Annotated in this window: 42 protein-coding genes (1 of these 42 only partly in view); 23 read left to right on the top strand and 19 right to left on the bottom strand. The window is 47.7% G+C overall.

The features are described from left to right. Positions 1–152: 152 nt before the first annotated feature. From LRP54_RS07435 to LRP54_RS07395, 9 genes are all read right to left on the bottom strand, one after another. Positions 153–254 carry a hypothetical protein gene (locus LRP54_RS07435; protein ID WP_231235577.1) on the bottom strand — a complete coding sequence of 34 codons (102 nt, stop codon included), beginning with the start codon at positions 252–254 and terminating at the stop codon, positions 153–155. A gap of 92 nt (positions 255–346) precedes the next feature. Continuing rightward, positions 347–979: an ATP-binding cassette domain-containing protein gene (locus tag LRP54_RS07430; RefSeq protein ID WP_231235575.1), complete on the bottom strand. Its 633-nt coding sequence runs from the start codon at positions 977–979 to the stop codon at positions 347–349. Further along, on the bottom strand, positions 979–2,874 hold the full coding sequence (locus LRP54_RS07425) for a hypothetical protein (protein ID WP_231235574.1): 1,896 nt from the start codon (positions 2,872–2,874) through the stop codon (positions 979–981). Before LRP54_RS07425 ends, LRP54_RS07430 begins: the two co-directional genes overlap by 1 nt. Before the next feature lie 27 nt (positions 2,875–2,901). Beyond that, positions 2,902–3,213, bottom strand: a complete 312-nt coding sequence (locus LRP54_RS07420) for a lactococcin 972 family bacteriocin (RefSeq protein WP_231235573.1) — start codon at positions 3,211–3,213, stop codon at positions 2,902–2,904. A 107-nt stretch (positions 3,214–3,320) separates the two neighbouring features. After that, on the bottom strand, positions 3,321–3,479 hold the full coding sequence (locus tag LRP54_RS07415; protein WP_231235572.1) for a hypothetical protein: 159 nt from the start codon (positions 3,477–3,479) through the stop codon (positions 3,321–3,323). Positions 3,480–3,763: 284 nt separating this feature from the next. Next, entirely contained in the window at positions 3,764–4,657 is an 894-nt protein-coding gene (locus LRP54_RS07410; protein ID WP_231235570.1) for a TrmH family RNA methyltransferase, read from the bottom strand. A gap of 3 nt (positions 4,658–4,660) precedes the next feature. Further along, on the bottom strand, positions 4,661–5,704 hold the full coding sequence (locus tag LRP54_RS07405) for a quinone-dependent dihydroorotate dehydrogenase (RefSeq protein WP_231235569.1): 1,044 nt from the start codon (positions 5,702–5,704) through the stop codon (positions 4,661–4,663). Between the two features lie 69 nt (positions 5,705–5,773). Then, complete coding sequence (locus LRP54_RS07400; protein WP_231235567.1) at positions 5,774–6,265, bottom strand: hypothetical protein; 492 nt, start codon at positions 6,263–6,265, stop codon at positions 5,774–5,776. A gap of 368 nt (positions 6,266–6,633) precedes the next feature. After that, positions 6,634–7,260 (bottom strand): DUF3043 domain-containing protein, encoded by a 627-nt coding sequence (locus tag LRP54_RS07395; RefSeq protein ID WP_231235565.1) that lies wholly within the window; start codon positions 7,258–7,260, stop codon positions 6,634–6,636. A 76-nt stretch (positions 7,261–7,336) separates the two neighbouring features. On the opposite strand from LRP54_RS07395, the gene LRP54_RS07390 reads away from it, so the two are divergent. The 6 genes from LRP54_RS07390 to trpD all read left to right on the top strand — a co-directional run bounded on the left by LRP54_RS07390 (position 7,337) and on the right by trpD (position 13,036). Further along, on the top strand, positions 7,337–8,707 hold the full coding sequence (locus LRP54_RS07390) for a dipeptidase (RefSeq protein ID WP_231205156.1): 1,371 nt from the start codon (positions 7,337–7,339) through the stop codon (positions 8,705–8,707). Between the two features lie 36 nt (positions 8,708–8,743). Then, the gene (locus LRP54_RS07385; protein ID WP_231235564.1) at positions 8,744–9,925 is read left to right on the top strand and encodes a glycerate kinase; all 1,182 of its coding nucleotides are present in this window, start codon (positions 8,744–8,746) and stop codon (positions 9,923–9,925) included. Positions 9,926–10,044: 119 nt separating this feature from the next. After that, the gene (gene erpA / locus LRP54_RS07380) at positions 10,045–10,398 is read left to right on the top strand and encodes an iron-sulfur cluster insertion protein ErpA (RefSeq protein WP_231205154.1); all 354 of its coding nucleotides are present in this window, start codon (positions 10,045–10,047) and stop codon (positions 10,396–10,398) included. A gap of 18 nt (positions 10,399–10,416) precedes the next feature. Beyond that, complete coding sequence (locus LRP54_RS07375; RefSeq protein WP_231235563.1) at positions 10,417–11,397, top strand: FKBP-type peptidyl-prolyl cis-trans isomerase; 981 nt, start codon at positions 10,417–10,419, stop codon at positions 11,395–11,397. A gap of 197 nt (positions 11,398–11,594) precedes the next feature. After that, on the top strand, positions 11,595–11,984 hold the full coding sequence (locus LRP54_RS07370) for a hypothetical protein (protein WP_231205243.1): 390 nt from the start codon (positions 11,595–11,597) through the stop codon (positions 11,982–11,984). Then, complete coding sequence (gene trpD, locus LRP54_RS07365) at positions 11,984–13,036, top strand: anthranilate phosphoribosyltransferase (protein WP_231235562.1); 1,053 nt, start codon at positions 11,984–11,986, stop codon at positions 13,034–13,036. Before LRP54_RS07370 ends, trpD begins: the two co-directional genes overlap by 1 nt. A gap of 7 nt (positions 13,037–13,043) precedes the next feature. Here the strand turns inward: trpD and LRP54_RS07360 are convergent, their stop codons facing one another. Further along, entirely contained in the window at positions 13,044–13,607 is a 564-nt protein-coding gene (locus LRP54_RS07360) for a 3'-5' exonuclease (protein WP_231235560.1), read from the bottom strand. 136 nt (positions 13,608–13,743) lie between these two features. On the opposite strand from LRP54_RS07360, the gene LRP54_RS07355 reads away from it, so the two are divergent. From LRP54_RS07355 to LRP54_RS07345, 3 genes are all read left to right on the top strand, one after another. After that, positions 13,744–14,487, top strand: coding sequence for a lysophospholipid acyltransferase family protein (locus tag LRP54_RS07355; protein WP_231205150.1), 744 nt, complete (start codon positions 13,744–13,746; stop codon positions 14,485–14,487). 289 nt (positions 14,488–14,776) lie between these two features. Beyond that, positions 14,777–15,994 (top strand): pyrophosphate--fructose-6-phosphate 1-phosphotransferase, encoded by a 1,218-nt coding sequence (locus LRP54_RS07350; RefSeq protein WP_231205149.1) that lies wholly within the window; start codon positions 14,777–14,779, stop codon positions 15,992–15,994. Between the two features lie 62 nt (positions 15,995–16,056). Continuing rightward, entirely contained in the window at positions 16,057–17,412 is a 1,356-nt protein-coding gene (locus LRP54_RS07345) for a class II 3-deoxy-7-phosphoheptulonate synthase (RefSeq protein WP_231235558.1), read from the top strand. A 186-nt stretch (positions 17,413–17,598) separates the two neighbouring features. On the opposite strand, the gene pknB is transcribed toward LRP54_RS07345, so the two are convergent. Then, positions 17,599–19,560: a Stk1 family PASTA domain-containing Ser/Thr kinase gene (gene pknB, locus LRP54_RS07340; protein ID WP_231235557.1), complete on the bottom strand. Its 1,962-nt coding sequence runs from the start codon at positions 19,558–19,560 to the stop codon at positions 17,599–17,601. Between the two features lie 93 nt (positions 19,561–19,653). On the opposite strand from pknB, the gene LRP54_RS07335 reads away from it, so the two are divergent. After that, the gene (locus LRP54_RS07335) at positions 19,654–20,004 is read left to right on the top strand and encodes an Rv2175c family DNA-binding protein (RefSeq protein ID WP_231205146.1); all 351 of its coding nucleotides are present in this window, start codon (positions 19,654–19,656) and stop codon (positions 20,002–20,004) included. Between the two features lie 37 nt (positions 20,005–20,041). Here LRP54_RS07335 and LRP54_RS07330 read toward each other — a convergent pair whose 3' ends face one another. Continuing rightward, entirely contained in the window at positions 20,042–21,124 is a 1,083-nt protein-coding gene (locus LRP54_RS07330; RefSeq protein ID WP_231235555.1) for a polyprenyl synthetase family protein, read from the bottom strand. A gap of 163 nt (positions 21,125–21,287) precedes the next feature. Here LRP54_RS07330 and LRP54_RS07325 point away from each other — a divergent pair, with 163 nt between their 5' ends. Continuing rightward, complete coding sequence (locus tag LRP54_RS07325; RefSeq protein ID WP_442984643.1) at positions 21,288–22,781, top strand: RNA polymerase sigma factor; 1,494 nt, start codon at positions 21,288–21,290, stop codon at positions 22,779–22,781. A 191-nt stretch (positions 22,782–22,972) separates the two neighbouring features. Here LRP54_RS07325 and LRP54_RS07320 read toward each other — a convergent pair whose 3' ends face one another. The 3 genes from LRP54_RS07320 to LRP54_RS07310 form a co-directional block, all read right to left on the bottom strand. Continuing rightward, on the bottom strand, positions 22,973–23,569 hold the full coding sequence (locus tag LRP54_RS07320; RefSeq protein WP_231235553.1) for a YbjN domain-containing protein: 597 nt from the start codon (positions 23,567–23,569) through the stop codon (positions 22,973–22,975). Positions 23,570–23,607: 38 nt separating this feature from the next. Next, positions 23,608–24,054 (bottom strand): YbjN domain-containing protein, encoded by a 447-nt coding sequence (locus tag LRP54_RS07315; RefSeq protein WP_231205142.1) that lies wholly within the window; start codon positions 24,052–24,054, stop codon positions 23,608–23,610. Positions 24,055–24,136: 82 nt separating this feature from the next. Beyond that, positions 24,137–24,379: a DUF7455 domain-containing protein gene (locus LRP54_RS07310; protein ID WP_231205141.1), complete on the bottom strand. Its 243-nt coding sequence runs from the start codon at positions 24,377–24,379 to the stop codon at positions 24,137–24,139. Positions 24,380–24,631: 252 nt separating this feature from the next. Here LRP54_RS07310 and LRP54_RS07305 point away from each other — a divergent pair, with 252 nt between their 5' ends. The 3 genes from LRP54_RS07305 (at position 24,632) to LRP54_RS07295 (ending at position 28,905) form a co-directional block, all read left to right on the top strand. Next, positions 24,632–26,656, top strand: a complete 2,025-nt coding sequence (locus LRP54_RS07305) for a DNA topoisomerase IV subunit B (RefSeq protein WP_269212812.1) — start codon at positions 24,632–24,634, stop codon at positions 26,654–26,656. Positions 26,657–26,786: 130 nt separating this feature from the next. Further along, a complete protein-coding gene (locus tag LRP54_RS07300; protein WP_231205139.1) occupies positions 26,787–27,806 on the top strand; it encodes a GNAT family N-acetyltransferase in 1,020 nt (339 codons plus the stop codon). A 55-nt stretch (positions 27,807–27,861) separates the two neighbouring features. Then, positions 27,862–28,905, top strand: a complete 1,044-nt coding sequence (locus LRP54_RS07295; RefSeq protein WP_231205138.1) for a GNAT family N-acetyltransferase — start codon at positions 27,862–27,864, stop codon at positions 28,903–28,905. Positions 28,906–29,042: 137 nt separating this feature from the next. Here the strand turns inward: LRP54_RS07295 and LRP54_RS07290 are convergent, their stop codons facing one another. Continuing rightward, positions 29,043–31,511 carry a DNA gyrase/topoisomerase IV subunit A gene (locus tag LRP54_RS07290; RefSeq protein WP_231235551.1) on the bottom strand — a complete coding sequence of 823 codons (2,469 nt, stop codon included), beginning with the start codon at positions 31,509–31,511 and terminating at the stop codon, positions 29,043–29,045. A 69-nt stretch (positions 31,512–31,580) separates the two neighbouring features. On the opposite strand from LRP54_RS07290, the gene LRP54_RS07285 reads away from it, so the two are divergent. Together LRP54_RS07285 and LRP54_RS07280 are read left to right on the top strand one after the other, a co-directional pair. Beyond that, entirely contained in the window at positions 31,581–32,123 is a 543-nt protein-coding gene (locus LRP54_RS07285; RefSeq protein WP_231235549.1) for a DUF5998 family protein, read from the top strand. 57 nt (positions 32,124–32,180) lie between these two features. Then, positions 32,181–33,410: an alkaline phosphatase family protein gene (locus LRP54_RS07280; RefSeq protein ID WP_231235548.1), complete on the top strand. Its 1,230-nt coding sequence runs from the start codon at positions 32,181–32,183 to the stop codon at positions 33,408–33,410. Between the two features lie 113 nt (positions 33,411–33,523). On the opposite strand, the gene sepH is transcribed toward LRP54_RS07280, so the two are convergent. Beyond that, positions 33,524–34,585 carry a septation protein SepH gene (sepH, locus tag LRP54_RS07275; protein WP_231235547.1) on the bottom strand — a complete coding sequence of 354 codons (1,062 nt, stop codon included), beginning with the start codon at positions 34,583–34,585 and terminating at the stop codon, positions 33,524–33,526. A 238-nt stretch (positions 34,586–34,823) separates the two neighbouring features. On the opposite strand from sepH, the gene LRP54_RS07270 reads away from it, so the two are divergent. Genes LRP54_RS07270 through LRP54_RS07255 form a run of 4 tightly spaced genes read left to right on the top strand, consistent with a single transcriptional unit; the run spans position 34,824 to position 36,917 of the window. Beyond that, positions 34,824–35,126 (top strand): DUF4193 domain-containing protein, encoded by a 303-nt coding sequence (locus LRP54_RS07270; RefSeq protein ID WP_231205133.1) that lies wholly within the window; start codon positions 34,824–34,826, stop codon positions 35,124–35,126. Positions 35,127–35,135: 9 nt separating this feature from the next. Further along, positions 35,136–35,777, top strand: a complete 642-nt coding sequence (locus tag LRP54_RS07265) for a DUF3710 domain-containing protein (protein WP_231235546.1) — start codon at positions 35,136–35,138, stop codon at positions 35,775–35,777. Between the two features lie 4 nt (positions 35,778–35,781). Continuing rightward, positions 35,782–36,180 (top strand): hypothetical protein, encoded by a 399-nt coding sequence (locus tag LRP54_RS07260; RefSeq protein WP_231235545.1) that lies wholly within the window; start codon positions 35,782–35,784, stop codon positions 36,178–36,180. Then, positions 36,177–36,917: a DUF3159 domain-containing protein gene (locus tag LRP54_RS07255; RefSeq protein ID WP_231235543.1), complete on the top strand. Its 741-nt coding sequence runs from the start codon at positions 36,177–36,179 to the stop codon at positions 36,915–36,917. Before LRP54_RS07260 ends, LRP54_RS07255 begins: the two co-directional genes overlap by 4 nt. Here LRP54_RS07255 and LRP54_RS07250 read toward each other — a convergent pair. After that, positions 36,836–37,540, bottom strand: a complete 705-nt coding sequence (locus LRP54_RS07250; RefSeq protein WP_231235541.1) for a potassium channel family protein — start codon at positions 37,538–37,540, stop codon at positions 36,836–36,838. The two genes, LRP54_RS07255 and LRP54_RS07250, sit on opposite strands and share 82 nt — an antisense overlap. Positions 37,541–37,543: 3 nt before the next feature. Further along, entirely contained in the window at positions 37,544–38,194 is a 651-nt protein-coding gene (locus LRP54_RS07245) for a potassium channel family protein (RefSeq protein ID WP_231235585.1), read from the bottom strand. A 55-nt stretch (positions 38,195–38,249) separates the two neighbouring features. Between LRP54_RS07245 and LRP54_RS07240 the strand changes: the two genes are divergently transcribed. From LRP54_RS07240 to acnA, 3 genes are all read left to right on the top strand, one after another. Continuing rightward, positions 38,250–40,202 (top strand): APC family permease, encoded by a 1,953-nt coding sequence (locus tag LRP54_RS07240; RefSeq protein WP_231235539.1) that lies wholly within the window; start codon positions 38,250–38,252, stop codon positions 40,200–40,202. A gap of 45 nt (positions 40,203–40,247) precedes the next feature. Continuing rightward, positions 40,248–41,672: a class I SAM-dependent RNA methyltransferase gene (locus LRP54_RS07235; RefSeq protein ID WP_231235537.1), complete on the top strand. Its 1,425-nt coding sequence runs from the start codon at positions 40,248–40,250 to the stop codon at positions 41,670–41,672. 430 nt (positions 41,673–42,102) lie between these two features. Further along, a protein-coding gene (gene acnA, locus LRP54_RS07230) for an aconitate hydratase AcnA (protein ID WP_231235535.1) crosses the window boundary here: on the top strand, positions 42,103–44,014 show its 5' portion. It continues 776 nt past the right edge of the window; the window shows 1,912 of its 2,688 coding nt (coding positions 1–1,912); the start codon lies at positions 42,103–42,105; the stop codon falls past the right edge of the window.

Here is a 44,014-nt window from a genome sequence, read left to right as displayed (position 1 = left end):
AAATGGACAATAAGTCAGTAAGGCCTTGAGACCACAGGTTTTATAACCCCCTTTGTTGGGGGAAATAAAAAAGAGGCTCCACGTCTTCCCTCATTCCCGCGGATGGGAAGAGGGCTAGCGTGGAGCCTCAAAAGGGTAGGCATTGCTAGGGTTTAGTATCCGAGTTTGGCGTTGACTCGTGCTTGAACTTGGTCATGCAGACTGCCCAGGTGGTGTTGGTGTTCATCCCCGTTGCCAAAACTTATATGTATCATGGCACTTTCTTTAGACGCTTATTATGGCCTCAAGCGCAGTTTACATGTCTAATGACAGAAGTCTGGTTAGCACAAGTATTTGGGATAGGTGTTTAGATTTTCGTGAGTGTATAGGTCTGATCGCAGGCGGCGGCTAGTGTTAAGTCATGTGTTGCGATAATAACTGTGGCTCCTTTTGCTACCTGTTCTAAAAGTAAGTCTTGTACCAGCTGCCGATTGGTGTCGTCTAGTGAGGCGGTCGGTTCGTCAGCGAATAGATAGTCTGCTTGTTTATAGATCGCGCGGGCAATAGCTACGCGGCGTTGCTCGCCACCGCTTAGCTCCACGATTTGTGATTCTAAACGGTCTGCAAGCCCCACTTGCTGCGCAGCAGCACGGGCTTTCTCATCTTTGTGTGACCGCCGTAAACCGTGTTTAAGCGTAATGTTGTAGCCGACGGTTTCGCTGTCATCTAGGCCAGCGTCTTGAAGAATAAACGAAACTTTTTCCTTCCAGAATTTTCGGATTTTTCGTTCGTTCCATGCTTGCGCTTCCACCCCGTCAAATGAGATGCTTCCCGCGCTTGTAGGGAGGATGAGGGCGAGCATATTAAGTAAGGTGGTTTTCCCCACGCCTGATTCACCGACTATCGCCAGGCTACTCCCGTTAGGACACTGCAGGGAAATACCGTGAAACAGGGTGCGCGCCCCAATTTTCATTGACAGGTCATTAGCTTCTAACCCCATTAGTAGTCCACCTTTCTAATGGCTAAGGAAAGCATGGCTTTACGTATAGTACGGCGATAAATGAAAAAAGAAATAAGAGCGAAAACTATCACAGTTGCTATAAGAAACGCAGGTTGATTAACGCTTAGGGCATATGCAATTACTAGCGATAACGTGAGTGCGAGTACTAAACCAAGGAAGTCAGTTACCAGTGGAACTCGGAAGAGTATCGCCCAGCTGGCTCCGTTGAGATAAAGGGGAAACTTTGCGCGCCTGCGTCTGTTTGCATATATCAGGGCGGAAACTAACGTTGATGCTAGGAATGAAACCATAAGGATAGTCAATGTAAAGAGTGACACCTGGTAGGCTAAGCGTTGATCGGAAGCATAAACCGAGTTCTTATCGCGAATATTATCAAAGGTCAGGTTCAACCCAATCTGCGAAGTAGACTTCAAAAGATCATCTGAATCAGTAAAAATTACCGCGCCGGTAGTCGCGTGACTCATCAACAAATCTCCGTTATGTACCTTACTTACCTGTGGCACCACAATAATAACGGGGTTTTGGGCGACCTGGAACAGTCCGGTGCCACGCACGCCGATAACCGCTTGGGATTCTTCTGGCAGGAAAACACGCAAATCCTCTGCCGATAATCCGAGGGAAGATAGCGTTTGTGCAGAAAGAGACGACGCGGGTACTTCACGTAAATCAGCGGTTTGATCAGCATAGAAAAGGTTGAAGGCATCTTCGTTATACACCACCACTGAATCAACGCCGATTCCGCTAATTGCGTTAGATTCTTCGGGATAGAGCTTCGCGTAGAAAATTTTATGCTCATTTTCTAACTGGGTAACGAGCTTAGCAAAGTCTTCTACATGAGCATTCCAATCCCGGTTCTCGTCTACAATACCTCCAAAGTTCGCAGTATATAGGTCAGAGTACTCACTAGCTTTTTGTGCAGCAACATAGTTTGACTGAGCAACCTGCGCAGCATAAAAAGTAAGCGGAATAGTTGTAAATACCAGTAGCAACACAGCCATACGTAGCAGGAAACTAACAATACTGAAGGAGAGAGGTAGCGGCTTACGCTGTGCGAACTCGCTAATCTTCACTCTAGACAACACAGCAACAATAAAACTGAAAACCGCAATCAGTGCAGTAACGACTATGATGATCTTACCTGCAGTTACAAGCACAGGTAGAATGCGGCCACTAAAGAACGATATGACTATCGCTGTGCATATACTACTTAATGCGCAAGTGCTGAAAAGCGGAAAGATAAAATCTTGCAAATCACGCATAATAATCTGGTGATTGCTATAACCGTTAAGCATCCGTACTACTTGAGAGCGTCGTTTAGAAATAAACCAGCCGATAATAATGATTGAAGTAAGTAGTGCAGTGACCAGTACTACTGCTATCACCCCTTGGTATGCCAAAGGAAGTAGCAGTAATTCTAAACTCGAGTACTGTTCCCAAGTATGCACGGCACCATGAGAAGTTAACCATTGCTTAAAGCCAGCGATATTTTCTTTAGTTCCTTTCAGTGCATATACGCCTGAAGGTGGAATATCCGTAGCATTAGCAGAGGGTAGGAGGACTCCAGTTTTACTGGGATTCACCCAAGTAATTGAGCTTAGCTGAGTGGGCTGCGGAAACCCTCGAGCAATAATTTTTACAGTTTTAATGCCTGTAGTGCCAGATAGCTGAAAGATTTCCACCCGCTGCCGTGAAGAAACCTCTTGGAGTTGCTCATCTACGGCAGCAGGTGGAATATCAGAAAGCTGGAAGTTAATGAAACCAACGTCGGAAGTGTCCAGGGGTAACACGCTTTCTTCCTGAATGGCTTGCAAAAAACCAATACAAGTAGCCAACATTCCCAGTACTACACCGCAGAAAACCACTAAACGCCGCATCAACTTACACTCCCTCGTACGATTTGACTAGCAAGTAGCAGTCTGAGATGAAGTGCCAGCTTTAAACGTCACGGAAGAACCAGGAGTGCGCCACAGCCATGTTGAGGCAGTGTTACCTGCAGAGGCGTTGGAACGCTCATATTTCCCAGAACTCGTCCCAATGGATGTCCAGTGCCACCGTGAGCCATGATAATAAGACGAGCTCGCGTTACCAGTTGCGTAATTTGTGCCGTAGTACCAGTCGCCACCGAACAGATCCTCAGCGAAAGCAGCTCCAGCGCTCATCCCAAGTAACATTGCCACAGACGCAACTCCGATAGCTTTCTTTGGAAGCTTCATGATATTCTCCTGAGATTCCAATGTGTAAAGCCCCAATGCTTTACATATTTTCAATATACCGAATAGCTAAAGCGCATGCAACAGAAAATGTCAAATCGATGTAAGTTTTACTGAAGGACGAATGAGTATCCGAGTTTGGCGTTGACTCGGCTTTGCACCATGTCGTAGTTGTATCCGGTGGCGTTTAGGTGAGCATGGTGTTCTTCACCGTTACTCCACGTACCGTTAATGACTTCACGGGCGAGGTCGTCCAGGTTCTTACCCACAAGCTTTGGAGTAGGAGCGGATGTGGGGTGTCTTGGCCGTTCATGTGGTCATACCAGCAGTGGTCTTACCTCATTTTTGTGTTACTGCACCGCAGATCTTTCATCGAGGATTCCCTATCCCTCAATTCAAGCCGACTCCAACACCGACTTAACCGCAAGAACAGCGGACAAACAGCACAAAAACGTTAACCACAAAAACCCTCTAAAAAACGTCCGCAGTCCCTTTTGGCCAATAAGCCAAAATACTCTATACGCGTCGATGAGAAAAGGAAAGCGGTCTTAACTCATGTGCCTACATGTCGTGTCGCCCAGAAAGCAACAGCGGAGGCTGAAGCGACATTTAAGGAATCAACTCCGCCAGCCATCGGTATTTTCACGACCTCATCACATGCGGCAATGGTAGATTGTGCTAAACCATCACCTTCAGTTCCCATAACTAGAGCTAATCTCGCATGAGGATCACAGCATGCCGGAGAGGTAATAAAATCATCCAGAGATAAAGATTTTTCCGACAAAGCAAGTGCGGCAACGGTAAACCCAAGGGAATGTAATTCAGTGATAGTGGGATGGGGCCAATGTGTCAGCCGAGTCCATGGGACTTGGAACACCGTTCCCATAGACACGCGAACAGAACGACGGTACAGCGGATCTGCACATGAAGGTGTGACAAGGACAGCATCCATATTTAAGGCTGCAGCACTGCGGAAAATCGCTCCCACATTTGTATGATCGACAAGGTTTTCGAGGATCACAATACGTTGAGCAGGTTTTGCTGCAGTACGAAGGCCAGATGAGAGGAGTTCACTGACTGAGGGCAGTTCAGGTCGATGCATGGCAGCAAGCGCACCGCGATGCAGATGAAAACCTGTGAGCATTTCAAGTACGTCTTCTTCTGCAACAAAAACAGGAATATCGCCACCGTCTTTACTGCCAGTTGCTTTATATATGACTGGGGTGAGCGTCTCAATCCATCTATGCGCCATCAGGAATGAGCGGGGATGATGTCCTGCAGCGATAGCACGAGTAATGACATTTGTTGACTCAGCCATGTAAAGGCCGCGTTCTGGTTCAAGACGTGAACGTAATTTCACATCTGTCAGCGACGTGTAATCTGCCAGAAAATCTTGTATTTCCTGTGCGGGATTATGCAAAGAATCAGCATGAAGCGTAATAAACATGGCTTAGTAATGTGCAAGTGCGCGGTTCATCATGCCAGGCCATGATGGGCCTTGGAAAACAAAAGCAGTAAAGGCCTCCACGAGATCTGCGCCGCAGGCCAGCATGTCGAGAGCATCATCAGGGGTAAAAATGCCACCTGTACCAATGAGGATTTGGTCATCACTTAAATGCAAAGCAAGTAAGCGTACTACTTCAAGTGCTCGTTCTTTCAGTGGTTTTCCAGAAACACCGCCATCGCCTAAATCATGAGCAATTGTTGTATTTGTTGCAACAACACCTGCTAGGTGCATTTGCCGTGTGAGTTGGGCGATTGCGATGATGTCCTCGTCATCTAAGTCAGGTGCAATTTTGACGAATATTGGAATATCTCTTGTCGTTCCTTCAGTGCATCCATGCTGAGTTGCTTCCACAATGGGGCGTAAATGCTCAACAGCTTGGAGGTTACGTAGGCCAGGGGTATTGGGGGAGGAAACATTAACGACAATGAAATCAACCCATGGAGAAAGAATACGAGCACAGGTCTGGTAATCCTGAGCGGCATCTTCTTCAGGTGTTATTTTATTCTTGCCGATGTTCGCGCCAACAATTGCCTGACGTCCTTCGCGTGTGGAACGCAGTTCACGTAATCGTTGAGCAGCGGCATGTGCCCCTTCGTTATTAAAACCCATGCGATTACGTAGGCCGTGATGGTCCATGAGGCGCCATAAACGTGGTGCTTCATTACCGGGTTGAGGCTGGGGAGTAATTGTTCCTATTTCAACGAAAGCAAATCCGAGAGCTGTCATACCGAGGACGGCTTGAGCATTCTTATCCATACCTGCTGCCAATCCCAAACGGCCAGGAACAATACGATTACCGATGGTAATAACACGGCCTGCTTGTCGTTTGTGTGTGGGCATATACCCTAATGTGGCACGCATAAGACGGCGGGTTGGTAATAATTTACCAGCATAACCAATTGCCCCAAGCCCATGATGATGAGCGTATTCAGGATCTGTTTTATGAATAAAAGTACGGAACAACCACGAATATGCAGCACTCAACATGTATATAAGAGTACCTGTCAAAAAGACATGTGACTATTTCGCCTCAGAGAACATATAGGTGTTGATATTTTAATCCCACCATATATTCCATATGCGCACCTCCTTGTGGTGAGAATGTGTATGGGTAGTGATTTCATCGGGAATATGCGAATACATGAAAACAGGAAAACCACTGTAAGCGCATATGTGAAACCATACATCGTCATATTTTTCTTGTTGTTTGTGGGTAAGTGAGGATAAAAATGACTGGGGTAAACACAGCGTCATAGAAGTGACATGCACACTTTCATCCGGCATGGGGGAATGAATAACGTAACCTCCAAGGAAAATATTGGTGTATTGCGCCGATACATTCAGTATTTTCCCAAGTGGGGGTGCCCGATGATGTTGCGTCGCCATATACCTTTGAGGGAGGCGCTGTGAAAGCTCTGCCGCTTGCTTCCCTGGCAAAAGACGAAATTGCTGCCACGGTAGTAAAGAATCTGCGCAGATAAGCCAAGGGGCTAACACTGTTAAAATACCGTTTTTTTCTAACCAGTTTTCAGGACCGAAAATTCCCATATTCACCCTCCTGTTATGAAAATACGGTAGGAAAACCAAGAAAGCTCCGAAAAGAAAAAAGATTGTGGATACGACAGCACGTCACTTATCTGCTTGTGGATAACAAAAGTGAAGGACAGAAAAACAAACAAAATATAGGCGAATACCTAAAAGGGACATGCAGCTGTGTATTACAGATCGTAAACAGGCAGAGATAGGGGGAGTCAAAATGGGAGTAAGGAATCGGCTAAGGAATATAAGAGGATCTAGGACCAAAAGTGTGTCTACACGCTCGTATCGTTCATATAAGGGAAGTACCGCTCACAACTGAACGGTACTTCCTGTGAAAATCTGTGATTACATCACGTTAATATGACGACTCCACACTATCAGCGACGTGCCCCTTTCTTTACTTGAGGGTATTCGTCACGCTTGACCTGCGGGCGAGGAGAACGCCACCTGCGCGCCATAATCATGCGTGAATAAGCATAAAACCAGGTTCCACGAGGAATTTCTTCATCAGGGAAAGCCTGAATAAGTCGCTTCTTCAAGCGCTGCCACACAAATACGCCCTCAATAATAGACACGGCAAAAAGTCCATACGTGACAGCTGTGGCAATCGTAATAGCGAGTTGAGTATTCGTTGTGTACTGCGGGAAAAAAGAAACAGCAAGCATCGTTGCCATAAACAATAAAATCACAGGCAAAATGAACTCAGATAATGACCAACGTGCATCTACCCAATCGCGTACCCAGCGACGTACACGCCCTTTATCCCGCCACGGCAGATAGCGTTCATCACCAGTAATGAGCGCTTCTTGCTCACGTTGATACGCTTCATTACGCTTTTCGCGTGCAATACGCTTAGCCGCCTTACGATCGGCAGGAACAAGCGGACGTAAACGCTTGGACTCGGCCTGTTTACGTGAAGGGGTCGGACGTCCTTTTTTCCCTGAAACAGGGGGGACTAAAGCAGTATTTTCAGTTTCTCTGTGTGAATCTTTACGGCTGAACACTCTTGTATTCTAAGGGATAGAATATGTCCTGAAGACAACAATCAAAGAAACGGGCATATAAGGAACTGTCAAGAACATGACACACACCGACCTCACCACACATACTCTGCGCGCGCGCTTAGAAGAAACTTTCCCGACTTTTGTTCAGACACTGATTGACCTCATCGCCATCCCCTCAGTGTCCTCACTACCTCAACACAGTCAAGACCTTGATCGTTCGGCCCAGTACGTACAGCAGCTTTTCAGTGATATTGGTTTAGAAGCACGTATTGAATCCGTTACCACACCAGAAGGCGTCGTAGGAAAACCTGCCGTCCTTGCCCGTAGCCCACATATTGAGGGTGCCCCCACTGTTTTACTTTATGCCCATCATGACGTTCAACCTACAGGTGATCCGCAGCGATGGAGTCTTGAACCTTTTACTGCTGAGGTGCGTGGGGATCGGCTATACGGTCGTGGAAGTTCTGATGACGGAGCAGGAATCGTTGTTCACCTTGGAGCTTTAAATCTGCTTGCCCGTGACCTTCCCGTGAATGTCATCGTCTTTATTGAAGGGGAAGAAGAACTTGGCTCACCCACATTTGACACATTTTTACATACCTATGCCGACGAACTTCGTGCAGATGTCATCATCGTGACAGACTCAGATAACTGGAAAGTAGGCGAACCAGCTCTGACAACAACCCTACGCGGAAACTGCTGCTGCACACTTGAAGTGACCGTATCTGAACATGCTGTCCACTCCGGCATGTTTGGTGGACCTATGGTGGATGCAACCACCTGCGCTTCTTTACTGATTTCTTCTTTCTATGATGAAGCAGGAAATGTGCGCATTAAAGGATTAGGTGGATCTGACAAAGCAGATGTTGATTGGCCGGAGGAAGAATTCAGAGCAGCAGCCGGCATACTTGAAGGCGTACAACTTGCAGGCACCGGTGATTTAGCAGCACGCGTATGGACAAAACCATCAATCACAGTCATTGGATGGGATACGACCAGTGTCGCTGAGGCTTCCAATACGATTGCTCCAAAGACACGCCTACGCTTATCAATGCGCACAGTTCCAGGAATTGAACCTGAAAAGGCAATGGAAGCTCTGCGCGCACATATTGAAACGCATATGCCATTTGGTGCGCATGTGACAATCAGTGACGTGGAATGCGGCCCCGGCTATCAAGCTGATCTTGAAGCTCCCGCTGTTGAATTAGCCCATCGCGCACTAACGGAAGCCTGGTCAGTTCCTTCTGTCAATATTGGTGTGGGAGGTTCCATACCTTTCATTTCCCAATTCCAATCAGAATTTCCAGAAGCTCAAGTACTGGTTATGGGAGTGGAGGACCCCCTCACAAATGCGCATTCTGAGGACGAATCACAGTCCCTATCTGATCTCAAACACGCGATTCTTGCGGAAGCTCTTATTCTGCGCGATTTGGCACACAAGCCGTAAAAACCGCAGAAAAATAAACAGAAAGAGGCCACACGCATGAAAGTGATCGTTGCAGGCCACTGGGAATATCACGATAAGCCTATAACTACGGATGCTTTAGCTGCCGTAGGGCGAGCGCTGCGTGCACGTCACCTCGATGTGCAGGTGGAACTCCTTCCTTTCGGGTCTGGTCCTCATGTGTCACTCTTATGCGCCGATCATTTACCTGAAAATTGGGTACTGATACGTCACAATCACGACACATGTGAAAGCACATATGAGGCCGGAAAAAGCGTCCGAGAGGCTCTGCTTCGTGGAGAAAATGTTCTGATTGAATCAGAACAACAATGGGTACCTCACAGTTTGTCTGCCCTCAACCATGCTGATAAACGTCTGCGACCAGATGGGGGAGCTTCTTTTCTGAGTGGGCTTACCGGCATTACCCTGCCAAGCGATCATATAGATGAGGAGCTTTTCCTCACAGCATTAGAACATGCGCGGCACCTAATCCGGTCACGTCATGTCATCATGGCAGCTTCAACGCAGCGTCCTTTACTTGGCTTATCTTCAGTATGCGCAGTCGGTCCAGAAGGCGAGCCGATCACTGACATGGATCCTTCTTTCCTCCGTGATCTTGGGCGAGTGTATCGACACAGCTTCCAGACACGTAGTGAGGACCTATTAAGGACTAGCCGCAGTACGACATCAATACGTGAATCAGATTCTCAGATTATGCGCTCACCTGCGGAATTACCTGGTTCAGGTGCAGGAGGTGGGATTGGGGCGGTAGTGGCTGCTACCGGCGGGACTTTACGAGGTACAGGGGAAGCGCTCATACGTGTCCTTGGGATTGACACACATGTGAATGGTGCTGATCTTGTCGTCATGATGACTCCACAGCTACATTCACCGATTTTGTCTCACTCGCCGCTTCCTGCTTTTACTGCTGAGTGTGCGCGTGCAGCTTTACCTGTGGTTGCAATCGCTGAGGAATCCTCACTTGCCCCTTACGAGCGTGCCCAGTGGGATATTCATGGTGTGATACTTACCCGTCCACGTACGAGCTTTGCTTGGGATAGTGATTCTTCGCCGCTTTTACCGGAGTATCAGAGCACTACAAAACTTCCTGATAGTGGTGATTTTGATGAGGACAATGCGTCTTTTCACCTGAAATCCCAGGCCCTTGCTTCTCTTTATGATGCTGGCTTACGCCTTGCCCATACATGGCTGTCAAGATGAGGGAATACTCACTGTTAGACCAGAAAAGCATGGGATCATTGGCGGCCTTTCCATCACAGTCTTAGGCTGGATGTGTTTCATTATGATGGGATTGTATCCATGTGCGTATAAGGAGCGACATGTCCAATACAGATACACAAGCCCCAAGTCATGAAGTTCTCTTGACTGATGTGGCCGCGGCGAAAGTTAAAAGCCTGCTTGAACAAGAAGGCCGCGATGACCTTCGTTTACGTGTTGCTGTTCAGCCCGGTGGCTGTTCAGGCCTGATTTACCAGCTTTATTTCGATGATCGCGTCCTTGATGGTGATGCAATACGTGATTTTGACGGTGTGGAAGTGATCGTTGATCGCATGAGCGTGCCTTATCTGAGTGGATCTACCATTGACTTCGCCGATACCATCGAACGTCAAGGTTTCACAATTGACAATCCAAATGCTGCGAATACCTGCGCATGCGGCGACTCATTTCACTAATCACTAGGACATATACACATGAAGAAACCAACTCAGCGCTGGTTCGCACTTACACTGACTCTATCTGTAACACTGACAATGGGACTGGCAGGATGCTCTAGTACGAGCGAAACAGCAGCATCAGGTTCTCAGTCAGCTGCGGCAAATATGCCGGAGGTTGACCGCAGTGGCACAGGTAATTTCCCTGATGTCACAGGCGATTTTGGTCAAAATCCTCAGATTGCTGCAGGAAACGGTGATGCTCCTACAGATAAAATCTGGGTGAAAACCCTGCATCAGGGAAATGGTCCCGAGGTAGGAGCCGATGACACGATACGTGTGAATTACACAGGCACCCTGTGGGATGGTAAGGTCTTTGACTCTTCTTTCATGCGAAATATTCCCATTTCATTCAGTTTGAATGGTGTGATTGCTGGTTGGAAATACGGCCTTGCTTCGCAACATGTGGGGGATCGTGTGGAATTGGTGATTCCAGCTCAATGGGCTTATGGTGACCAAGCACAAAATTCCATTCCTGCAGGTTCCACTTTGGTTTTTGTTGTCGATATCCTTGATACGGTGAATGGCAGTGATTTGTCTGCTCTCAAAGGGGCAAGTCTCACAGGTGAAACCATTGAGGGTATTGAAGTAAGCGGGGAACTTGGTCAAGAACCAAAAATTACCTTTACCGGCGCGCCGGCACCTGCTGAAGCAAAAATTATCACCTTAGCTAAAGGTGCTGGCCATGAAATCGTCGCAGGCGATTCGGTGATTATTCACGGAATGGGTGGAACATATGGTGACGAAAACTCCATTAATGGAACATGGCAACCACCTCACCCTGTCACGGTTGATGCCGCGGCTTATGGTTTAGTGGGCTACACGGTAGGGTCGCGTTTGTTGATGACTCAGCCAATTTCCGCTCAACAAGGCCAATCGGGAGACGATTCTCAATCAGCTTCTCCGTCTACACAAATACTTGTTGTTGATGTGGTGGCTTCTCTTTCTGCCGCGTCCTGATAGCTGCATATGAAGCTGTTAAAAGCTGACATGGGCATATGAGGCTATTTCGGCATTGGGAAGCAATTCTAAATAGTCGGTAAATATGTCCACAGGTGGGTACATTCTTATGGGAATGTGCCCACCTACGTTTAGAATGGGTATGTATGAGTCGGAGCTTAGCTCCCTGTTTTGCCCCTCTACGTCAAGGAGTTCCCGTGAGTGAAGCAACAGTTGAAGCACTCGTTTTTAGCGATGATGCTGATGTGCGAGAAGCTGTTATTACAGGTGTTGGTATTCGAGCCTCAAAGGATACTCCTCGTATTACATGGCACCAGGCGGCAACAACTTTCGGAGTGCTTGAGAGTGTGAAAGAACATGATTTCAGTATCATTGTTCTTGATGCGGAGGCTCATAAACATGGTGGTATGGGTATCGCGAAAGAACTTCACAATACGTTGGCAGATGTTCCTCCGGTTCTGTTTATTACGGCACGTCAACAAGATTCATGGTTAGCATCATGGGCTGGGGCTGCAGCTATTGTCTGCGCACCTATTGATCCCCTTGAGTTGCAAGAAAAAGTTGCTGATTTGCTGAGGAAAAATTAATGCTTTCATGGGATAGCATTGCGACGAATCTTATTTCAGGACACGATTTAACAGAAGAACAGTCCTACTGGTTCATGAATCAGGTGATGACCGGTGAACTGGGAGATATTCGCTTAGCATCTGCGCTGACAGCTTTACGTATAAAGGGATTGAGCGTAGATGAGGTGCGTGGATGTGCTGATGCTATGCGTGACCATGCGCGAACCTATGATTTGCCTTCAGATGTTTTAGATATCGTTGGCACAGGAGGCGACGGCCATCGCAGCGTCAATATTTCTACGATGTCAGCTGTTGTTTTAGCGGCATCAGGTGTTCCTGTGGTAAAACACGGTAATCGTGCTTCCACATCGGCTTCAGGTGCAGCTGATGTTCTTGAAGCATTAGGGGTATGCGTCGATCGTGAAGCGGAAGATATATGCCGTATTTTCCGTGAACACAATATTGCTTTCCTTTTTGCCAATAAAGTGCATCCTTCTATGCGTTTCGCCGCTCCGGTGCGTCGAACATTGGCTTTCCCAACGATTTTTAATCTTTTAGGTCCGTTAACAAATCCTGTACGACCACAAAGCATGGCCATTGGTTGCTCTGATCCGCGTAATGCGCAACTAATGGCAGGCGTGTGCGCAGGACGGGGAATTTCTGCTGTCATTTTCCGAGGGCGTAATACAGGACTTGATGAGCTATCTACCGCAGATATCAATGAAATCTGGATGATATCGGAAGGGCGTATTACTCACCACGAAATTGATGTGTGTGCTACTTATGGTCTTAGCCCCTCAACCATCGACGATTTACGTGGCGGAAGTGCAGAGCATAATGCGGCTGTGGCGCGTGAAGTCTTTGCTGGCTCAGGACATCCCGCGATTATTGATAGTGTGGCTTTGAATGTTGCTGCAGGTTTGCTTGCTTATGGGCGAACTGAAGCAGTGGGCACTGATAACGGTGACATTATTCAACGATTAGGCGCGGGCCTCGAATATGCGAAAGCTATTTTAGCTTCAGGGAAAGCTACTGAGCTTATCACCCAGTGGAGTCAAGCAACTCAGAGCTAAGGTGTTTTTAGTCCTTATCAGAGCACATTTCAATAAATTTTTCGAGGACACGCCACGTCATATGCGCATCTTGTAATGCGCGATGGCGCTGTCCCTCGCCAATGCGTAGATATGAGGCTACAGTGCCTAAACGATGATGAGCGACACGTGGTTTTGGCAACAAAGCGCGCGAGAGTTCCAAAGTGTCAATAGTGCGTAGTTCAGGCCATGTCATTTCGTATTTTTGTGCAGCGCGCTGAATAAAACCCAGATCAAAAGGCACGTTATGCGCAACAAAAACTGGATCAGGGTGATTTGTCGTACCCTGCTGGGTTAGCCACTGAATAAAATCTCTTATTGCAATTTTTACAGGAGGGGCATCTGCAACCATTGCCTCATGAATACCAGTAATACGAGTGACAACCTCAGGGATTGCCTGTTGAGGATTGATGAGAGTGTGGAAAGTACCCGTAATGTGCCCATATGATACGCGCAGCGCAGCAATTTCAGTTAATGCATCCTCATGTGTCAGTCCCGTTGTTTCGACATCGACAATGAGCCAGTGAGCGTTTTCCTGAAGAAGCTTGGCCACATGTGCATCACATGTCGCACGAGTGTGCGTAAACAGTGGTGTATGCGTGCGGCTATTAGGTAGGCGAGGACCAGAGGACATACAGTAGATAGTAATGCGTTCCTTGCGCTAAGCCTGATACATCCGAGGAGGAAGCGTGGGTTTCTACCAAGCGCTGAAAGCCACAGGCAGTCCGTTGCTGAAAGCAGCCTATAAACCGTGGATTCGTGGAAAAGAAAATATTCCCCAAGAAGGGCCTGCAATTCTGGCATCAAATCATAATGCCGTGTGGGATTCTATTTTTCTTCCGATGATGCTTGATCGGGAAGTTGTTTTCATGGGTAAGGCCGATTATTTCACCGGAACAGGTGTCAAAGGCTGGGCAACAAAAACATTCATGAAAGCTGTTGGCACAATCCCTGTAGATCGCAGCGGGGGACGCGCTTCGGAAGCCGCATTGAACGCGGGTCTTGCGCGCTTATCTCAAGGTGAACTTTTCGGTATTTATCCTGAAGGAACACGCAGTCCAGATGGGCGTTTGTATCGTGGGAAAACAGGTGTTGCTCGTCTGGCTCTTTTATCAGGTGCCCCCGTTATTCCTGTGGCAATGATCGGTATGCATGATGCTCAACCTATTGGTCAGCGTATCCCCAGCCGAAAAAATATTGGAATACTCGTTGGGGAACCCTTGGATTTCAGCCGATATAAAGGGTTAGATCAAGATCGTTTCGTTTTACGTGCGATTACCGATGAGATCATGTACAACCTCATGCTTTTATCAGGTCAGACATACGTGGATATGTATGCAGCCGATATGAAAGCTCAGATGGCACAGGATGGAACTTTTGAAGGTCCACTTCCTGGGGGCACTACTGTTGTATCGCCTGAAAGCGACAATTAGGAAACGAAAAATACTACGAATTTCGTTGAAAATGCGGATCCTGCTGAAGAAGCATAAAACTATGACAGATACCCGATGAAATTTATGAAATATAGATAAAATCAACGGGTTTTTGCGCTGTATGCGGGTGCGTGTACTCAAAAGAAGATGAATACAATGCGTGGTGAGTAGCATCATATTTATTTGTCTAGGACTTGAGCGCCTCTGTAGCCCCGCACTCCACAGACTACAATCACATATGATAAGCGCGGACAGCCGGTCCGTGCCTTTGCTGAAAGGTGTCCATTCCATGACGGTTCGTCGTGTTGCACTACTTACTGCAGGTGGTTTCGCTCCCTGTCTTTCATCCGCTGTTGGCGGGCTCATTGAACGCTACAATGAGATTGATCCTTCTATTGAAATCATTGCCTACCAGAATGGGTATCACGGTCTACTCACTGGTAATTTCGTCGTCGTTGACGAACAAGCTCGCGCCCATGCCGCGATTTTGCACCGCTTCGGTGGATCACCTATTGGTAATTCCCGAGTTAAACTGACCAATGCGAAGAACCTCGTTGAACGTGGACTTGTTGCCGAGGGCGAAAATCCGCTGGAAAAAGCAGCTGAACAGCTTCGTAAAGACGGGGTGGATGTTCTGCACACAATTGGTGGAGACGATACAAACACCACAGCTGCAGACCTTGCTGCATACTTACATGACAATAACTACGAACTGACCGTTGTCGGTTTGCCTAAGACCATTGATAATGACGTGGTGCCTATTCGCCAGTCTTTAGGAGCTTGGACTGCTGCCGAAGAAGCCTCAGAATTTGCTCAAAATATCATCGGTGAACATCGTTCCAACCCGCGTATGCTCATCATCCATGAGGTCATGGGACGTCACTGTGGTTGGTTAACTGCCGCCGCTGCTCAGCGTTACACACAGTGGACTGACACTCAAGAATGGGTACCTTCTATTGGACTGTCACAAGAACGCTGGTCCGTCCATGCTGTGTTCCTACCGGAAATGTCATTTGATATTGATAAGGAAGCTGAACGTTTGCGCGCCATCATGGATGAGCAGGGCAACGTCAATATCTTCCTGTCTGAAGGTGCAGGTGTTCCTGAAATCATTGCTGAAATGGAAGAAGCAGGTATTGAAGTGCAGCGTGACCCCTTCGGTCACGTCAAACTCGACACCATTAACCCAGGTCAATGGTTTGCTAAGCAATTTGCTGACCGTATTGGTGCTGAAAAAGTCATGGTGCAAAAGTCTGGTTACTTCTCACGTTCCTCACGTGCAAATGCAGATGACTTGCGCCTCATCAAATCAATGACTGATCTTGCTGTCGAATGTGCTTTACGTGGTGAAGCTGGTGTTATCGGTCATGATGAAGAAAACGGTGACCGTTTATGCGCTATCCCGTTCCCACGTATTGCTGGTGGTAAACCATTCGATATTACTCAGCAATGGTTTGTGGACTTGATGGCTCGCATCGGTCAAGATCTCGTTCCTGCATCAAAGTGACGGTTCCACCGATTCCACGAAGTGCGCGTAGCAGGGAAAACCTAGCCCTGCTACGCACAGTCATGCCTGAACAACTTTCTGCTCCAGACGCGGGGAGTACCCCTCCTTGGGATACGTGGCGTGACCGTGAAGCCTTACAACAGCCGACATATCCTGATGCGGATGCTGTCACAGATGTGACAAGCACATTACGCCGTCAACCGCCTCTTGTTTTTGCAGGTGAGGTGGATGATTTGCGTGCATGGATGGGAGCCGCAGGCCGAGGGGAAGCTTTTGTCCTCACAGGCGGTGATTGTGCGGAAACATTTGCGGAGGCAACGGCAGATCATTTGCGCCTTAAAATCCAGACTCTCTTGCAGATGGCGGTCGTATTAACCTACGGAGCCTCTTTACCTGTGGTGAAGATTGGACGAATCGCTGGGCAATATGCGAAGCCGCGTTCGCAGAATATGGAAACTCGTGATGGTGTGACTTTACCTTCCTATAGGGGAGATGCGGTAAATTCTTTTGAATTTACTGCAGACGCGCGCACACCGGACCCGAAACGTCTGTTAGATCTGTACCATCACGCTTCCTCAACCCTAAATTTGATTCGCGCCTTTACAAAAGGTGGCTATGCAGATTTACGTCTCGTTCACCATTGGAATAGGGGATTTACCCAAAATCCTGCATATTCAAAGTACGAGTCTTTAGCAGCAGAAATCCACCGCGCTGTGAAATTTATGGAAGCAGCAGGCGCAGATTTCGAAGCAATGCGTGAGGTGGATTTATTCTCCTCACATGAGGCACTGCTCCTCGAATATGAATCAGCCATGACACGCATTGATTCGCGTACAGGTGAACCTTACGATACCTCTGGCCATTTTTTGTGGGTAGGGGAACGTACACGTGACCTCGAAAGCGCTCATATTGAGCTTCTTGCTCGTGTGCGTAATCCTATCGGAGTGAAACTTGGCCCAACGACCAGCGTTTCACAAATGCTGGGCTTGATGGAAAAACTCAATCCTGACGGCGAGGAAGGTCGTTTAACTTTTATCACCCGTATGGGTGCTGATAAGATCCGTGATGCCTTACCACCGCTTTTACAAGCTGCAGCATCAGATGGTCGCCCAGTTACGTGGACAACGGATCCTATGCATGGAAACACAATTACTTCATCTACAGGATACAAGACTCGTCGTTTTGAAACGATTATGAATGAGGTACGTGGATTCTTTGAAGCTCACGAGCAGGTGGGAACAGTCCCGGGTGGTATTCATGTTGAACTGACCGGTGATGATGTTACGGAAGTAATTGGGGGGTCGGAAAAACTTGATGATGAATCATTGGCAGATCGCTATGAAACATTGGTTGATCCACGTCTCAATCACCAACAATCATTAGAGATGGCTTTCCAAGTGGCTGAGCTTTTAAGGTGAGAACTCATTTTTAATACCGGTGTGCTGCATTGAACAGCGCACCGGTTACTTTTGTAATAGGTGCACATTCGATCTGAAAATAAAGGCTACATGTCAAAATTAAAGAAATAGTCAGCAACGGGTTTGACCTACGCGCACGACCGATACGTGACAATGTGAGCAGGCGGTGAGTATGCACCTACGTTCCTAAACAACAGACATGGTGATAACGGAACCTCGGCGTACCATTGTTCCAGCTGCAGGATCGGTTGATCGAACTGTTCCAAAGACCCCACCAAGGAAACGATTGACCTCAACAGTGAAACCCGCAGATTCCAATAATGCTTTTGCGTCTTTTTCCTGTTTACCGAATACATTAGGAACAGCAATAAGTTCAGGGCCTTTTGAAATGGTGTAGGTGACAGTATCACCACGATACTGTGTGGTGCCGCTTTCAGTATCTTGAGAAATGACTTTTCCTTCTTCAACTGTGTCAGAAAAAGCTTCATTTACCTGCGGGAGTAGTCCGAGTGCTGTTAAAGATCCTTTTGCCTCATCCGCACTCAAACCGGTGAGCGTTGGGACAGTGATAGGTTCACGACCTTTGGAGATAACAAAATGAACGGTACCATCATGCGCAAGGGAAGTTCCTGCTGTAGCAGATTGAGAAACAACCAAGTCTTTTTTCACTGTTTCAGACCATTCTTCGCTGACGGTACCAGCTTTGAGTCCTGCATCAATCAAGGCATTGATTGCTTCTTTATGCGACAAACCTTCTAAAGGCGGAACGACTTTCATATCAATACCTTTAGAAATACGTAAACGTACCTCACCGTTTTTATGGACATGACCGCCAGCCGAGGGATCCGTATCAATCACGTACCCTGACATCACATCATCAGAGAATTCGTCCTCACGTAGAATACCGATTCCCATGTTTTCTAAAACAGATTGAGCATTGTCAGCGGTGGACCCAGCTAAAGTAGGAACTTCCACATAAGCACCCGGACCGTATTCATTCCACCACCATAAGCCGCCTGCAATAGCTACTCCAAGAACAGACAGGATAACAGTGAGGATGAGGGCGATACGACGACCACGATGAGGCGTATGAGCCGCTGAAAGATCAACGGAAACTGATGAGGAAGTGCGAATCGTTGTATGAGTATTCTCCAAAAGACCAGATGGTAAAGCGGCAGTCATTGTCACAGGTTCAACGATGGAAGTATTTGCTTCAAAATCACTGTTTTGTGTACCGGCTTCACGGAAACGTTGACCTGCGATTTCCGGTGGAAGCACAGCAAGAACCTGATTAATTGCTTCAATAGCTTCACGGGCATGAGGTGGCCGATAATCGGGATCACGAGCGGTCAAATATGCGACAAGTTCATCCACATCAGTTGGAAGCCACGGGACTATCTGCGACGGAGCGGGAACATCATCTTGAGCGTGGTGCATAGCCATCTGAATAGGTGTCTTACCACACCACGGGACTAAGCCAGTGAGTAATTCGTATAGCAAAATCCCCACTGCGTAAAAATCAGTACGCGCATCTGTATGGCCCTGGGTCACAACTTCAGGAGCAACATATGCGACAGTTCCAAGCATAGAACCGGTGGTGGAATGTGAAGATTCAAAAACAGCTCGCGCTAAACCAAAATCGGTGAGTCGCACAGGACCTTGTGCGCAGATGAGGACATTTTCAGGTTTGATATCACGATGGATCACACCGACTGTGTGCGCGGCCTCCAATGCCTCCAATATTTCACGAGCCATTGTCAGCGCACGTTCAACAGTGACAGGCCCATGTGACTGTAAAAGGACACGCAGATTAGGGCCATCAATGAGGTCCATAGCAAGGTAGCCTTGTGAGCCAATGACACCTTGGTCGAAAACAGAGACAACACCCGGGTGAACGATACGTGCTGCGGCGCGCGCTTCTCGCCGAAATCGGGCGACAAAGTCTTCACGATCAGCAAGGTGTGGATGCATGATCTTTAGAGCAACAGGACGATCAAGACGCTCGTCATCAGCTACATAGACTGTTGCCATTCCACCGCGGGCAAGTTGCGCAGTAATACGATACCGATTATCAACAAGTACACCAAGAAGCGGATCAGAGATCTGCCTATCATCGCGTGGCGGTTGAGTGTCGTCGGTAGTGCTCACGGTCGGATTCTACGGGAGTTTTGTGTCAGTGTGCTGAATAAAAGACGGTGTGGTCACAGGCAGGAATATCTTTGAGCTATTAGGCTGTGTCCTATGTGCGAAACTATTGAGTTTTTATCTGTAGATGAGGCTGCTCGTCGTCTGGGCGTAGAAGCGCGAAAAATTAAGCAGTTCGTTCGCGATCACTTGGTGTTGTGTGTGAAGGATACTTCAGGAAAACAAGCAATTCCGGCAGATATGCTTGTACTCGGCGAATACGGGTGGGAGCTTTTATATAACTTGCCGGGTACTTTGACTTTGCTTGCAGATGGCGGTTTTAGTCCTCAAGAGTCTTTGGAATGGTTGTATCGCGTGGATGATGAATTAGGGCAAACACCCATGAGTGCTTTGCGTGAAGGGCGGCATCACCGTGTGAATGCGATTGCGAGTGCCTTGGCCCTGTGAGTAGCCCTGAAGCAAGAGGATGAGCGTGCTGTGTGTATTAGGCACTGCGTTCGGTGAGTATCTGTGCGATACCGCTGAGGATATCCTCATTTCTTTCGTGTGGTAGGGAAGCCATATGTGCATGACCTTCATCGACAAGCTGAGTGATGAGTGCTTCATGTGGTTTTCGTCCGTGAATGTCGATGATGTGTGCGGCTTGGGCAAGCGCGTCATCATCTGCATCCGCATTTCCTAGTACGGTGCACAAAAGTTTACGTTCACTATAGCTGGCCTTGTGCCATGTGAGGGCAAGGAGAGCTGTGCGTTTTCCTTCGCGCAAGTCGTCTCCTGAGGGTTTTCCTGTGCGGCAGGGATCACCGAAAACTCCTAGGTCGTCGTCACGTAGTTGGAAAGCTAAACCCCAGGGTAGCAAAATGTGTTCTAGCTGAGTTATCAGTTCTTCTGTGGCCTCGGCGGATATAGCACCCAAGATAAAGGGATGAACAACCGAATAAAGAGCAGATTTGTAACGTGCAACCTGAAGAATATCCGATAAAACAATGGCATCACTCACCTGTGGATCCAAAGGGAGATGTTCTGCACGGATATCTAAATATTGTCCGATAGCTACTTGTGCGTGCATCATGGCGTAGCGCTGCATGAGACGTTGTGCTGTCTGTTCAGCTAGGAGAGCACATTGATCGGAAAGTGCGATTTCTGCGGCAGAAAAAAGGAAATCACCAAGGAGAATAGCTGCGGCGGCACCGAAGTCTGCGGCATTTCCTGACCAGGTGTTCTGGATATGTATATCGCGGAATCGTATATGTGGGGTAGGGTTTGCGCGACGAGTTGCTGCATGGTCAATTAAATCGTCATGCGCTAAAGCACTGGCTTGGTAAAGTTCAAGTCCTGCTGCCAGGCTTACCGTAGCTGTGCTGTGAGGACGTATGTATTCTGCGCCTAGCATGGCAAGGATTCCACGGAATCGTTTACCAGATGCCACTTGAGCGTAAGCGGCATCTTGTAGGTCCTGCGTGTGGTTACTGACCTGTGATAGTTGGAATGCGCGTGTGAGTGCTTCGTGCGTTGACGTATCGATCAGTGTGCGCAGTCGGGGAATGCGTTCGCCCAGAGGTGTCATAGGTGCAGTTTAGTTGCGTAAAGTCATATACCGCGACTGATCCCACATCGCAAGGAAGGATTATCAAAAGGCAGAATGAGTCAGGTTGATTATAATGGTATGCGTCGCGCCGTCGGAAGTGTTTTTCGGCTGGCTTTTCCTATCTGCCGTGAAAGGGTTCCGTGTGAGCACAACCAAGGCCGCTGCTGCTGCTTCGAGTACGTCTGATAAGGCTGGATCTGCTCCCGTTCGTAAGGCTTCTGCTGCAAAGTCGACAAAAAAAGCTACGACTCAGGCGACTTCTGCAAAGAAAAAGGCTACGAAGAAAGTAAAGGCTGAAACTGCCAGTACTGATGAGCTTACTGAACAAGATTCTCAAACCACAGTGACTTCACGAAAAAAGTCGTCTTCGGCGCGCAAGAAGTCTTCTGAAGCAAAGACTTCTGCAGCTCAAGAAGCTACTACTCCTGATGAAACACAAGAAGTTGATGTTCAGGATGATATTGCCCTTGATGCTGACGAAATTGATGTGCACGTTGAGGATGTCGATATTGATATCACTGATGAAGATATTGACGTTGATGATTCAGATCTCGACACTGACGACGAAGAGGATGAAGACTCTGATTCAGATGCTGATAACGCAACGCGTGAGGGTGCTCAGCTACGTGAACGTACATCCGAAGGTATCCAAGTAAAGGGCGGTTTTGTCGTCTCGGATTCGGATGATACGGATGAACCCGTTCAACAGGTAACGGTTGCTGGGGCCACAGCTGACCCTGTTAAGGACTACCTCAAACAGATTGGTAAAGTTTCGCTGCTCAACGCGGAACAGGAAGTTGATCTTGCTCGTCGCATTGAGGCGGGGCTTTATGCTGAGTACCGTTTGAAGAATTTCTCTGATGAAATGTCCTCGAAAGAACGACGAGAATTGCACTTCCTTGCTCAAGATGGTCAGCAGGCAAAGAATCATTTGCTCGAAGCTAACTTACGTCTGGTGGTTTCGTTAGCTAAACGCTATACCGGTCGCGGTATGCAATTTCTTGATTTGATTCAGGAAGGAAATTTAGGCCTTATTCGTGCGGTTGAAAAATTCGATTACACGAAGGGCTATAAATTCTCCACCTATGCAACATGGTGGATTCGTCAAGCGATTACACGTGCAATGGCGGATCAGGCACGAACCATTCGTATTCCTGTGCATATGGTTGAAGTCATTAACAAACTGGCTCGTGTGCAACGTCAGATGCTACAAGATCTTGGGCGTGAACCTACCCCCGAAGAACTCGCAAAAGAATTAGATATGACAGCAGAAAAGGTTGTCGAAGTCCAAAAATATGGGCGTGAACCTATTTCTTTGCATACTCCACTTGGTGAAGATGGCGATTCAGAATTCGGTGACCTCATTGAAGATTCAGAGGCAATCGTTCCTGCTGATGCTGTTTCTTTCACGTTGCTTCAAGAACAGCTTCATCGTGTTTTGGATACGTTATCTGAACGTGAAGCCGGCGTTGTGTCTATGCGTTTTGGTTTAGGTGATGGCCAACCAAAGACATTAGATGAGATCGGTAAAGTCTATGGCGTTACTCGTGAACGTATTCGTCAAATTGAATCAAAGACAATGTCGAAGCTACGTCACCCGTCACGTTCCCAAGTGTTACGTGATTACCTTGACTGACACGTGATGGCTCTTTTGGGAGCTTTCATGTGATGACTGGCTCGGTGAAATTCTTTTCACCGAGCCACTTTTGTATCGATAAGCCTTTGACGCTGTGATAAATAAATGGATGAGCCTTGAAGGTGTGAATATATGAAAATAGGTAGGCTCCCAAAGAGCCTACCTATTGTGAAAGGACTGTCGTGATTTAGCTACTTGTCGTTTTCCTCTGTATCCAAAGAGGGGATGTTAAAACGTTCCATAGTTGCTGAATACAAGCTCAATGTAGTTCCAAGGGCACAATGAATATGCTGCATGATCTGAGAATCACTTGCACCCTGCTCATAATCGACATTTACTTCAGCGTGGAGATGCAATTGGCCGCCGTCAGTGTAGACGTAATAAGCTTTTGGCCAGATTTTGTCACGATTCCAGTCTTCAATAAAGACCTTGAAATCATCTGCACATTCTTCAGGGATTTCTTCACGCATACGGGAACTGATGTGGAGAATTTCTTTTTCGTTGCCGGCGAAAAGAAAATAGAAAATACCGTTATCCCAACGGCCTCCTAAATCACCATCAGCATCAATCTCATAGTGCCATTCTTCTTTGTCAAAAAGTGTGATAAGGCGTTCTTGAGAGATTGGCTCAAGTGTGGGCGTTGGCAGGAGTTCACTGGTAGGAGCCTGAGTAGCAGGAACAGTAGCATCGTGAGTGCTTGAAGGATCAGGAACAGTAGCATCGTGAGTACTTGAAGGATCAGGATCATCCTCATGATCGTGACCCAGTAAGCGGGAAAAGAAACCCATCGTCAGTCCTTTCTTCGTGGGCAAAGGCTTAAGGTACTTCAGGAAACCAATTCTTCATCGAGCATTGAGAAAAATTGACCGGAAGTTCCCAGAGCGCAGTCAATATGCTGCTCTAGTTGCTTATCGGTGAGTCCGTGCTCATAATCAACAGAAACTTCAGTGTATAAGCGAATACGGCCTTCGTCATCAATACGGTGATAGCATTTGGGCCACAGTTTCCCGCGATGCCAATTGATAATGAGCTCACGAATTTGTTCCAGTTTTTCAAAAGGGCAGTTGTTATGCCAACGACCTGAAACCACAAGAATTTCTTTTTTTTCGCCACGTAACATGAAATGGAAAGTATTGTCCTCCCACATGCCGCCGAGGTCGCCTTCATTATCGATGTAGTAACGCCAATTCTTTTGCTTAAAAAGTTGAATAATACGTTCTTGTGAAAGCGCAGGAAATTGAGTGGATTCCAATGCCGTTGGAGGCATACTCATTGGTGACTCCTTTTATGTACCGTATGCGTATACAACACTACTCTAATAGAGATAATGCGCCGATGGACACCGAAAACCAAATTTACATAAGCGGAGTGACAGAGCCTTCTTCGCTGAAAAGAATATACCGTTCATCAATGAGTTCTATAGCTTTTTCCCGCAAAGCATCCACATGACCACGTACATGGTGTGCGCAGAATAAAAGAGAACCATTTTTCATAGTGGCACGCACCCACGCCCGCGCACCACACAAGTCACAACGGTCTGCCGCAGTAAGGACAGGTGTTGTGCGTGTGTTGTGGTCAAGAGTAGATGTTGTTTCCATGACTCCATCCCACCATGACTCGACTAAAAATGCGCGTTTGTCCACTGAAGTTCGCCACAAGCGAAGTTAAGTATAGAAATATAGGGAAAAATACCTTCACTTTCGTGAAGACGAGGGCAAGCGGCGGGGCAGACAGCAAATGAAGTGCTTCTTCTTTAAGATGACCTAGTGACTTCTTCAGCTTCATCTGACTATAGTGCACGGCATCTTTCTGTCCTTGAAGGGTTGGAAGCCGTCCGCAAACGTCCCGGCATGTACATTGGATCAACAGATCATCGTGGCCTTATGCACTGCTTGTGGGAAATTATTGACAATTCTGTTGATGAGGCACTCGAAGGTCATTGCACCGAAATTGATATCCGTTTGCATCCGGATCATTCAGCCTCCGTGTCAGATAATGGCCGTGGTATTCCTGTTGACGATGTACCAGGAATAGGGCTTTCAGGTGTAGAAGTCGTGTACACAAAACTCCATGCTGGTGGAAAATTTGGTAGTGGCTCATATGCTGCATCCGGCGGTTTACATGGTGTAGGCGCATCAGTAGTAAACGCCTTATCAGCGCGCGTTGATGTTGAAGTTGATCGATCAGGCAAAACCCATCGTATGTGCTTTCGTCGAGGCGAACCAGGTGAATTTGATGATTCTCGTAGTCGTACGCCGAATTCTCCTTTTACGCCTTTTACAGACTCATCTGCATTAAAAACTGTAGGAAAAGTAAAGAAAAACGTCACCGGAACGCGTGTCCGCTTTTGGGCAGATTTTCAAATATTTCCTTCGACTGAGGGATTTTCGTGGGAAAACCTACTGTCACGGGCACGTCAAACAGCTTTCCTTGTCCCCGGACTAACCATTAACTGTTGGGACGAGCGAGGATCTGAAATCCTCCATGAAACTTTCCGTTTCGATGGAGGAGTCGTTGATTTCGCGGATTGGTTAGCTTCTGATGGGCCTGTAACTGATACGTGGCACATTACCGGTCAAGGTACTTTTACAGAAACAGTACAGGTACTTGATTCCGATACTGGACACCTCAAAGCTAAGGAAATTGAGCGTGTATGTGAAGTGGACTGCGCTGTACGTTGGGGAATTGGGTATGACACGCATATTCAATCTTTCGTCAATATCATTGCTACTCCGAAAGGCGGTACACACGTTGCAGGTTTTGAACAAGCAATTTTGAAAGTTTTGCGTTCTTATGTTGATAAATCTGCACGCAAACTCAAAGTGAATGCGAAAGATGGTCGTCCAGAAAAAGAGGATGTTCAAGCCGGTATGACAGCAGTGGTCACTGTGCGTTTCCCTGAACCTCAGTTTGAAGGACAAACAAAGGAAGTTCTCGGGACACCTCAGATACGTACACTTCTTTCACGAATTGTCACCGAATGGCTTGACAAAAAATTTGCTTCCACTAAACGCGACGACAAACAGCAAACACAACTGCTTCTTGAAAAAATTGTCGGTGAAATGAAAGCGCGTGTATCTGCACGTATTCATAAAGAAATTTCTCGACGAAAAAATGCATTAGAAACTTCCTCTTTACCGGCAAAACTTGCTGATTGCCGTATGGAAGATGTAGAACACACAGAACTTTTTATTGTAGAAGGTGACTCTGCACTTGGAACAGCAAAAGCAGCTCGAAATAGCCAATTTCAGGCTCTTTTCCCCATACGAGGAAAAATACTGAATGTGCAAAAAGCTTCAACTGCGGACATGCTTGCCAATGCTGAATGTGCCAATATCATTCAAGTGATTGGTGCAGGCTCTGGACGCACATTTGACCTGATGCAAGCACGTTACGGCAAAGTTATTCTTATGACGGATGCAGATGTGGACGGTGCGCATATTCGCACATTGCTTCTCACATTATTTTTCCGCTATATGAGGCCCATGGTGGAAGCCGGTCGTGTATATGCTGCGGTACCACCTTTGCATCGGATTGAGGTCATGGCTAAAGGGCGTAAAGCTCGTGAACTTATCTACACCTACTCAGAAGATGAATTGCATCGACAGCTCGCTGCATTACGTAAATCTGGGCGCACATGGAAAGAACCTATCCAACGTTACAAAGGCTTAGGCGAAATGGACGCAGATCAGCTTGCTGAAACCACAATGGATCGTACCCATCGTTCGTTGCGTCGCATCACGCTGGCAGATGAAGAAGCCCTCAGACAGGCTGAGGACACATTTGAATTACTTATGGGTTCAGTTGTGGGGCCGCGTAAAGATTTCATCGTAGATGAAGCTGCGCATCTTGATCGTACACGCATTGATGCTTAGGATCTTTCTTTTCGACAATGCGCTGTGAGTGCCATATATTGGGAGCGTTTCCCTGATATTTCATTAAAGTGTCATTTTTCGTAAAGTAGACATAGGACTTGAGTCGTATATACATGCTAGGAAAGAATTTATGAAAGGGCTTGCTGACCGGATTAATGCACCGGTTTCTGTACCTTATCCCGGTGCCCATCTTGGTCTACGCTGGAGGCCCTTGATTGCCTCAGATGCGCCGGGAATTTACGACTTATGCGTGCGTACAGAAGCAATAGATCAAGCTATTTATCGTACCTCTGCAATGGAAATTGCAGATATGCTTGAAGGTCCCCGTGGACGTGACGTGATCGACACGATTGTTGGACTTGACCCCGATAGGAAAATAGCTGCTTTTGCCAGCGTTCGTGTTATGCGCGATGTTCAAGAAAGCGCCATGGCCAATATCGAAGCAGTAGTTGATCCGCAGTGGCGAGGACGGGGAATAGGCCGTTCCTTACTGTACTGGCAGGACGGTCGTGCCCGCCAAATGCTCGTTGATACCTTTGGGGCAGACTGCACTCGGCCCGCCTCAATTGTGAACTTTGTTGATTCACATATGACCGATCGTCGTCGCCTGTGTATTGCAGCAGGTTTTTCAGCAAAACGTAGTTTCCAAGTCATGTACCGTGAACTTGAAGGATCAGAGGAAGCTCCTCATATCAGTTCTGAATACACGCTACGTAAATGGGATCAGGTTGATCGTCGTATTGTGCGTGGCGCGCATATGGAAGTATTCCTCGATCACTATGGCACACCGCTTCGCGGACGATGGTGGAATGAAGCAATGTCCACAGTAGATGATCGTTGGTCAAGTGTCCTCACAGATAAATCGGGAGAAATCGTTGCCTACTGTTTAGTGGGACGACCTGCCGAAAGCTGGGTAGCTACAGGCCGCCCAGAAGCATATGTTGAATTGCTTGGAGTACGCAGAGAACACAGAGGCCACCATTTAGCAACGCAACTATTGAATGTAGCAATTGCTTCAGCCGCTCGTACAGGGGTATCACGTATTGGTTTAGACGTTGATACAAAATCAGCAAATCACGCGCACGAAATGTATGAACGCTTAGGATTCGTAGATGATCGTGCGGAAGTTCTTTACTCCATTGACTGCTAGTATCAGTGTCATTATTAAAATGATTCACGCTATCTAAGCTATGAGAAAGGAACATATGTCAGAAGCGTCATCGACGGGCCTACCTCCGCTGTCTGTGCGAGCAGGAGCACCGGAAACAGTGCCATTCCCACCTTCACATCACGGGGTTGAATGGCATGAATTGACAGCTTCACATGTGTACTTATTAGCTAACTTATTTGCTCGTATTGAAGCGCGTGACAATCCTCCTTTCCGTACATCCACGGAAGAAGTCGCTGAGATGCTGAATTCAACTGTACTGTGGCGTGGAGTTGCTGGATTTGCGACAAAAGGCATGGCAAAAGGACGTATGGTTGCTTTTGCTCAGGTGACCCTACGTAATCCGGGTCATCTTGAATGTGTATGCCAAGGTGGTGTGGACCCTTCTTTCCGCTCTATCGGTTTAGGAGGATCCCTTGTGGAATGGCAGGAACTGACTGCGCGAACTTTACTTGCTGAAAATGATGGGGTGGGTTCTGCTCAAATTGTGGCTGTGGTGGAAGCCGGACAAGAAGACCACGAACAACACTTACAACAACGAGGATTCCACTGGGCACGCACCTACTATGAACTACGTGCGAACTTGAATAGTATTCCACATACATCTGATCTTGGCCCGTGGCTCAGTATCGAACCGTGGGCTGAACAGTGGGAAGAACCCGCTCGTATAACAGCTAATCGTATTTCTGAACAAGAGTGGGGCCGTCCACCCTTGACCTCAAAACAATGGCTGATGGGGCGTACAGGTTTTGTTCCTGAATGGTCATTTGTTGCTTTAGATCGTCGGGGTGACCGTCCGCGTATGGCAGGTTTCCTCATGGCCTCACGTTATGTGCAGGACTGGATCGCATTGGGATGGCGTGAAGGATATATTGATCAGATGTGCGTAGATCAAGAATATCGTCATTCACATGTGCTGGAGGGATTAGTTGTCGCTTCTATGCGGGCTCAGGCTGCAAATGGTATGGAACGCATAGGCGTGGGTATCGGATCAGCAAATCATTCAGGTGCTCTGGCTGTATATGACTACCTGGGTTTTCGCACAGTCGGGCAATCGCGTCTATACGCCATTGAAATATAAAAACATAAATATCCTGTACGTGGCTTGTATTCTTATACGCACAACAATAAAGAGAAAGACTGGTCAGCATCCCTCCGAGAAATGAGCTTATAAGCTCATCTTTTTTCATGCGTCAATTAACAGGACAGTAGGCGGAGCTATCCGATAGTGGAAATTGCAAAAGTTAAGGGAGTCCCCGAGGCATCACGTCGTTCATCCTGTGCAGGAAGCTCAACAGGGGAGCCATCTGCGCTGGCTGCACGCGCATAATGCGATCCTGCCCAAGCGATATCTAAACGGTCTTCGCCGCGCAAAAAACGATGCGCACGTACGCCTTGGGAACCTCGACCTTTCGCAGGGAAAACAGAAAAAGGCGTAACTTTCACAGTAGTTTGTCCCGTACCAGGTAAAGCACCTTCAGCTGCCGCAACTGTTACAACTACAGCTTCATCAGGAGCAGAAACCACCCAAAAACCAAGAGCAAGCGCTGAGTCTGATATTTTCATGCCAGCCATTCCAGATGCAGTGCGTCCCTGAGGGCGCACTTTCGCAGCGGGAGTGCGTAATAATTGCGCGTCAGAGGTAATAAAAACAAGGTCATCAGTATCAGTACAGATATCAAAACCTACAAGATAGTCACCCTCATCTAAAGAAATAACTTCCCATTCGTCGCGTTGTAAAACATCAGGTTTCAAACGTTTAACTGTTCCGCGGGCTGTTCCCATGGCAATAATTGCGTTACTTTCAGGATCAAATAAACCAACGGCAGGATGGTCACTGTGAACAAGCAGTGAAGCAGGAGTTGCTGCCGCTAAAGACAAACCTGTGTCAAAACGGGGCAGAGCAGGTAAATCAACAACATCAATACGGTGTGCAATACCATCAGCGGTTACAACTGCGACCTGCGATCGAACCGAAGATGGAATCTGAGAGCGCCAACCATCATGACTGGCTCGCGGACCCACTTCAATAGGGTCATTGCCTTCAATGCGGGCAAGGCCCCCCGAAGCCGATAAAACAACAGTGCAGGGCTCATCGGCAATTTCTAAAGCTAAACCGCGTGCACCTCGTCCGGTAGCAGGTAAAGCAGCTGCCAATGTTGCATCTGTTGCCGCAGAAATACCCTCGCCACCTGCACTCGTTAAAAGCAAAGTACGACGTGGAGTACCTAAACGTGCGGCGACCTCGCGTAATTCAGTACTCACACACTCATTGAGTAAGTCTTGCGAGCCTAAGATTTCTTCCAGCTCAGCGATACGAGCATTGAGTTCATCACGTTCACTTTCAAGTTCTAAACGAGAAAACTTTGTGAGGCGGCGTAAACGCAGTTCAAGAATATGATGTGCTTGAGTTTCTGAAAGATCAAATGCCGTCATTAAACGGGTACGAGCAAGTTCTGCGTTATCTGAGGAACGAATAATTGCAATAACGTCATCAATATCAAGGACAGCGACAAGGAGCCCCTCAACAAGGTGCAGACGGTCACGATTCTTTGATAAACGAAATTCACAGCGTCTGCGGGTCACAGTGAGACGGTGATCCAGAAAAACGCTGAGCATTTCTTTCAGACTTAACGTGCGTGGCTGTCCTTGAACTAAGGCAACCGCATTCACTGCGAAAGAATCCTCCAAAGGTGTGCGCTGATAGAGCTGTTGTAGGACAGCTTCAGGATTAAAGCCGTTTTTAATTTCAATGACAAGTCGCAGCCCGTGGATACGATCTGTCAGATTACGGACAGCTGAAATACCTTTTAATCGTCCTGAAGACACATTTTCTTTAATTTTTTCAATGACTTTTTCGGGTCCAACCATGTAGGGCAGTTCTGTTACCACAAGACCAGTGCGTCGTGCGCTGACACGTTCAATAGTGACTTTTGCTCGTGTACGGAAAGTACCGCGCCCTGTTTCATAGGCCTCTTTTATCCCTTCAAGGCCGACGATGACTCCTCCTTCAGGTAAATCAGGGCCTGGAATGAAGCGCATAAGGTCCTCAGTTGTGGCTTCAGGATGCGCGAGCAGATGACATACAGCAGCGATTGTTTCTGCGAGGTTATGGGGAGCAATATTTGTTGCCATGCCGACAGCAATACCGGAAGCACCATTGACTAAAAGCTGAGGAAAAGCAGCGGGAAGAACCTCTGGCTGCATGAATTGGTTATCATAATTTGGGACAAAATCAACGGTATCTTCATCTAGATCTGTTACTAAATCCATCGCTGCTCCGGCAAGGCGGGCCTCTGTGTAACGTGCAGCAGCGGGACCATCGTCAAGAGAACCAAAATTCCCATGACCATCGACAAGGGGAACACGCAGGTTGAAAGGCTGTGCTAAACGTACAAGGGCATCGTAAATAGCTGAGTCACCATGCGGATGGAGTTTACCCATGACTTCACCAACGACACGTTGTGATTTCACATGTCCTTTGTCGGGGCGCAGACCCATTTGGTCCATTTGGAAAAGGATGCGTCGTTGGACAGGTTTCAGTCCGTCACGGGCATCAGGTAAAGCGCGGGCATGAATAACAGATACGGCGTACTCAAGGAAGCTTGTGCGCATCTCGTCAGAGACATCAATCTCGCGGATATTCGCGTCGTTCTCAAGCGGTAAAGGCTGTTCTTGTGTACGCATAAATTAATTGTCCACATGTTGAGGTATTCTGCTTCGATTCCCACGCCGGTTACGGACACAATGTGAGGGATGAATACACGAAAACATATTGAGAGTTGGGGATTCTTTCCTGAAATTGTGAGCCGTGCTTTAGAGCGGGCATTAGGCGGAGCAGAGGCGCGAGCACTGGTCCACCAGCTTGATACTGATTTTCATGAAGGTAAGCTTTTCCGTCAGTTGAGCGTCATGGCATTGAGCGACACGGTTTTTGTTCACTTACATGTTCATGAATATGATGAAGGTATAGCACGTGTTTCTACAGTTGTGTATGCGTTGGATTCTTTAACACATATGAAAATAAGTGAAGTCATCGAACGTCCTTACCATGGTGAAGGCGCAACAGAGATCATTCTTTCTTTTGAGGGAGGGCAAAGCCAATACATTGACATAGCGCCTACTCGGTGTGCAGATTCACCCTGCTTAGGTGAACATGGTTTTTCTGGAGCTTTAACAAAAGAAGAACTCAGGATTCGTGTATCTGAGGCCGCTGATGGCCCGCAAGCCCTTGAAAATGCTCAAACTTTTGCTGACCAGATAGCTTTAGTTCTCGCACGGAAGCAAAATAACAGGTAACGTGTCATTTCGCGTTGTGCGGCGACAAAGCAGGAGGAGACGAATACAGTGACTCATATGGCAAATAGGTCATTGGCAAAGGAAAACTCGCAAAAACAAAGTGCCACGTTCGATACGGTTGAATCCGCCAAAATAGGGGAAGTACCTGCCTTGAACTTGCCTTCACAGTATGAGGATGCTTGTATTCCGTGTGAAAATGACCTGCAACTGACAGAGATTTTTGGAGCTGCAATTGCTGCGCTCGACCCAAACTTACCGGGTGCTTTACCGGATATTGCGGCCCGTATTGGATGCGATAAGGCGCAACGTATTTTACTGATTATGGTGGATGGTTTAGGTTATGAGGCCCTGAGCACTCACTATGGTCATGCGCCGACGTTACGTTCGCTACGTTCATCAACATATAAGGCACACACTGTTATTCCGTCGACCACTGCTGCGGCTATCACAGCTTTCACGACAGGGGAAAAGCCGGGGCGTACTCGCATGACCGGATATTCTGTGGCTGTTGATGATGAAGTAATGAATCTGCTTGCTTTCCGTGAAGGAATCGACCCTTCCATTTGGCAGCCCGTTACACCATATTTTTCTCGTCTCGCTGAGCACGAATGCCACAGTGTCGTTATTACTCCGGCTACTTTTTCCGGTTCAGGTCTTTCACGGGCTGCTTTACGCGGAGCACGTCATGTGCCGGCTTCTACGTGGGCACAGCGTTGTAGTGAAGCAGTCCGAGAACTGCGTGCGGGTACTCCTGTCGTTTATTTGTATTGGTCAGACATCGACCATGTGGGACATAAAAAAGGGATTCACTCATATGAGTGGGCACATGCTTTAGAAGATTTTGATGCGGGTCTGTCGGATCTTTTGCGTCAGATTCCTTCAGATACGTGCGCGTTGCTCACAGCCGATCATGGCATGGTTAATGTCGATCAAAAGAATCTGATTGATTGCTCAATGATTGCGGCTTTGAGTGAATCTGTACGGATTGTTGCTGGGGAAACACGAGCTGTTCATGTGCATTGCCAATCAGGAACGCAGCGAGAAACATACGAGCGTTGGTCTGAATTCTTGGGAGAGCGCGCATGGATTGTTCCTGCCGAAAATATCACTGATCTTATAGGGGAAGGCCCCGGTAAAGACCAGGTAGGTGATTTTGTTGTTTTTTCACGAGGCAGAGGTGGCATCGTGGATTCGCGTACACAAAATGAGCAAGCAAGAAATCTGATGGGAGTGCATGGGTCCTTAACATCTGCGGAGATGCATATTCCAGTCATTCGTTTAGCATGAAAGAGCCTAGAAAAAAGATTTTTAGTATTCACGTTCCTGCTATGCGCACAAATACTTCACACAGAAAAACTGAATGAGCCAATCAAGACACTGAACGTGAAAAGTGGCTGTGTTTATGAGTTTTTAGACCCGAAAACGATTTCATCCCATGAGGGAACTGAACGGCGTTTTGATTTTTTCTTTGGAGTTTCCGCGGAAGGCATATTTACGTTTAAAGTTTCCATTCCGGGCAAAAGATCATCTATTGGTGCATCAAGGGAAGGCTCAGCTTCAGTATGTGTCAGCGTTACAGGTGAATCCACCTGTTCAGGTTGCGTGGAGGAGTCCTCAGGCTTGTGCTCTGGCGGTGCGGAACGAGCATTTGTTAAAGAGTAAATTTGCGCAGAAATGGATGATTCCTGTGAGTGAGGAACAGGTGTCGGCTCATCAAAAGTATCGGTTTGAATCAACTCGTCGTCATCTGATTCAAATTCGATAGGTTGGCGTTTTCCGCGTGCTGCATTTAGTTGATCGATGAGGTTATCACGTGCGCGTAGATCTTCAGTACGCAAGTCCTCAGTGCTACGTGATGTATCCGGTGTCAGCGGTGTAAAAATTGATGATGAAGGTGTTTGGGTGACAGTTTCTGTGAGCCACTGTGCTTCTTGGTCTATTGCTTCAACAGTGCCAGATGAGGTAAGTGTCCAGTGCGCACCATGTTCGCTGGCACCTTGTATGAATGTGAGACAAATCTGCCAGGGAGCTTGATTTTCGCGGCGGGCACTCCATACCAGTGAATGTGCATCCACGCCTCGGGCAGCTAGCCTGTCAACAACAAGTTCTCCCATGATGGGGGAGTCCGCTTCATTACCGATACGGGATTGCCGCGCACGTGTGAGCGCGTACTCTTGCTCGGCTCGCACAGGTCCCTCATAGCGCAGGACTTGCTGAATTTCAAGCCCGTGTTCGTGGGCGATATCTTGAGCTGTCGCCCCTGCTCGTAAAAGGGCCTGAATGTCTTTAGGACGTAACGGGGATGAACTGGGGGAGGGAATTGCTTCCAGATGCGGACGATCTCGACGTACGGATCCACGCAGCTCATCAGTGATCGGAACGCTGTAGCGTTCTCCTTGGGCGTCGGTAAAGACAAGTGTCTGACCATCTGCTCCCACGCCGAGTAGGTCCAGCTCAATCAATTGGATACCTCCCACAGACTATTCCCACAGATTCTTTCAGAAAAAGACAGATAGTAGGGTATTTGAGCTGAGCGTGTCGATGATCGCCTGCGCTGAGACTAAAAAATGGCGTAAATGAGTGTTACTTTTTATCAAAATAAGGTACGGATTTTCTGTTCGCTTAAAAATATGGTATCTTTCCTGCGCTACACGACCCACGAGCATATGCTGTTTCGTGCTGACGGGAAGGACTACAGGTATGGCTACCGATTACGATGCTCCACGAAAAAATGAGGACGAGGTCGCTGAGGATTCCATTGAGGAACTGAAGTCGCGTCGCAATGATGTGGGTTCGGCAAATGTGGATGAAGATGAGAATGAAGCGGCGGAAAATTTTGAATTGCCTGGTGCTGATCTCTCGAAAGAAGAACTGACAGTCCATGTGGTGCCGCGCCAAGAAAATGAATTTACGTGCTCTCAGTGTTTCCTTGTGCACCACACTTCTCAGCTTGCATACACCGATGATTCAGGTCAGCCGGTATGCACCGAATGTGCTATCTGAGGCATTGTGATGTTTTTTTCGCGCAAGAAAAAAGCGCAAGAATCAGAATTCCACAATGATGCTGCTGATGAATTTCATCGGCCCACTGTACTAGACGAGGATCCTATCTGGAACCAACCAGGACCACGCAGTAAGAATGAAGTGGATTTTTCTGTGGGTTATGTTGATATGGGATCTTTACAGCTTCCCGTTGTCCCAGGTATGCAAATTCAGTCTCAAGCTATTGAAGGTACAGACACTATCCTGAGGGTTTTGGTGTTCTTGGGAAATTCAGGGCTTCAGATCAGTGTTGCGGCGGCTCCTCGATCAGGGGGCGTGTGGCAGGAAATACGCCAACAGATCATTGAGGCATTTCAGGCCGAAGGAGCACAAGCTACTGAGTCTGAAGGCCGTTATGGTACGGAGTTACGGACAGTAGTTCCCTCACAGATGCCCGATGGTGGTAGTGCGCAATCACATATGCGTATCATTGGATGTGAAGGGCCTCGATGGTTTGCGCGTATTGACATACTTGGTCCTGCTGTGAATGTTCCCGCGCAAATGGCAGAGATTGAAAAGTTTATTGACCGCATAGTTGTTGTCCGCGATGACAAACCACGTGCGCGTTTAGAGTCATTGCCCGTACATATGCCGCGCGAAGTAGCAGAGTAAATTCGTGTTCAGCGTGTTTAAACGCAGAGTTTTGGCTCGGCGTACTCAGCAGGTTCGTAAAGGAAATCAGCTGCCTCTTGCGTCGCGTAAGCCTCGTTTCGGACATGTGTGTGACTTTCCTGAGGAAGCGCAAAGGATTGCTCATATACGTCCTCGTCAAAAAGTATTACTTTATGGCACAGTAGTTTCAATAACTTATTCCCCTGCAGGCAGCCCCACTGTTTTACGTGCCGCCTTGTGTGACTCAACGGGGACAATTGAATTAGCCTGGACTGGTCGTCAAAATATTCCTGGGATACGTGTAGGCATTCGTCTACGTGTTGAAGGTGTCGTAGGAATAAGTAATAGTCACCATGTGATTATTAATCCTGTATATCGTCTTATTGCTGCGGAGAAACTATGAATACCACGCCACAGAGATTAGCTCAGCGCGGGAAGTCCGGAATTTTTGGGCAACTCGGTTCCGATTCTTTTTCATGGTATGAAGCTGTAGGCGGATGGCGGGCAATGCTGGAATCTTCACTACCAGCAGCAGTTTTTATCGCTATTTTTTCTTTTACCCGTCACATCAAATACGCATTGATTGCAGCTGCGGCTTTGGCTGTGGTTTTCTGTGTGATCCGTTTGGTGCAAAAACAATCCATGCTGAAATCGTTGCCGGGAACAGTAGCTGGGGTTGCTGTTGGCGTATTTTGGGCTTCTTGGACAGGACGTGGTGAAGATTTTTTCGCGGCAGGTCTGCTAACGGCAGCTTTTTTTGCGGCCATTCTTCTTCTGTCGATGCCTATGAGACGTCCGTTTATTGGTATTTTTATCGGCTACATGTATTCTCTGCCGCGCACATGGTGGTCAGATGAAAATTACGCGTCTTTACGCCGTCGTGTATGGGTAGCCACCTGGATGTGGGCAGCAGTATTCTTAGTGAGGTTCTGGGTCCAATTTCCCTTGTGGTTCTGGGGTAAAGTGCCGGAACTTGGTATAGTAAAAATTATACTAGGATTTCCTCTTTTTGCTGTTGCCGCTTGGGGAACGTGGCTCCTTTTAGCGCCGGTTATTCCTCATTCGGATTCAGAAGAATCTTCAGAGTCTGAAAGTGAAGGAACAGTCAGTAGCGACATGACATGTTCACGTACTTCCTGACCTGTTTCAGGTAAAAGCAAAAGGAGCTCGTCGCCAGCTTCTAATACGTCATCTGACCCCAGTGACAACGGGTAATCGTTGCGTAGTATTGCAGAGAGAACAACATGCTGTGGGAAGGCAATATCGCCTACACGTTTTCCGATAGTCGGTGAATTTTCTGGTAGCACGAGGGCATACATAGCAACATTGGCCGCTGTGAAAGTGAATAAGCGGACAAGGCTTCCCACGCTGATTGCTTCTTCGACTAGTGCAGTCATGATTTTTGGAGTGGATACTAGGACATCTACACCCCAAGCGCCATCAAAAAGCCATTCATTTTTTGGATTATTTAGGCGGGCTACGACACGCGGGACTGCGAATTCTGTTTTTGCAAGTAACGAAATCACAAGATTTGCTTTATCGTCACCTGTCGCAGCAACTAAAACATCGGCTTGTTCTAAACCAGATTCACGCAGAACATCAGGAGAACACGCATCTGCTAAAACCCAGTCTGCGTCAGCAACAGAAGCCACCCGGATCTGATCGGGCGCGTTATCAATGAGTGTGACCTCATGGCCACGATCAATAAGTTCTAAAGCAACGGTACGTCCCACAGAACCAGCACCAGCTATAACGATACGCATGAGTTAAACCTCCAGCTGCGGTGCGCGAGTAAGTATTGAGCGTAAAAGTGAGGCATCTTGGCCTTCAACAGCGAAATATAATTGATCGAATTCTTGAATAACCATGTCAGGGCGAGCAGGCATCACAGAGCCTAGACGCGAAACAAAAGCAATACGTTCCCCTGTGAGGTCCTCAACGACAGAAAAAGGCACACCGCACCACAAGGTGATGGGAGTAGCTGTTACCAGTGAAACCATGCCAGTGGGATGAGTCCATGTGACAGCTGCTGAAGGGGGGAGTAAACGCCGCAGAACAGACTCGGTGGTACGTTGCACCGTAGCAACTGTTGGAATACCTAAACGCTCATACACGAGGGCGCGTGTAGGGTCGTAGATACGCGCGACCACACGTTCCACATGGAAAGTTTCACGTGCGACACGTGCGGCGATGATATTTGAATTATCACCGTTTGAGACGGCAGCGAAAGCGTACGCGTCTTTAATACCTGCTTGTCGTAGTGCTCCACGGTCCATTCCAAGGCCCGTGACCCTACGGCCAGAGAAATCTTGAGGCAAGCGAGCAAAGGCTTTTGGCTCAGAATCAATAACAGCGACTGAATGTCCTTGAGCGTCAAGAGTGGTCGCAAGTAGGGCGCCAACACGCCCGCATCCCATGATTACAAAGTGCACAGATTAAACCTACTCCTTTTTTCGCGTTAGGCTGGACTCCGTGTTGCATTTTGTTGCCAATATGAAACGTGCCGTAGCCTTATGGCCTTTTACTTCTCATAGGCATTTCACAGAGGAGGAAAGTAAGAGGCACATACCTTTTCAGCGTGTTGCTGCTGCGGCATGTGGTGCGGGAATTTTGTCCTCATTGGCCTATGCTCCCGATCAAATTTTAATGACCCTCACAGGTGGTGGCGTATTTTCTCTCTCACATTCTGTGGGAGTAGCGGTATGCGTGGCCCTAGTTTTCACACTTGTAGTGATGTCATATCGCCATAGTATGTACGCCTACCCGCGAGGTGGTGAATATGAGGTCACCTACACGAATATTGGTCCTTCGTGGGGGATATTGGTGGCAGCGGCTGTCATTATTGACTGTGTTTTAACAGTGTCTGTTTCGGTTGCGTCGGCTGCGCAATATTTTGTTTCACTTTTCCCATTTCTTGCGGGTAAACATGTTTATGTTGCGTGTGCGATGCTATGCGTATTGGCCGCGATACACGCACGTCAAAGGCACCGAATGCGTGCTTTATGGGCAATCCCCACATATTTTTTTGTGACGATTATCGTGATTTTGCTGATTACAGGGTGTATTCAACTGTTGACAGCTTCTGGGGAAGGGGTCTTTGTTGCTGTTCCTCCTCAAATTCATGAGGCTCCTGTTAGTGTGGGACTTGCCGGTTATATCCTGCTTTTACGTGCCTTTTCTTTAGGGTGTACGGTGATGACAGGCGCGGAGACTTTCTCCTATGACGTGTATAGGTTCCCTCGTCCTCAATCTGTTCGAGCGGCACGTTCATTAAGTAAGATCGCGGCATGTGCGGGGCTTTTACTTATCGCTCTTGTGTGTGTATCACAATATGGTGATCGCCTTATTTCACCTCTTACTGTCGAATCGTCTGAAACCTATCCGCTGAGTGAAGCAGTGAGCCAAAAGGCGCGTATTCCTGTGATTATGCAGGTTGCTCATAGAGTTTTTGGCCCGCAAACACTGGGGACTTTCATTGTGGCGATTGCTACGATATCGATTCTTTTTTTAGCGGCACGTATGGTGTTTCACACGGTGACATCTCAAGTGTCTGTATTAGCACTTCAAGGGTGTATGCCTATTTACTGGCACCATCGCTATAGTCGTTTTTCTGGTGCCTATGCGTGGATGCTTCTGATCTGCGTGGCAGGTGTTGTTGTCGTTATGACACAGGCAAATCTTGCGACGCTTATTCATCTGTACGCGGTTGCGGCTTTTATTATTCTCACGGTCTCACAACTGGCAATGATTCGTTACTGGAATACGCAGTTACGTGAACGTCAAACAGGCGGAGCTCGGAAGCAGACATTGCGTTCACGATCCCTCAATATTGTGGGTTTTATACTGACATCGATTGTTTTTGTCGTCATCCTTGCGACAGAATTTATACAAGGCGCGTGGGTAACTTTAGCAATGGTGGTTTTCCTTTACGCAATATACGCAGCCTATCGTCATTACCACACGAAATTGGAGTATGAAGTGAATGTTAATCAATGGGATGAGGCTTGTCGTGTTCCTAACCGTGTGCGTGCTGTTGTTTTGATTTCGAAGTGGGATAAGCCGCATATGCGTGCTCTTGCGGTGGCGCGAGCTTCCGGAGCGGTCACGGTGGAAGCTGTTGCTCTTGCTGTTTCTGCTACAGCGGAGGATCTTGTGCGCGAACAGTGGCGTGAGCTTGGTTTACCGGTTCCTTTGACGATTTTATACACCTCTAAGCGTGATATGGTTGCACTTCTGAGCGACCACATTCGTTTAGTACGTGAGCAGTATCCGCACGAAGTGCTGTCAGTGTATTTTCCTCAAGTGATTGGAAAATATTGGTGGGAAAGTATTCTTCATCGTCGTATTACTCGTGCGCTTCGTTTAGCAGTGATGGATATACCCGATACTGTATTAACGCTTGTGCCGTGGAAACGCGCAAACTAAAAGATCAAGATGCTGCTGTAGCAGCATATGAGTAAAGGCAAAGTAATGGCACAACGTCAAGGGGTACCTCGCCCTCATACACGTAAGAAACCCGTGAGAAATCATGCGAAAGCTGAGCTTTCCAGCCCTCAATATGTGACTTTACGTGTCGCAGAGCCAGCTCATGGTGGAGCCTGTGTTGCACGTGATACGGATGGCAGAGTTATTTTTGTGCGTCATGCTTTACCTGGTGAATATGTGCAGGCTGTTATTACACGTACCCGCTCTCGTTTAGCGTGGGCTGATACGGTTGAGGTACTTGAAGCAAGTCCGGATCGTGTTTCTTCGGTGTGGCCTGAAGCTAGCCGTGGAGGTGTTGGCGGCGGTGAACTTGCTCATGTGCGTGTACCTGCTCAACGACAATGGAAAGAACAGGTGATCCGCGGTCAGATTCGACGTATAGCGGGGATTGCTCTTGCTGAAGCTGTAGAAGCGGTTGGTGGTTATACGGTTTACGCGGCTCCCGGTGACTGGGGTGAGGATGATCCGTTACTTGGCCGTCGTACGCGCATTGAATTAGTTGCGGATTCTTCGGGTGCGCTTGGCATGACAGAACATCGCGGTCGCGCGGTGTATCCCTTGTCGAATATGCCTTTAGCTGTGGAAGCTATTTCCGATCTGGGGCTTTTTGCATCTCCTGCTAAGCGTTGGGCTGGGGCGTGGCAGCCAGGGGATCGTATTCGTGTTGTGGCCTCAACCGGTGGCGATATTGCTGTGGTTACTCCACGTGGAGTTTATGACTGTGAGGGGAATAAAGCACTTTTTTCTTCATTAAGATGGAACGTGCATTTGCGCAGTCCAGAAGTTCTGCGTGGTTCAGGTTTTTCTGCTGGAATGAGCCAGCCGGTGACTTTTAGCGATGACATTCCTCATGTTTTGAATTATCGAGTGCGACCTGAAGGTTTTTGGCAAACTCACCGTGAAGGAGCTGATGTTTTAGCTTCTGCTGTGTGTCAGGGCGCAGCTTTAAATGGCGGTGAAAGTGTTCTTGAACTTTATTCAGGGGCGGGTTTATTTTCTTACGCTTTGGCGAGTTGTGAGCGTCCTCCTGCTCGAATTTTGAGCGTTGAAGGTGACGAATATGCGGTTGCTGATGCGGAAAGGAATTGTGCGCCTACTGGTCGTGTGCAGACGTGGGTGGGTAGTGTCGATGCTTTTGCAGTTCAGGAGCTTTGTGGGAAACTACCGCAGAAACGTCCAGATGTCATTGTTTTAGATCCGCCGCGCGCAGGTGCGGGACGCGATATTTGCCATGCGATTGGTGCTTCAGGTGCTCACCGGGTGGTGTTGGTTTCGTGCGATCCGGCTGCGGGGGCACGTGACATGGCTGCTTTAGCTGAATGCGGGTATTCGGTGACTTCTTTTGGCGCATGGGATCTATTCCCTCATACGCATCATGTTGAGACGGTGTGTGTGATGAAAAAGGCCTAAATGATTGCGGTGTATAAAAATTACTGCGTCAAAGTATCTCTTTTCTTGAGTATTACGCCCTCTTTGAATGGCCCTGTAGGGAAGTGGTTGCATATAGAAAGATGGGTGTAGATGCTATGGATTTTTACCATGCTCTTTTCTGTAGTGTGCGGCATGATTTTCTGTGCCGGGTTTGTACGTAGTTTTGTCTATCTGTTATGTCGTGGGGCATGTGCGAAGATGGCTGAGGGATAGGTAATCCGTATCATGAGTATTACGTAATTAATAGTTGCCTGTTATCCTCAAGTGTAAGTACAGGGATTTCAAATATGCTCTGATCTGTATTTTTGATAACTTTTTATCTGATGTTGCATATTGCTTTCTCTCCGGTTATCTTGATATCAAGATATATGTGGTAGGAAAACCACGATGCCGCATAGAGGAGGCCACCATGCCAGCTACGAACACATTCAATGCACGTTCAACACTAACCGTCAATGAGCGTGACTATGTGATCTACCGCCTCGACGCTGTGCCCGGTGCAGATACGCTTCCATACTGTCTAAAAATCCTCACAGAAAATCTCTTACGCACAGAAGACGGCGCAAATGTGACAGCGGAACACATACGTGCCCTAGCATCATGGTCACCAGAAGCAACGCCCAACACAGAAATCCAATTCACCCCCGCACGTGTCGTCATGCAAGACTTCACAGGAGTACCCTGCGTCGTTGACCTTGCAACTATGCGAGAAGCCGTTGCCGACCTTGGAGGCGATCCCACTCGCATCAACCCACTCGCCCCAGCAGAAATGGTGATCGACCACTCTGTACAAATCGACGTATACGGATGCTCAAACGCATACGAACGCAACGTAGAACGCGAATACGAACGTAACGCGGAACGCTACCAATTCCTCCGTTGGGGACAAGGAGCCTTCGATAACTTCCGAGTCGTACCACCAGGAACAGGCATCGTTCACCAAGTCAATATTGAGCACCTCGCACGCACAGTTTTCACACGCGAAGAATCCGATGGAACAATCGTGGCATATCCGGATACATGCGTTGGTACAGACTCACACACCACAATGGTTAACGGCCTAGGCATCCTTGGGTGGGGAGTCGGCGGCATTGAAGCAGAAGCTGCAATGCTTGGACAACCAGTATCAATGCTCATCCCTCGTGTTGTTGGCTTCAAACTCACTGGAACCATACCCGCAGGTGCTACCGCAACCGATGTTGTCCTCACAATTACACATATGCTGCGTCAACACGGAGTTGTTGGAAAATTCGTTGAATTCTACGGAGAAGGTGTGAGCGCTGTTCCACTAGCCAACCGCGCAACAATCGGAAATATGAGCCCAGAATTTGGCTCAACCGCAGCTATCTTCCCCATTGATGAAAAAACGCTTGAATACCTGCGACTTACAGGACGAAGTGAAGAATCTATTGCCTTAGTGAAAGCCTACACGCAAGCACAAGGCCTATGGCATGACCCTTTCCGTGAAGCAAAATACTCCGAATATCTTGAACTTGACCTCTCACAAGTTGTTCCCTCAATCGCTGGTCCCAAACGTCCACAAGACCGGATCGAACTTTCTTTGGCAAAAGAATCATTCAATCGTACCCTGCCAACATACGTACCCGGGGGATCATGTGATGACGTACCTGTGATCCTTGAAGACGGCACACACACACGAATCAACCACGGAGATGTCGCTATTGCTTCCATTACCTCATGTACAAATACATCCAATCCTTCCGTCATGCTGGCAGCAGGCTTACTTGCCCGTAAAGCCGTCGAACGAGGTTTAACATCGAAACCTTGGGTGAAAACATCCATGGCCCCTGGCTCAAAAGTAGTCACGGATTACTACACGAAAGCAGACCTATGGAAATACCTCAATGCCTTAGGTTTTAACCTCGTCGGATACGGATGCGCCACCTGCATTGGAAACTCGGGACCGTTACCCCCCGCAATATCACAAGCAGTGAACGAAAACGACCTCGCAGTAGTATCTGTTCTCTCAGGTAACCGAAACTTTGAGGGCCGCATTAACCCTGACATTAAAATGAATTACTTGGCTTCGCCTCCTCTGGTTATCGCTTACGCCCTAGCCGGAACGATGAACTTTGACTTTGAAACACAAGCACTGGGGAAAGACCCCCAAGGCGTTGATGTGTACCTACGAGATATTTGGCCAACCCCTGAAGAAGTACAAGAAACCATTGATTACGCAATCGACAGGGAAATGTTCACCGCATCATATGCTGATGTTTTTCACGGAGACGAACGCTGGACCAGCCTAGAAACACCCGAGGGCAACACTTTTGACTGGCAAGAATCTTCAACATATATTC

This window comes from Schaalia sp. lx-100, from assembly GCF_021083625.1.
Classification (GTDB): domain Bacteria; phylum Actinomycetota; class Actinomycetes; order Actinomycetales; family Actinomycetaceae; genus Pauljensenia.
The sequence above is the reverse complement of the archived record's forward strand: the minus strand, read 5'-3'. Positions and strand labels throughout refer to the sequence as shown.

Excerpts from the sequence above, each read along its gene's own strand:
- LRP54_RS07385 (WP_231235564.1), top strand. The coding sequence starts at position 8,744 with ATGAAAGTGATCGTTGCAGGCCACTGGGAATATCACGATAAGCCTATA.
- LRP54_RS07390 (WP_231205156.1), top strand. The coding sequence starts at position 7,337 with ATGACACACACCGACCTCACCACACATACTCTGCGCGCGCGCTTAGAA.
- LRP54_RS07250 (WP_231235541.1), bottom strand. The coding sequence starts at position 37,540 with ATGCGTATCGTTATAGCTGGTGCTGGTTCTGTGGGACGTACCGTTGCT.
- LRP54_RS07320 (WP_231235553.1), bottom strand. The coding sequence starts at position 23,569 with ATGGGTTTCTTTTCCCGCTTACTGGGTCACGATCATGAGGATGATCCT.
- LRP54_RS07335 (WP_231205146.1), top strand. The coding sequence starts at position 19,654 with ATGTGCGAAACTATTGAGTTTTTATCTGTAGATGAGGCTGCTCGTCGT.
- LRP54_RS07330 (WP_231235555.1), bottom strand. The coding sequence starts at position 21,124 with ATGACACCTCTGGGCGAACGCATTCCCCGACTGCGCACACTGATCGAT.
- LRP54_RS07235 (WP_231235537.1), top strand. The coding sequence starts at position 40,248 with ATGGCACAACGTCAAGGGGTACCTCGCCCTCATACACGTAAGAAACCC.
- LRP54_RS07315 (WP_231205142.1), bottom strand. The coding sequence starts at position 24,054 with ATGAGTATGCCTCCAACGGCATTGGAATCCACTCAATTTCCTGCGCTT.
- LRP54_RS07345 (WP_231235558.1), top strand. The coding sequence starts at position 16,057 with ATGCCTGAACAACTTTCTGCTCCAGACGCGGGGAGTACCCCTCCTTGG.
- LRP54_RS07300 (WP_231205139.1), top strand. The coding sequence starts at position 26,787 with ATGAAAGGGCTTGCTGACCGGATTAATGCACCGGTTTCTGTACCTTAT.
- LRP54_RS07375 (WP_231235563.1), top strand. The coding sequence starts at position 10,417 with ATGAAGAAACCAACTCAGCGCTGGTTCGCACTTACACTGACTCTATCT.
- LRP54_RS07270 (WP_231205133.1), top strand. The coding sequence starts at position 34,824 with ATGGCTACCGATTACGATGCTCCACGAAAAAATGAGGACGAGGTCGCT.
- LRP54_RS07350 (WP_231205149.1), top strand. The coding sequence starts at position 14,777 with ATGACGGTTCGTCGTGTTGCACTACTTACTGCAGGTGGTTTCGCTCCC.
- trpD (WP_231235562.1), top strand. The coding sequence starts at position 11,984 with ATGCTTTCATGGGATAGCATTGCGACGAATCTTATTTCAGGACACGAT.
- LRP54_RS07290 (WP_231235551.1), bottom strand. The coding sequence starts at position 31,511 with ATGCGTACACAAGAACAGCCTTTACCGCTTGAGAACGACGCGAATATC.
- LRP54_RS07285 (WP_231235549.1), top strand. The coding sequence starts at position 31,581 with ATGAATACACGAAAACATATTGAGAGTTGGGGATTCTTTCCTGAAATT.
- LRP54_RS07295 (WP_231205138.1), top strand. The coding sequence starts at position 27,862 with ATGTCAGAAGCGTCATCGACGGGCCTACCTCCGCTGTCTGTGCGAGCA.
- LRP54_RS07420 (WP_231235573.1), bottom strand. The coding sequence starts at position 3,213 with ATGAAGCTTCCAAAGAAAGCTATCGGAGTTGCGTCTGTGGCAATGTTA.
- LRP54_RS07430 (WP_231235575.1), bottom strand. The coding sequence starts at position 979 with ATGGGGTTAGAAGCTAATGACCTGTCAATGAAAATTGGGGCGCGCACC.
- LRP54_RS07310 (WP_231205141.1), bottom strand. The coding sequence starts at position 24,379 with ATGGAAACAACATCTACTCTTGACCACAACACACGCACAACACCTGTC.
- LRP54_RS07405 (WP_231235569.1), bottom strand. The coding sequence starts at position 5,704 with ATGTTGAGTGCTGCATATTCGTGGTTGTTCCGTACTTTTATTCATAAA.
- LRP54_RS07265 (WP_231235546.1), top strand. The coding sequence starts at position 35,136 with ATGTTTTTTTCGCGCAAGAAAAAAGCGCAAGAATCAGAATTCCACAAT.
- LRP54_RS07425 (WP_231235574.1), bottom strand. The coding sequence starts at position 2,874 with ATGCGGCGTTTAGTGGTTTTCTGCGGTGTAGTACTGGGAATGTTGGCT.
- LRP54_RS07305 (WP_269212812.1), top strand. The coding sequence starts at position 24,632 with ATGTACATTGGATCAACAGATCATCGTGGCCTTATGCACTGCTTGTGG.
- LRP54_RS07410 (WP_231235570.1), bottom strand. The coding sequence starts at position 4,657 with ATGTTTATTACGCTTCATGCTGATTCTTTGCATAATCCCGCACAGGAA.
- LRP54_RS07280 (WP_231235548.1), top strand. The coding sequence starts at position 32,181 with ATGGCAAATAGGTCATTGGCAAAGGAAAACTCGCAAAAACAAAGTGCC.
- erpA (WP_231205154.1), top strand. The coding sequence starts at position 10,045 with ATGTCCAATACAGATACACAAGCCCCAAGTCATGAAGTTCTCTTGACT.
- LRP54_RS07245 (WP_231235585.1), bottom strand. The coding sequence starts at position 38,194 with ATGGGATGCGGGCGTGTTGGCGCCCTACTTGCGACCACTCTTGACGCT.
- LRP54_RS07400 (WP_231235567.1), bottom strand. The coding sequence starts at position 6,265 with ATGGGAATTTTCGGTCCTGAAAACTGGTTAGAAAAAAACGGTATTTTA.
- LRP54_RS07435 (WP_231235577.1), bottom strand. The coding sequence starts at position 254 with ATGATACATATAAGTTTTGGCAACGGGGATGAACACCAACACCACCTG.
- LRP54_RS07255 (WP_231235543.1), top strand. The coding sequence starts at position 36,177 with ATGAATACCACGCCACAGAGATTAGCTCAGCGCGGGAAGTCCGGAATT.